Genomic DNA, 56748 nt, shown 5'->3' with positions numbered 1-56748 from the left:
TCACGCCCATCGCACGAACAGCATTAATGACGATAATTCCGAATACAAGTGATGCAAGAGCATCCATTGTGTTATACCCTTCAAGGAAGCCTTTCGCAAACGCCCCGCTTGTGTACGCTTCTTGAGGTGCTTGAATGGCTCCCATCGGTTTCACAATGACCATAATTAATAAGATTGCAAGAAGAAGAATGATCCCTGGCGATAAAAACTTTCCGACACGGTCGACAATTTTCGCAGGATTGAGAGAGAACCACATTGTCACACCGAAAAATACTAGTGTGAAAATAAACAAACCAACCTGAGAAGCTCCGCCTCCGATTAATGGCGCAATCCCAATATCATACGCAACAGTCCCTGTACGAGGTGTTGCAAAAAATGGTCCAATGGTTAAATAAAGCAAGGATGTAAAAACAATCGCATAAACTGGATGAACGCGACTCGCAAGTTGCTGTAAGTTTGAACTCCCCGAAAAGCCCATCGCTAAAATACCAAGAAACGGCAAGCCTACTCCTGTAATTAAAAAGCCAATGATGGCAGGCCAGAAGTTTGTTCCTGCATTTTGACCGAGCTGCGCTGGGAAAATAAGATTTCCTGCTCCGAAAAATAGAGCAAACAACATAACTCCTATAACAAGATAAGACGAAAATGATAATTTAGTCTTCATAACCCAATTTGTTCCTCCTAAGAAGTGAGATCTAATTTCGTTCAATAAAACAATCGCTCTATATGCAATATGTCACTTGAATCCTTTCACTCGCACTATATTACTCCTATTGTGACGAAATTTCAATATATTATCATAAAATATTTTGAAAATTTAAAAGTGACAGAAATTGCCTACAAAACTCCTAAAAAAGAGAATACTAGTTACACTAAGGGTTTAGCTAAATGAAGGCATTTTCATAAATTCGAAAAGTATTTTTCTGAAATACAAGAATATTAAAATAACAAAAAGACACCGAAGTAATGAACTCCGATGTCTTTTTATTCTCTCTTAGTACGTTAAGCTTCCCGCGACGACAAGGCCGACAACGATACCGGCAGCAAACAAGCTGAAGCCGATGGCCGTATTGCCTTGTTCCACTTGTTTCGCCAAACTGGTTTTCGGTGTGAGCACAAATTCAATAATCCAGTACGCCACTACTTGTGTCACGATTCCGATTAAGCCCCAAATGAACGCATCAAGTAAATTCACACTACTTCCCCACACCGTATACAACACGATGCCAAGACCAATCATTTTTCCCCATAGCTTCAGGGCGACAGCGATATTGCCCTCTTTAATCAGTTCACGCTCCGAAAACTTCGTTGTCATCATAAACACAGTAAGTCCAAGCAAAATAAGAACAACACCTGTCCCGACATGCGCTAAAAAATTAAAAAAACTTGCTGAAGAAATAAACTGCATCACTGTTCCTCCTCTTTATACGTGCCTACCGGCAAAAAATACGATTCATTATCGGTAATTTGTCTTCCGGCTCGAATGCCGATGGCGCTCGCTTCGCCGTTCACATAAAAGCATCCGTACATGTAGCGGACACGCTTTTCGCCCGCTTCCGTTCGGATCATCGTTTCCGGCAACTCGATAAACTGCTGGTACACAGGAAGTGCTTCCTCGTACGTTTTATGAGCATCTTCATCGATTTTTTCGCCCGTCGCTTCGTAAATTTCCACGGTATCCCCTTCGCGTCCGAACGATGGTTTTTTCACGTAATCCATGCCTCGCTGTAAAAAAACATCTTCATCTAAATACGTTGGCAAAAAATACGTCTGTATCCAAGCATGTTCTTCTTCCGTGTAAAACGGATGCTGCTCTTCATGTAACCCCCAAATAAGCGCCATGACTGCTTTTGATTGCAGCAAAAACGCAGACGGTGGGTTTAAAACGGCCAGCTCTTTTTCTTCCACAAACTCCATGAGCCATTGCCCGACCTTTTCCTTCGTGTTCGGGTCTTCATCATGAATAAGATGCTCAATCGGATATGTCTGTCGGTATAACACGTCAATTTTGTCACCATTTTGGTCATAAAGCCCACGCGCTGCTATCATCTGCCCGTTTTCCACAACCGGTTCGTTCACAATACGCAGCTGATCGAGACTCATATATTGGCTGTGTTCTCCGTACAGCTTCTGCAAATACATCGTCGTCAGCCGATCTTCATCATGATCGCCATGTGAAGCAAAAACGATGTTCGGTACCTTTCGTTTTCCAAGTGACTGAAATGCACGGTAAACCGCTTGGCGAACGGCTTTTGCCAGCGCCTGTTCACACCCTTCATTCGGATCCTCCAAACCGAACGCCTCACATACCTTTCCGTTGACGAAAAAGGTTTCCTTAATGAACGTTGGAGTATCCGCATTTAATTCAAGAAGCTTCACCTCATCCGCTGTGACAACTAAATCCAAACGGGCAATGACGCTTTCAAACGGGAGCGTATAAAGGCGAATAAAGCGCAAGGACTCCGACGGAAAGCCTAATTGAAGCAACGTCTCGTCATCAAGTTGCCGCAGCAGCGGTGCCGTTTTCGTAAAAAGGTGCCCGATGCGATTTGCTGCCTTCCGGATACGGGCCACTTCACTTCGATGTTCCTGCTTCACATCCCACAGCGCATACTCCATTCCATACAAGTCATGCCAAAATTGATCTATCTTTTGATAAAATTGCTGTCTTTGTTCTCGATGCGTGTTCATTTAGCCACCGAACCCGCCTTTTGTTCCACTGCCAATACCTGATTTATATTGGCTCGAATAGGATTGATACAGAGAACTGCTTTTTAACGATTGTTTATTGGAGTAAATGCTTCCCCCATAATAGTAACCGCCATGGTAGGACGAACGGCTATCATCACAGTAATACGTTCCTGTGTCACGATCCCAATCCCAGTCATCACACTCATACCCGGTCGGTTCAGGCGGGCGGTTTTGCCCGCAAGCCGTCAGTGATGCAGCGAGAGCGGCCGTCAGCACACCTGTCATCATTTTCTTAGTTTTGTTCACGGTGAAATCCCCTCTCCCTCTATTCAAATCATATAACCGGTCGGTGTCACATAAAGCACATATACTTTTCGGTCTTCATCAATTTCCGCTGAGTCCCGCTCCCATTCTTTTCCGTGCTCATATGTATAAACACTGCCAATCATACTGAGCACATCAAGGTGGTTATGCATAAGCTTTGACGCAATGAGTGGATGACTTTTTGAAGCATTGAGCTCGCGTATTTCCAGCTTAATCCCGTTCGTCCGCTCTTCTTGTTCTTGGATGCCGTCTTCAAATACTTCCACATAAATGATAAACAGTTGATCTTCAATCGCGGATGAAAGCTGCTTATATGTAACGCCGTCTTTCACAAAAAACTCGCATTCCCGCCGCGCTAAAATTTGCTCAAGCTCAATATCTGGATAATGATAAATGGGAACGAATTGTTCCGCTCCTTTTTGGAGGCGATACTCCAATACAGCAGATCGAAATCTCATAGCTCTCTCCCTTTTCTGTATGTTTCTAACAATATGTACGATGCATAGGGCGAAAATGTTTCATATTTTTGTCAAATGCGGGGCATTATTCCATCTTCTAGTTTACCATATTCCTCCTAATCAGCACGACGACAAAAAGACCGTTTACGAAAACCCTTCATATTCCAGAATTTTCGTAACGGTCCATTTTGTGAAGTTATTTTAGTTTTCTACCGGAAACCAGCCCGGTGTATTCATAATCGCGTTCCATAAATAGTCCGGAACGACGAGCGTGTCTTTGTCATCTTTTGAAAGCGTTGTGCGAATTGTCTCTTCTTCGCCATTTTTCACTTTTTCTACCCAATTTGGTTCCATAATTAGTTCACGTCCGAGTGCCACTAGCGGCACACCTGTTTCCATCGCTTTAACGACATCATTCGGTGTGTGAAGTGAACCAACGCCGATGATTGGCACAAGATGGCCGACACGCTCTTGAATGATCGTTACACGGGAAGCTGAATCACCTTCATCACGAATCGAACCTTTCCAGAAATCTTGAACCGATACGTGAAGGTAATCAAGTTCCTGCTCAGCGAGTCTGTCAACAAGCGCAAGCGTATCCTCCATTGTAATCCCTGGGTTCTCCGTCTCTTCCGGAGAAAAACGATAACCGATTAAAAACGGCTCTTTCGCATGCTGCTCGACCGTTTTCTTTACAACATCAATGATTGCAAGCGGAAATGCCATTCGTTTTTCAAGCGTTCCGCCCCATTTGTCTGTACGACGGTTGGAGTGCGGAGAGAAAAATTGTTGAATTAAGTATGTGTTGGCACCATGAATTTCTACTCCGTCAAACCCTGCCTCAATGGCACGGCGCGTGGCGTCACCAAAAGCGGCGATAATATGCTCAACTTCTTCTCCTGTCAATTCTCTCGGTGTGACCGCTCCGTTTCGCTCAGGCGCAACGGCACTGGCACTGACCGGTTGACCGTCCGACAATTCTTCCGGTGGGCACATTCGGCCGCCGTGGAAAATTTGCAAAATCGCTTTCGCTCCTTCTCCTTGAATCGTTTTCGCTAAACGTGCCAAACTTGGGATCATCGCATCAGAGTCCGCCCCGAACTCCCCATGAAATCCTTTCCCATCTCTCGTTACGTAAGCACAAGCTGTAATAACTGCCCCTACACCGCCAGATCGCTCACGGTAGTACGCGAGTTCCTCATCGGACACTTCGCCATTTTCATGTGAAGCAAAGTTTGTCATTGGCGCCATCATCACACGGTTCGAAAGTTCAACGCCGCGCTTGAACGCAAACGATTGAAACATCGGTTGAAATTGCTCGTTCATCGTCATTCCTCCAAATTGTCGTTTTCAACTGCCACATTAGTGTAAAAAAGAATCATCCTACTTTCAAATTATTTGCCTTAAAAATATTTTTCGGACACAACCAGACACCTCTATCACTTCGGACAATCTAGTTTTTCCGTCTTCCATTCGAACAATTCCCGTTGTTTCTTCTTGCTAATCTCATTTTGAACCATTTTCTATCTCCTAGCTTGTACGACAAAAACCTCTCATCGTTCGTTAGGCTTACTGCTCGTTAAGGCGATAAAAAAACAGACAAGCCGATGCTTGCCTGCTGCTAGTCTTCCTTCTTTTTCCCTACTCTTCCCTCACGTTTCGCCGCTTCCTTCAGCAAAAACTCGATATGACCATTGACGCTTCGAAACTCATCTTGTGCCCACCGCTCAATGATTTTGTAAAGTTCCGGATCGATCCGCAAAGGGAAGCTTTTTTTCTTGGCCATTGTTAATACAGACTTCCTGTATTAATGACCGGCTGTGTCCCGCGGTCAGAAATGATGGACACCATAATGTTGTTAACCATGTTCACCTTGCGCTCATCATCGAGTTCAAGTGTACCGTCACGCTCTAGCTGCTCGACGGCCATTTGTGCCATGGTTACCGCACCTTCAACGATTTTTTTCCGTGCAGACAAAATTGCCGTTGCCTGTTGACGCTGCAACATCGCACTCGCAATTTCAGTCGAGTACGCCAAATGGGTCAGGCGCGCCTCTATCACTTCCACACCGGCGACTTGAAGACGGTCTTGCAACTCGCGTGTCAATTCATTCGCCACTTCATCCGCATTTCCCCTCAATGTTAGCTCAACGTCCTCAAACGTATCGTACGGGTATTTCGTGGCGACATGGCGAACAGCGGTCTCGCTTTGAATTTCCACAAATTCTTCATAATGGTCAACATCAAAAATCGCTTTCGCTGAATCGACAACTTTAAACACAATGACAGCGGCGATTTCAATTGGATTTCCTTCTACATCGTTCACCTTCAGCTTTTTACTGTTAAAATTGCGGACGCGCAGAGAAACCGTTTTACGAAGCGCAAACGGCGTTGTTAAAAACATGCCGCTATCGCGAATGGTCCCTAAATACCGGCCAAAAAAGATAACGGCCTTTGCTTGATTCGGTTGGACGATGGTAATACCACTTCCAAGAATGACAGCTGCCAAAAGAAAAGGAATACCGAGACTAAACTGCTGCTCGGTGAAAAAAAAGACCCCTGCCCCCACTGAAAGAAGGACAGCAATAATCCCAACAAACCCGTTCACATACCATGCCTTTCGTTCTTTCATAATACGCACCTCGTTTTCATATTAGTTTTATATCATTATGATATCACTTTTGTATATAAATGGAAAATTTTTAGGTGAAGTGGGCACAAAAAAAGAACGCAAAACTGCGTCCTTTTCATCAAGAGGTTAACGTTCGTTTATTTGTCCTGTCATATGACAAGTAAAAACATACCCCACCATTGATTGCCGAAAAACCAACAAGCAGCATCACAAGAAAAGCGACATCAGGAGCAAAAAGTTGAATCGTATGCCATGGAGTTTGGACGGAACATAACAGAAGGGGAATCCACGCTACAGCTAATAGGAGAAAAAGTACGCCTGCCACTCGCCAGCTTTTTTGGCGCTGCACTCCTAGTCCTGCCTTCGCTTTTTTTAATAAATAAAGTAAAAGAAGAGCCAAAATAAAGAGAACGATTAAAGTAATAAGCTGGATATATGGCACGGACCGAGAAACTTCAGCTGGCACTTCCCCGTTTAACATGCTAATGATGCCTTTTGTCAAATAAGACAGCGCCGCTTCTTCCATAATGTGATTTTTATTCGTTAAAATAACGCCTCCAAAGCCACTTTCAGGTAAGTAAAACATTTCCGAACGGGAATCAGGAGTTGAGCCTGAATGCCAAATCATCGGTTCCAAAAAGTCCGTTTGCGAAATGCGCCAGCCAAAGCCATATTGCTTCTCTCCATCTGTTGATGCGAGAGGTGACAAAAAAGCGCGGCGCTCTCTTCTTGAAGCAAGACATTTCCCTTTTGACCGCCAAGCAGCTTCAAAAATTCAGCCATATCCTTTGCACTTGCCGCTATATAACCGTACGGGGCACCGCCATTATCATATGGTACGCTACTTGCCCGCGGAATCCCAAACCATGACTGATAGCCAGGTTGATACCCTTTTTTCTCAACCGTTTCATAATTAGCGGCGGCGTGCTTCATTCCCAATGGGCTGAAGATGTTTTCTTCCATAAAGCGGGAAAAGGGCTGGCCGGACACTTCTTCGATAAGCGCCCCTAACATTAAGTAATTGGCATCACTGTATTGATACTTCGTTCCAGGAGCGGCTGTCAATTCTACATTCGAGAGCTTTTCTACACTTTTTCGAATGGCATCTCGATCTTTCGAGCCTTGATCTGCTACCAGTAAGCCTGAAGCTGTGCTAAATCCGCTTCGATGGGACAGCAGCTGTTTAATAGTCATGTCGGCTGCAGCTTTCTCGTCCTTCAGTGTAAACCAAGGGAGATACTCGTTTACGCGACCGTCCAACTCAAGCTTGTTCGCTTCTATCAATTTCACGACGGCAAGCCCGGTAAACGATTTGCTTAAAGAGCCAAGCAAAAAAGGAGTCTCGGTCGATACAACCTTTTTCTCTCCGCCTGTAACTCCCCAGCTCTTCGAATAAAAAAGACCGTCCGGCGACAAAAGTACCACCGCCATCCCTGGAATGCGATGTTCGTTCTTATATGACTCGATGTATTGCTCGATGCTCGCTTTCGTTTGTTGATTAGCGAACACGGAAGGCGCAGAATAGACAAGCGTCACACCGTATACAACTATGAGCAAGATCCACTTCATAACATATTTCATACTTTCTCCAGCCTTTCTTTTGAATACAGTGCGTATTCTATCGCATCTTCTTCACCTTCCATATGAAAACAGCCGGAATTGATAGTAAAAAGAGGAGCGGCAACCATGTCGTAAAGAGATCTGTCCAATGAAACGGCGTTTTGTGGATGTAGACCGCTTTTACCCATTCTCCTTCTTTTGCTTCGACGGCAATGACCAAGTGGCTCTCTATACCTTTCAACTCATAATATTTCGTGCCTTTTTTATAAAAGTTGGAAGCGTCACCATAATAGTCACCTGTCTGATCGTCAGCAGTCCGTTCGACTTCGCCTATCACTTCGCCGAGGTCTGTTTCCTTCACCTGCTCCTCGGTCACTTTATATACATGCCCGTTCCAAGAAACAAACGGATAGGCCCAGCTTAGCGCCTCGGCACGCCCTCCCCCGATGCATACAAGCAATAAACAGAGCGATATAATCTTCTTCATGCCAATTCCTCCATCTGTTGATGCACAAAAAAGAATCGTCACCTCCTCCCATTTTCATGATAGAGATGACGCTCCTTCTTTGTTCAGGCTTTCTATTTCACTTCGCCTATTATTTTCGCAAGGCGAATATTGGACACCGCGATATCAGCTAATGTTACTTCATGCTTCGGTGCGAAAACACCGTCTTTCGCTTCAAGCAAGCCGAACTTTTCAGCAAGAGCTACATAGCCTTTATACGATGCGTCGACTTCGGCTGCATCTTTGAATGGCAATGTATAAATATCGCTATGCTTAGCAGCTAAATCTAAGCCGAGTGCACGAACATACCAATAAGCAAGCTCTTCATTGGTCATTTTTTCATCTACTAAAAACGTATCTTTCGTCGTATCAATAATATGTTGCTGGGCTGCCAATTCGACGACAGAATATAACGGATGGTCTTTCGAAATGTTCGTAAACGTCGCGTTCTCTCTATATTCGGCATGTTCAAGCTCGTAATAATTGGCGATGGATTTCATGAGTACCTCGAGCGCTTCCCCTTTCGTCAGCGGGGTATCGGCATTAAAGCTGTCTGGATCGTCGACTTCAATAATGCCCATTTGAATGAGGTAGTTCAATTCTTTTTCAGCTGTTGGATGGGAAATCTCTACTCCCACTCCGCCTTGTCTCAGATCGTCACTTTGTGTCTCCCACTCGCCGGTCACGGCATTGTAATAATGGAACTGGTGGTCAAGGTCACGGGAATAAACGAGAGAATACATGCTCTCTTCCTGATTTGGATTCATATAGACAAGGTTGACCTTTAACGCATCTAAATAATCTTGCATTGCTTGTTCCTTTGAAACAGCCGTTTCGACGTTCGGCCACTCTGTGACGTTCGGTGAATGAACGCTATATTGCGAGATAGACCCATCGTTTTTCACAAACACATTCACTGCATCCCCAATGACTGGAAGACCGTTTTTCACTCTCGGGAACGAGAAGTGGAAGCCATCTTCGCGCGTCTGCTTGTCTTCACTGCTGATTGGATACGAATATTCATGAACCACAGACGGTGAATACTTTTTCATAAACGCGACCGCTTTTTCCATTGCCACGCTAGCTGTGACCTTTTTATCCTCTTTTTTCACCGGCCCGAACACATCTTCGGAAATGTCATAGAAATTGATGACTTCCCCTGTATTTTTATCAATTTCGATGCTGGACCCATGGCCTGAGTTACGGCTATGATACATGTAGTGCACGGAATAAACCGTTTTGCCAAGCATGTCATCTTCTCGTTCCGACACTTCTTCAATTTGCAGTTTGATATCATCATTTCCTGGCTTTAACAGCTTTTCAGCAATGGCCTTCGCCTCTTTTTCTGTAATTGGCTTCGCCGTGTCTTTCACCGGTGAAGCGGCAACCATTTTCACACTGCCCTTTTGAGGAAGTTTGTTCGTAAATTCCCCGTCAATGAGCCATTTTCCATTTTTCGCATGGATCGTGTTAATTGGCTTGTCTACTCCATACACAAGTTTGACTTGTGGTTCATTGTTTCGGAAGCTGTAGTCAACAACATATTGCAATGTGACGTCAAACTGCTTTTTCATTTGTTCGAGAGCTGCATCCGCACTCAATAAATCACGTTTTTCTTCATACGTCATTTTCTTTTCCGACGGTTCCCCACCGTAAAATTCCACAATCTCGCCGTTCCCAAGGACGCTAATGCTAACACTTTGTCCCATCACAGGAAGATCATTATGTAGTTTTTCAAACATGAAATGGTAACGAACCGGCTCTGTTAAATTCATGGACCCTTGATGATAACGTCCATTGTCAGTCATGACTCGATACGAACGATCTGGCGCATGTGCTTTTATAAATGCTTCCGCCGTTTGAAGTGCCTCTTTTTCTGTTACTTTTGCTGGAAAAAGAGCGTCTTTCGTATCAGCTGGAGAGTAATAAAACGATTGAAGCTCTAAATCTTCCCCGATGAACTCAGCACCGCCGTATTCTGTTTTGCTTCCAGACTCTTTATGAAATGAAAGATGATAACGGACGACTCCTTCCTCATCTTCCATATAACGATGCCCTGTATCAAAATAGAAATCTTGACTCACTAAATGGTCAAACTTGCCTGGAAACCATTTTTTTAGCTTTTGGATTAGCATTTCTTTCGTAACTTCTGACTCTGTGCTTGCCACCATAAACATCGGCTTATCCTGTGCCTGCAAGTTCATCTCATTCGCCAACGCTTCCGTCGAAAAACCTCCGAATGCTAAAGCTGCAGATAACGATATAACACCTATTTTCTTACTCTTCACTTGATTTCCCCCTCTTTCTTTCTTTACACACTAAATGGTAACATATCCCATAATTAAAATACCATTTTTTTCTATAAATTTGAAAGAAAAATAGAACAAAAGGTCTCTTTATTCCGCTACATGCAACTATTAATCTAGGAATTTCGACATGATGATTGAATAAAAGATAAAAGCGTTCAAAACGAGAAATGAATATCCACTTCCTGTTTCGAACGCTTTTATCAAGTTGCTATTTATACACTATATATACTTAATAGAAAAACGTCACAAGAGGTTCTTTATCCCTCCTAAATGATCATTCAAAGGTTAGAAAATTCGGCATCACCACCCTTTGGTCATACCGAATTTTCTAAATCGATTTATATAGCAGCCGTTTCATATTTCAAAGGCTGCAAAACAAGCTCTAACATGTCAATATGAGGTTTGACTACAAAATCCGCGGCACCAAGTTCAATGGCATCCACAATAATTGACTGTTGGTAAAAAGCCGAATAAATAATGACATTAGCTAACGGATTCATCGTTTTAATTTCTTTTAGTACCATTAATCCGTCCACTTGCGGCAAAATAAGGTCGAGTATGACGAGATGTGGAGCAGATTGCTTATAGTATTCGATGGCTTCTTCTCCATTACTAGCTTCCAAAATTGTGTAGTATCCATTATTCCATAATATATCTTTTAATCTCTTTCTCACAGGTAAACAATAATCACAAATAAGTACTGATTTGTTCAAAACATACTACTTCCCTTTCTTCATAAATTAGGCAAATGAGAACGGAGTCATATTGTTCACGTAACAAAATGGCGAAAAAAATTCCTCCATTTCGGCAACCCGGCCACCATGGTAATCGACATTACTTTAGGTCCGTGGCTTTGCGTCTCCCACTTTCGTGAAATTTGCCCTAGTAGTATATTATCATAAAAATGTAAAAAGATGTCGAAAAATGTATACCAGAGGAAATATTGTCAGATTTAATCCATTTATGTATAGTTAAGCAATTAATCTAAGCATACGTAATAGACAATACTGTGTAAAGCCAATATGAGTATATAAGCAAAAAGAGCTCCTAGATGTCCCGAAAAAAGAAGGCTAGAAACAGTCGTCATTTTCTTCCCTTCTTTTTTCAGATTTGATTAGGCCGCTCTGTTCAACTGAAAAGATTATTCAGCTTTCTTCTCCTGTTCTGATTGTTCTTTCTCACCCTCACAACCACTCGCTTGCTCATCGGTTAATGCAACTTCTTCAAATACAACGTCGCAGCAATCTTTTTTAGGCTTTGAGAATAAATTTTTAATTGTACTCATTTTATTGATCATTGGTTTCACCTCCTTTTAAAGAACTGTTTGTACGATAAATCCAGTTGTCATCGCCACCATTAAAATGGACACTACAAATGCAGCCACTAACTTTGGTTTAAACAATTTGTTCAATAACACAACTTCAGGTATACTCGCTCCCGCTCCTCCTATCAGAAGGGCGATAATAGCTCCAATTCCCATCCCTTTACTGACTAATGCATCCGCTATCGGTAAAATGGCTTCAGCGCGAATATACATCGGGATACCAAGCACAGCCGCAATCGGAATCGTCCATAAATGGTCTCCTCCAGCGTATTGGACAATGACATCTTGCGGAACAAAATCATAAATAAACGCTCCGATGAAGACGCCAATTAGTAAGAAGGGCAACACAGGATAAAAGAATGACCATGCATCTTTAATGGCTACCTTCCATTTCGGTACGTTTACATGATGACTTTCGTTGTGCCCTTTTCTCACCCTTACATCTCTCACAGAGTTTTTAAATCCTAAAGCATCCCATACAACGCCAATCAACATTGAAAATAGTGCAATGATTACTATGTAATAAAGCATCAATTTCCACCCAAGCAACGTCCATAACAAAATGACAATAACAGGATTTAATAATGGAGAAGCAATTAAAAATGACATCGATGGTCCAAACGGCGCTTTCGATGATAATAGCCCTGCCAAAATCGGAATGGTCGAGCAAGAACAAAACGGGGTTAAAGCACCAAGTCCTGTCCCATAAAGATAACCGCTCCATCTATTAGGCCGCTCAAGAACCCGTTTAATTTTGTCCTCTGTTACCTTTTGCTGCAGTAAACTCACTAAAAAGCTAATCACTATAAACAGCGCCGTGAGTTCTAGAAATAGGATGAGAAATGTTTTGAAAAAATCTAAAAAAGTACTCATTGATTTCCTCTCCTTCTTTATATCAACTTTTTTTGATTTAATAGATAAAATTTTTTCCCCTCAATCTCTAGGGTAAAAAATACAGCACAACTCTGGTGAAAGCATTGCTTTTACCTCTGTATCGTTTAGCTCATAATAACTCCAGGTGCCAACCTTTTCTCGTTGAATCAATCCTGCATCTAAAAGGATTTTAAGATGATACGATAATTTCGACTGAGGTAATTCGGTAAGGTCGATTAAATCACAAACACACGTTTTTCCTCGCTGATTGAGTATATACAAAATCTTTAAGCGAAGTTGATCTGCTAATGCTTTAAACTTCATCTCATAAGCGTCAAATGAAATTGACTCCCCTTTATCTGGTGTAAAATAAACCGTCCTCATAAACGTCTCCTCTCTTACATCAATTTTTTTTGATTTAAAAATCACTACAACCCCACATTCGAGGTGCGGTTAATACATCAACTTTTTTTGATGTAAACTCATTATATTCCTCGTTATCTAAAACGTCAATCAATAAATCAACTTTTTTTGATTTATTGATTCTTCTATTTAAAGAACTGTTGAAAAAGGCCGTAACTAATCAACATGATGCCAATGACACATAAAAGATAGGTTACTCCCATCAATGGATAACCGAAAATCTCTAAAAATGGATGGCTTTCTTTAATGGCATTGATTGGCGTAATAATTTAAAATGAAAACACTCCTCTCGCCAGTTGCAAAAAGAGTTTATATTCATGAGGCTATTGAAAGAAAGCAGTCCAAATTACGGCGATGACGATAATGCCTACTACAATGGCGCCGCCGATAGTGGGACTGCCGTATAGGGAACGATTAGAAAGATCATCTGTTTCAATCGCACTTTTCTCCTCTTCTTTATCGCTCATCCTTTCCCCTCCTTAGCCAGACATCTATTCTTAGTTTTTCCTTTCGCTCTCTTGATTCTCCATAACTTTATCCAGTTTATCTTCAATCCTTTTTAAAGCTTCATTTCGATCAAATTGATTCTTTAATAGCCTTCTAACAAACAAAAACAACGACAGAAAAAACAAAAATATTAATGAAAGCATCATCAATTGAACGACTACATCACCAACATACATCATCATCACCTCATCTACTGACAGACAACACTCTGCTGTTATACAAATTTTACCACAACATACTTTCCAAGTTAAGCCATTTACGCATGCACTCAAAAATTCCCCGTTAAACACCCACAAAGAAAAAGCCGTCCAGAACACCGCTTATCTCCAGACCGCCTTTTATCAAGCTTACGTTCATTTCTCTCAGACTAAATTCCCCGTAAAACTTACCTTATTTCTTCTCGCATTACACCAACTTCTCTTTACACCGTAACCCTTCGCTTCCGCATCCAAGCGATAAACAGCAGCAGCAGCGGAATGATCGTTTGCATGAAAACGCCGTAAAAGGGAAAGACCACCACATCATAGCGCCCAGCTTCCATCGCGCTCGGAAACGACCAAAAACTGAACTCGACAATTAAAATGCCGATTGGCCACACCATAAGCCGGTAATCTGAAAGATTGAGCCATTGAGCGGTGCTTAAAACAGATGCATAATAAAAAACAGACAGTTTGACAAACACGCCTAATATCCAAGCAGCCATAATAAGAGATTCTAAATGTTCAAAGAAATCAGCGAGACTCACATAGCGCGTCACGTTCATGAGCGGATACACTTTTGTAGCTGTCGTTGTTCCGAGTACAAACAAAACGGCCATATTGATTATCATTAATGTCATCATAATAGCAAAAACCGTTTTATTCCCAGCCATTCTTCCTTTTTTTCTATTTGTGATAAAGGGAAGCAGAAACGTCATGAGAAAAATTTCGCTAAACCAACCGGAAGGCACGATGGCTCCTTTCAAAGAAGGACCAAGCCCATCCTCCATGATTGGCAATACATTGTTGACCTCAAAATCCGGCATCAGTAAGAAAATAATGATGATAACAGGAATGAGAAAAAACGGTAAAAGCAATTCAGCCATTCTTCCTAATACTTCTACCCCTCCGCGAACGACAAAGGAACAAAGAAAGATCATAGATCCCATAATGACACTAACGGGTGTATGAACTAAAAAGGAGTCCACTACAAATTCTCCGTAGCTTCTGAGAATTTGCCCTGTAACTGGAATAAGAAAAATTAAATATAAAAAACCGAGCACTTTTCCTGCAAATCGGCCGATAATATGCTCGCTGAACTCGATGATGGTCTTGTTCGGATAAAGCTTATGCAATTCATACACAATATACACCGTTATATAGCCGAAGACGGAAGCCCAAATCGGCGACAGCCATAAATCATTTTGCGCATATTTCGCTGTAATGCTCGGCACACCGAGAATGGCTGTAGCGACAATAGCAGGGTAAATCATCACAGCCATTTGAAGGGAAGAAATTTTGCCATTTTCCATCATCTTTCTCCTTTCCACAACTCTGATAGAAGACGATATCATTTTTCCATAAACTGCCCAAATGGCTTGAAAATCGCTTCAATTAAGGTCACAGGTCCCGGCATATGCGGAAGGTCGAATATAGACAGGGCCAAACCGATAAAAAGCAGCGTCACAAATGCGGCTTTGTCTTTTTTAGCTTGTTGTTTCATTTTCGGCCATTCATATAAAAAAATGAAAGCAACAATAATCGTTGTACCAGTAAAAGCACCCCATCTCATTTTTCCTTCACCTCGTCTTCAGGCAATCCGCCCGGTGTGTTTATATACCCTTGCCTGCGAACATGTGCCTCAACATCAATCGTCACTTCGACTGTCGGAAACACTTCATCCCAATGATCCTTCACTTCTTTCCACTGTTTCGGGTACTTGCGATGAAAGGCTTCGCCAAAACCAACAACGTCCACTTTCATTTCATGCTGTACTCGTGTAAGAGCGAGCTCAATTCGTTCTTTAATGCTTTTTTCATACGCTTTTTCTACCTGCTTAATAATTGGTGGACGATTAAGGTTTAAATTCGTTCCATTTTGAACAACGGCTCCTTCTGTATTCACCTTCACAAGCACCTTCCATTGTTCACCTTGAATGCGTGGCTCCATTTGTACATGGGCAGATACGGGATTTAACGAGATGCTTCCTTTCACATCTTCAGGCTCAACGGTTACGGTATACGCTTGCATTTCATTTCGCAACCATAAAATCCCCCTTGTTTCCCGTTCACTAATCTTTCCAATCATTTGATCCTTTTTCAACACCGCTGTGCCAACAATATAAGGAATCGTTTCTTCTTCCTTCTTCCCTTCCTGCGGCGGTAACGGTTTAATAAATGGAAGCATGGCAGCTTCGACATCACCTATTAGCATTTCCTCCAAATCCTGCAGAGTCACCTGCATCCCAATGTGTAAATCGGACAGCTCGCGAATGACCTCTGCCGAATGACGCTCAAGTGGCGGGATTAAATGAAGAATCTTTTTGCCTGTTCCTTCGCTCACATATATATATGCCCGTTCTCTTGGCTGTGGATGCCGCAGTAAAAAATCAATCTGCTCTTGTATGCCTTCTTTTGCCAGTTCCTCACCAACGATAAACACCTTGCACTGTCCCCAAAAAATTTTGCGCGGAAGCTTACTTTGCAGCTTGGATAGGGCATCCGCTATATTCTCTCCCTGCTGAAACCGAACTAATGTAATATCCCCTCCACCGGCAGGACCACCTTGTCCGCCGCCGCTGCTTAATACTTTCGGGATAAACACTTGAATCGACAGTTCAATTTGATCATCCTCTTTTTTATCGATCGCCGCTGCGGTGACAATTCCTAAATCATTAAGCTCGACTCGATCCCAGCACCCGCCCGTTAGAAACAGCATGCATCCAAAACAAAGAAAGTGCAGCCATTTTTTCACGATGTTTCGCCCCCTTTTGAAGGATCCGGCCCTTGCCCTTTCGACTGACGGTGTACATTAACTTCTCCTGTAAGGTGAGGACGGGTATCCATCATCCACCAAGGCGCTCTCCATAATACATCCTTCAGCTCGCGGCCTTTTAATGGAGCAAGCGGTGTTAAATACGGCACACCGAAGGAACGTAAGCTGCATAAATGAATAGCAATGGCAATCACTCCCATCATAATGCCAAGCAAACCTAATGTACTCGCAAACAGCATGATCGGAAAACGGAGGACTCGAATAGAAATGCCCGCAATATAATGAGGAACCATAAAGGAAGCAATTCCGGTAATCGCCACCACAATGACCATCGGCGCGGAAACAAGCCCTGCTTGAACAGCAGCCTGGCCAATGACGAGCGCTCCGACAATGCTGACAGCTGCCCCTACTTGCTTTGGCAATCGAACCCCTGCTTCGCGAAGCGCTTCAAAGGCGATTTCCATAATTAGGGCCTCGACGATAGCGGGAAACGGAACGGCTTCTCGGGCAGAGGCAATGCTCAGCAACAAAGAAGCGGGAACCATCTCGTGATGAAAAGTTAAAACAGCGATGTAAAAGGATGGAAGTATTAACGAGATGACGAGAAACGAATAACGCAGCCAACGAATAAACGACCCAATCATAAATCGCTGATAATAGTCCTCATGTGATTGAAACAGCGAAAAGAAAGAAGTTGGCGCAATTAACACAAACGGTGTTCCTTCGACCAAAATGGCTGCCCGCCCTTCCAACATATTAGAACAAACCACATCAGGCCTTTCCGTTGATAAAATTTGCGGAAACGGGGAATACGGATTATCTTCAATCATCTCTTCGATGTACCCGCTCTCTAAAATGCCGTCTATGTCAATGCGCTTTAGCCGGTTCATGATCTCATCAATGAGTGTTTGATTAGCCATTCCTTCAATATAGGTCACGACAACAGCCGTTTTCGTATAGCGGCCGATGTTCATGGATTTCGTTTTAAGAGAAGGGCTTTTAATGATGCGGCGCAATTGAGCGATGCTTACTCGTAAGCATTCGTTAAAACCTTCCCGCGAGCCCCTAATTCCCGCTTCTGCCGCCGGCTCTTCAATGGCCCGCTTTTCCCATTTAGCAAGCCCTAAGGAAACAGCGGATTCTGCTCCTTCATATAAAAGAATCGGATTCCCCGATAAAATCGAATCAATACAAGCTGTTAATGTATTCACGTTTTCTATTTTGGAAATGGGCAGCTTTTGATCGAGCCATTCGTTTAGGGGCTCCGGTTTTTCTACCGTCTCCTGCATAAGCGGAGCCAGCACAAATGTCTCCATCCCTTCTGTATCTGAAAGACCTTCCATATAAATCAGCACCGCTCGTATTTTTCCGAAAATCAAAAATGAGCGGAACACAATATCTGAACAATGCTCATAAACAGACCGAAGCTTTGCGACATTCTCATCAAAATGAATCGAAAGGGAAGGCTGCTGCGGATGAAGGTCCGGCAATTCACTTTGCAAAGGCTCATTCTTTTGCTTTCTTTTTCTTAACCATCTCTGTCCATTGCGAATCAAGCCAAGCCCCTCCTTTTTTTACAGCTTCTTTCCTTTTTTCTATATTTTTCTACTTTTAGATGCTTTATACGAAAAGAAGAAAACATTCCTGACAATTAGCAGAAGAAGCGATGATTAAGAAGTACGATAATCGCTTGAATTCCTCTAAAGCACACCACACGTTCTATTAAATCGCTCTAGGATAACGTCAGCTTTCCCGCTCTTTGGAAAGTTGTCATTCGTTGTATACAATTAATTCAAGTCTTTCTGCTTTACTGAAAGGCCGTTTAGGTGAACTAAAAAAGTTTTTTCATAGAACTGCACGATATGATCGTTGTAAATCGTATTAAGATTGAAAGGAGGAATACGATTGAATCACTTATTTGCCGGCAAGAAAACGATTCAAGCTGTAGTCCATGATTATTCCGATATGCTCATAAGAATTGCTTTTCAAAATCTGAAAAGTTTAAGCGATGCTGAAGATATCGTTCAGGAAACGTATATAAAGCTCATTAATAGTGAGATCCATTTCAATGATGAAGAGCATTTAAAAGCCTGGTTAATTCGAGTAACCATTAATAAATGCAAAGACCAATTCAAGTCCTTAAGGTTTAGACAGACTACATCAATGACCAAAAACATGGATTTTTTTGCACCCGAAGAAAAAGAGATGATGGAAGAAATATTTAGTCTGAAGAAAAACTATAGAAACGTCATTTATCTCTATTATTATGAAGGTTATTCCATTAAAGAAATTGCGAGTATTCTTGACAAAAAGGAAAATACAATCAGTTCTTTGTTACAAAGAGCTAGAAAAAAATTAAAAACGATTATTCTAGAGGAGGAGAAAAACTTATGAGCAAAGACAACTATAAAAGTGCTGTAGATAAGGTGATAGCTTCAGAGTCGTTCAAAAAAGAAACTCTCCTTTTATTAGAAAAAGAAATGGATAAGAAAAAGAAAGGAAACGGACTTCGTATGATGAATAAACCACTTATAGCAGTGACAGCATGTGCCATTTTAGGATTATCTGCCTTAACATGGACGTCTCAAACTCCAAATGAGGATTATACAACTGGTTCCATTGATACTGAACAACAAGGGGAGATTATGGTCAGTGTAGCAGTTAATATAGAAGGGATTATTACAGAAGTAGCTGAAGATGGAAAAAGTTTTCAATTAGATAATGGTTTGTGGGTAGATATAACCGATGAAACTGAGCTAGGAATAAATGGCCCTACGGCCGCTCCAAAGGATGAACAGTTTTTTGAAGATACATTTAGAGTCGGAAATTCAATCGCAGGTTTTACTGAAAATGAGTTAAGCAGCGATAGAGTCACTGCTTATGCCATATATACGAACTGGAATTGGGATAATCCGATTGAAAAATAACAAAATTTTCTACGATACGACGTCACTAGCCCATTTTTAAGACATAACCGGTCCCAATCTAACTAATCTCATAACATGAATGAAAAAGCGGTCTTATCTCCAGACCGCTTTTTCATTGATTGACGCAAACATTTAATCAATGTGCGCTAGTTCATTCTTGGCTCATAAATGCTTCCATAATAACGTAAGCTTTCCCGCCTTTCGTAAAACGTACGTTTGTTTCCCTTAGACCAAATTTCTCGTAAAAACTTACCTTATTTTTTCTCGCATTACACCAAACTCTCTTTACGCCGTAACTTTTCGCTTCCTTTAATACGTCGTGTAACAAGGCGCTTCCGTATCCTATCCCTTGTTCTTCTTGAAGCGTAGCAAACTTTCGAAATTGCGCTTCTTCATTCGCTATAAAAAGGGAAACAACAGAAATTAATTTATTTTCTTTAAAAAGACCAAAATGAATACCAACATCATCATCTTCTAATTTGATATAATCAAACGGTCTATCCGGCCACATAACTTGATGTCTTAATTTCCACACTTGTTCTTTCTCTACTTTTTTAATCACGGTTTTCATGTTTCACCCCTTCGTACATCACAATGGTTCAATCACGACATTTTCTGCTACTATTGAAATCTCTGTAAGTGGACAATCAAACAATACATGCAGCTCAAAATGTTCATAGTTACGATAAACTTCATTATAAAGCCACCAAGCGCCTTCAAATTTTTCAGGCATTGTTAGCTTCCTTACACCTGTAAATGTTAGTTTTATATTTGTAAAATAGTGAAAACCCCCGCTGCAATCTAAAATCATCGTAAATGTCCCATTAGAGTCATTTTCAACTGACTTTACATTAGCATCGTGTAATGAATTTTCATGTAGTGTAACGACATTTTTAGGAAGCTGACTTTTTATAGACTCATAATGGGTGTTGTATTTATTTGCTATTTCAATCGATTTTTCATGGTATTCTGCCACCCACTGTTCAGCCATTTTTCTTAATTCAGGTAAAGGAAACTCTGAATTGATTGTTCCATTATGAATATAAGGATGAAATGGTTCAGGAAGGAATTTCAGTAGATCACTTTTTCGAGATTCCAAATCTTCTTTAGCGTTCTTTTTATAATCAATTCCCTCTTCTTCATAATAGCGAATCATCTCTTCCCACTCTTCTTTAGAATCAGGCAATGCTAAAAACCCACATATTTGCATTTCGTTATACCATTCTTTCGAGAAATATCTCAAAATCTGTTCCCCCGTATGAGTTATTAGTGTTTATTTACATTATAATTTACCACAAAAATCCAACAAGAGAACGATGTTTTTCTTTTTTATGCAAGATGGACCGTTTCTCAAAACCATTGGTATTCCTTAGTTTTGTAACGGTCCATCTGATTATATCTCTCATTTTTTTAAAAAACTTCATATTTGGTTAAATCCAACAATCACTACGTTTACACACGTTCAATAATTTCTGATTTATCTAATCTTGATTTTGGTAAAGTTGCGGAACTACTGCTACATTATTTGTTAGCACTGTTCACCTTATAATATAGTTGTGCAAACTGGCCAAACCGTTTCATATCCACTAACTTTAAATCGACTTGCGGATTTTTCCCTTTAAATAAAGGAATACCCGCACCTAATATGTGAGGCGTGACCGTAATGATATACTCGTCAATTAAATGTTCTTTTAGGAAAGCGTCGATAATCCCGCCTCCACCGACCATCCATATTTTAGAGCCTTCTTGTGCCTTTAATTTTTTTGTAAACTGGACGACATCTTCATTCACAAATTCCACATGTTCATTCGACCCTTTTTCAGAAGTCGTGAACACATAGCACTTTTTATCAGGGTATGGAAAGGCTTCTGTATGGTTTACGACATAATCATACGTCTTCTTCCCCATAATGACAGTATCAATTGATTCATACAACTCCCCGTACCCAGCGTCACCTTCCCCTTCTGTTTCTTCTAACCACTGCAAATCATCGTCCTCTTTAGCAATAAATCCATCTAAACTTGCCGCAATATATAAAATAACTTCACGTGACATCGATTTCTCTCCTTTTAGTTGATAGAATTCCCCTTATTGCAAAAATCATAAGGTATCACCTATACTAACGATAAAACATGACAAGTATTGTCATAATTAAATAAAAAAGGTGAGAAAAATGGCCAAAGCGAAACGTTTATTAGATATTCTTCTATTTGTCACTACTAAAAAAACATTTACAGCGCAAGAAATAGCCGATGAATTTCATATATCTGTTCGTACTGTACATCGATACATCGTAGATTTATGTGATATGGGATTGCCCATTTATGCGGAACAAGGACGAAATGGAGGGTATACCGTATTAACAAGCAGACTTCTTCCCCCTATTTTATTTACAGAAGAAGAAGCTGTTTCTATTTTCTTTGCCTTTCAATCACTCAATTATTACCGCAGCTTACCTTTTGATGCCGAAATTACGTCCGTTGCGCACAAATTGTATAGCTCCCTTCCAAATGACGCGCAAACAAAGGTCGATAAAATTCGTTCCCGGATTGCTTTTTGGAACCCGAAGAGAACCATCGATGCACCATTTTTGAAAGATATTTTAGCGTACTCGATTGAAAATCGAAATGTACATATTGAATATGAATCAAAAACCGGCACGAAAAAGAAACACATTCGCCCTATCGGTGTGTATGCGCATGATGGGTTATGGTACTTACCGGCGTACGATTATGATAAGGACAAAATATTGCTGTTTCGTGTAGATCGCATTCTTTCTGTCATCTCAGCGGAAAAAAGTGAAGAGGAATTCATGAATTTAGAAGAATGGTTCGACTTTCACGAAGTAAAAGAACCAATTCGATTGTACGTACATTTAACAGCGGAAGGCGTACGGCAATGTAAAAGCGTTCCTTATTTTGATGGCGCTGTCGTCACAAAAGAAGATGGAACTGGATACATAGATACGACCATCGATAAGGGTGAACTTCATTTTATCACCCCGCTTTTTTTACGACTCGGAAGCCATGCCCGAATTTCAGAACCGGAAGAATTAATAGACGGACTGCGTACACAAGCGGCAAACATTTTAAAGATGTATGAAAAAGACAACTAACGCATACGAAAAAGCTCAACAGCTTCGATTAGCTGTTGAGTTTCTGATCTAGCTGACCTTAAGGTTTTTCAATTCTTCTTTATCTGTGGGGTTCAAATTGCAAAACCTCAGCGACATTATAATTTTTCAAACTTTCTTCCTCGTCAACATCAGAATGAACTTTAATAGCTATTGAACTGAACGCCTTTCTTATATCATTTTCATTTAATCCTCTTGAGTAAAAAACAAACTCGACATGATAGCTATCGTGACTTTCTTCATAGCTTCCGTACCAATACCGTGTTTGATCATCAAGTGAATTGAGCGTTTGTTTCCAAATTTGATGTTCAGGCAACATCACTTTTTGGTTCTCTTTTAATGATGGTTCATTTTTCACATTCAACGTAAATTTCCGAAAATCATCTTTTGAAGCATGGTCCACTTCACTTGTCCCCACGTCATCAAATTGTTCATCCGTTAATGTTGAAACTATCGCTTCCACCTTTATACGAGGTTCTTGACTCATATGACAAGCAGCCAAAAATAAAATGGAAAATCCAAATGAAATCAAGAGTCTTTTCACAACACTCCCCCTTTCAAACTATTAAAATTCTAATTATATAGGTTCGCTTTAATCATTTTAACATAAATATCCAATTAAACAGTTTCATTTAAGGCAAAATACTACTAACGACATTTCTTTTACATCCTCTCTCGTTTCCGTCATCCGAACATCATTCCATCGATTGCTCCCTCTTCATTTCTACTATAAAAAATAATAAGAGCTGCCTAACAAGAGACGGTATTCTCTTTTCCAGGCAGCTCCTTGAAATTTGGGCATTAGTCTACAGTGTGCTGAGTTATCTACTAGTTAAGTTATAACGTTACAATAATCGGACCTTTTTTCGTTAAAATAATGGTATGCTCATATTGGGCGACATAGCTATTTTTCGTAGCAAGCGTCCAGCCGTCATCTTTTTTAAACACTTCTTCTTCAAGAGTAGAAATAAATGGTTCAAATGCAATGACCATGCCATCCTTTAATAATTCATCGTCCCATGTATCGTTGTAATTATAAATATGGTCTGGCGCCTCATGAATCGTGCGTCCAATCCCATGACCCGTTAAGTTTTTAATAACGGTGAATCCATGCTTTTTCGCCGTTTGGAAAACGGCTTTGCCGATGCCGCTTTTTTTCGAACCAGGCTTCGCTTTTTTCAAACCGGCTTCAAACACCTGTTTGACAACATCACACATTTTCATTAACCTTTCGTCTCCTTGCCCCACAACAAATGAAATACCTGTATCAGCAAAATAGCCGTTTTTCGAGCCGGAAACATCGATATTGACTAAATCTCCCTCTTTAATGACACGCTCTCCTGGAATACCATGTGCGACTTCATCATTCACGCTAATACAAGTAAAGCCCGGAAAATCATATTCACTTTTCGGAGCCGAAACTGCCCCTGCTTTTTCAAAAAGCTCTCCGGCATAATCATCCAATTCTTTCGTTGTAACACCCGGAACGGTTTTTTGAACTAATTCATCTCTGATGGCTGCCACAATCTTGCCAATCTCTTTCAATCCATTAAAATCTTCTGCTGTCTTTGCAATCATCGTTCTTCCCTACTTACATTTGTTTTTTTAGATTATATTATTCCTATGTAGTGCATTGTACCTTTTCTCAAGCAAAAAATCCAAGCTTTCCTTCTCTGCTCTATAATTGACCAATACAGCAAGGGGGATGATCGGTTTGTGATAGGTTGATTTTTTGTAAATAATTGATCGTTCATCGTTTTTTACGTTCCAGATCAAACGACACTCATCACAAAACAATATTCTCGAATAGCCCATACTAAACAAAAAATCCTGCATCTTCATGCAGGACTTCTGTTACAAAATTGGCGACAATAGCCGCGAAATGGATTCTTTAAATTTAATCATCCGCTTTCTATGGTTGTACATGTCTTTTGTCATTTCGATTGATTTTTCCATATCTTCTTCAAACGTATGCTTTAGACGTCCGGCCACTTCGGTATCAAAAATAAAGGCATTTACTTCAAAATTCAATTTGAAGCTGCGGACGTCAAAATTGGCGGTACCGACAGAGGCCACTTTTCCGTCGACGACAATCATTTTTGCATGAATAAAGCCATTGTCATAAATGTAGCACTTCACGCCAACATCAAGCAGTTCACCAATGTATGAATATGTCGCCCAGTAGACAAACATATGATCCGGCTTGTTCGGAATCATGATGCGAATGTCGACACCGGAAAGCGCGGCGATTTTTAACGCATTCATGACACTTTCATCTGGAACGAAATATGGGGTTTGAATTTCAATGCTTTCTTTAGCAGCATAAATCATCCGCAGCATCCCATCACGGATTTGCTGCCATTCAGAATCAGGGCCGCTTGAAATAATTTGAAGGCCGGTACGCCCCGCCGGTTCTTTTTTCGGAAAGTAATGCTTGTCCATATCCACCTTTTCATGTGAAGCATGATTCCAATCAAGGAAAAAACGGACTTGAAGAGCATCGACCGCGCTTCCTCTCACCATTAAATGTGTATCCCGCCAGTAGCCGAATTTTTTCGATAAGCCTAAATATTCATCGCCGATGTTAAACCCGCCGATAAAGCCGACTTTTCCATCAATGACGACGATTTTTCGGTGGTTGCGGTAATTGACGCGAATGTTTAAAAACGGAAAAATGCGCGACGGGAAAAAGGCCGCAACCTCGCCTCCCGCTTCCTTCAACGGTGCAAAAAAACGCTTTCCGGTCGTAGATGAGCCCATATCATCATACAACACCTTCACTTCTACCCCTTCTTTCGCTTTTTCTACAAGCGCCTGAAGGATGCCTTGTCCGATACTGTCCTTTTTAAAAATAAAATAGACAAGATGAATATGATGCTTCGCTTCTCGGATTTGCTTTAAAAGGGCATCAAATTTCGCATGGCCATCTGTGAAAATGTCCACTTCATTATCTTGAGTGTACAAGCCATAAGCATTGAGCACATTCATGTAAATCAATGATTGATATTGATTCATGGACGGGTCGTTGTAGCGCAAACTGCGTTCTTCAAGCATATGCTTTTGCTTTTCAAGCTCCGCGCTTACTTTCTTTTTCCGCTTACCCGTCAGTTTGAAAATTTTCCGTTTGCTTAAATTTTGCCCGAAAATAATATAAAGGAAAAAGCCCGCAATCGGGATGAAAAACAGAACGAGCAGCCATGCCCATGTTGCGGCGACATGCCGTCTTTCAAGAAAAATAATCGTAATCGCAAACAAAAGGTTCAAAACCGCAAAAATTGATAATAAGTACACAATAATATCCGTTGTATTCATCGTTAATCCTCTGCTTCTTTCCACATTTATAGACATTTCACCACATCATTCAACATCGCTTTATTGAATCCAAGGGCGTTCACCTACGCGGATGGCGCCAACCCCGCAAGGGGGGACAGCCGCTTAGGTCTAGCAAATTGGGTATGACCGCTCTTTGGTCATATCGAATTTGCTAGATCGATTTATATAGCTTTTTCCTTTATTATACCAACAAAACTCTCGTCTTTTCTCGTTTTCTACGAAAAAGAAATAGAGTCTCTTCCTCTCTATTTAACCCTCTTTCTGCTCGATGAAACACTTTAGAGAAAACAGGCATGACAAGCCCGCTTCATTTATATGTTGTATTACAGGGACGTTTTCATTTGGAGGGGATCATCATGTCATGGCTTGAAGCATTTATTTTAGGCATCATCCAAGGATTAACAGAATTTTTGCCGATTAGTAGCACAGGGCATTTATATTTAGGGCGGCATATGTTCGGCTTAGATGAAGCTGGCTTGTTTTTAGATACGATGCTGCATATCGGGACATTGCTGGCGGTATTCGTTTTCTATCAAGAAGAATTGTTTCGCATGCTGAAAAATCCGTTTGGCAAGCTCACCTTTTTACTAATTGTCGGTACGATTCCAGCTGTCGTTATCGGCCTTTCCTTCAAAGACTATTTTGAGGAAATTTCGAAAACAGGTGTGACGATTGGCTGGGAGTTTCTTGTGACAGGCTTGTTTTTATGGTTTTCTGATTCGATTCGCAACGGACGAAAGAAAATGGACGATATTTCGTATACCGATGCTTTCATTATCGGTACATTCCAAGCAGCTCGCCATTTTCCCTGCCGTTTCCCGCTCCGGCTTAACGATTGCCGCGGCGCTTATGCGAAAGCTTGACCGGGAAACAGCCGCCTATTTTTCCTTTTTGCTGTCAACTCCCGCCATTTTAGGGGCAGTCGTCTTGCAGCTTAGCGATGTATTGGGCGGACAAACAGAGCCGATTTCCTTTATGTCGTTGTTTATCGGCACGCTCTCTTCGGCTTTATTCGGCTATGCGGCTGTCAAATGGATGATTGCTTTTTTAAAGAAGCGGTCATTGAAAGTATTCGCTGTCTATGTATGGGCACTGGGCGCTATCGTACTCGCAGGGCAATACACTGGCATGTTTTAAAAACCACTAGAACCATCCTGTCATCCATATCGCTACAGAAGATGACGGGACGGTTCTTGCTTATTTCACAAATGACTCCTTCTCTAATCCAGCTCTTCTTAATCTCGTCTGAACAGTCACCTGCACATCCGCTTCTTGAAAATATTCCGGCCACTCGTGTTCCATTTCCTTGAATTTATGCGGTTCTGCAATGCCAAGCTTCTCTCCAAATCCAAATATGTCTGTCTTTTCTTCCTGCGTTTTTCGAATCGTTTCCGTCAGTTCTCGTTCAATAAAAGCTGAAATTTTTTCTTCGTATTCTTCATAGATGGAAAAGTTACTCAAATCCCCCTTACAAGATGACGATTCTAAATACGAATCGGTCATAAGTTCGACATCAATCACCGGTTTTTCCTCTTCCATTTTCACCTTTGACTCGACGTTAATGACGTAAATTCGAATGCCAAGCTCCCCGCTTTCCTCCTCTTCACCGCATGGAACGGCATACACCGTTGTGTGAATATTATCCGTAATCATCGAGTAATTGCGCACATCGCTAATGGATAAATAGCCAACAAGCTTGTCGTTGCGAAAAAGAGCTGCTCCTTCAGCTTCCACGATCGCATCAGGTATGACCGTCTGCATATTCGTCATCTTCTCGCCTTTCGCTGAATCGCCTTTTATTTTGACCGATTCGATAATCGCATCTCGTGCATCTGACTGAATGGCATGACGCACATCTTGAAGCCGAATGCCAGGATCTCCACCCCACTCTTTTTTTAATGAATTGAGCTGGGCATTTAGCTTCAAGCTTGACACTTTTTGAAGCTGATATGTGATGGATAAGATGTCTTTCGCCTCTCCTTCTTTCGCTACAATAATATTAAAATCGTTTCGAATTTCACGGTTCCGCACTAAAAAGTCCATCAATTCATCAATGCCGTTTTCTGCTATTTCTTCTGAAAGAACGATGACTCGCATATGTGAAAAAATGATTTTTCGTGATAATCCGATGTTAAGCTTCTTAACAATTTCAGAAAGATTGTCTCCTTCCAAACTATAGAGGGCCGCTGGAGCTGTACCGCCGCTTTTTTGGGGACCAAGCTCGGCTGCGTTAATACTTTCAACGGTTATTTTATACTTTTGATTTTCCCCGACATCGACTGCCATCCCGCCGACAACCGACAGTTCATTCAATTCGACAAGGTCCCAGCACCCCGTCAATAAAACGGTTAATCCACATATGAGCATAGCTTTAAGACGAGCCATTCTCTTCCCTCCTTTTTGGAGGAGACGGTCGCTTCGCGTTTGGCTGTTTCACCGGCTGCTTTGTTTTTAAAAAGCTCGGCCGTCCCTTCATCGCCCATGCTGGAAAACGGAAGAAATTGTCCTTTTGCTCATTCACCCTGTAATTCGTTACCGTTGCTAAATATTCCACACCGAACGAACGGAGAGCGCTCAAATGGCACACCATAATCATCAATGCCAGCATAACGCCGTATAAACCGGTCGAAGCGGCAATGAACATAAACAGAAAGCGAAGCAAACGAGCGGCCATTGAAAAGGAATAGACCGGGCTGACAAAACCGGCAATCGCGGTTAACGACACGACAATCACCATAATATTCGAGATCAGTCCGGCTTCCACCGCGGCCTGTCCAATCACAAGACCTCCGACGACCGACACGGTCATCCCAATCGCCCGTGGCATTCGTACGCCCGCTTCTCGTAAAATTTCAAACGTTAATTCCATAATGAGCGCCTCGACAATAGTCGGAAACGGAATCCCTTCCCTTTGGGCGATAATACTAATAAGCAGCGGTGTCGGAATCAGTTCATGATGATAAGTAATAATGGCGACATAAGCAGATGGCAAGACGAGCGAAAGCATAAATGCGGCGTACCGAATAAAGCGAATGAGCGTCACCATCATAAACGGCTGGGCATAATCTTCCGTTACACGAAAAAAATCGCTGAACACGACGGGAACGAGCAGCACAAACGGATTCTCCTCCACAATGATGGCAATTTTCCCTTCAATAACACCGGCTGCAATCGTATCTGGTCTTTCTGTATGAAAAATGAGCGGAAACGGTGTAAACGTTTTATCGGTAATGAATTCCTCCAGCACGCCTGAATCATAAACTGCATTCATATGAGCTTTTTGAAGTCGCGTTCTTACCTCTTGAACCGTGTCGCTGTTGGCAACATTATGTAAGTAGCCAATGTACACACTGGACGGGGCATCCGTTCCGATTTCAAAAGATTCGAAGCGAAGGGATGGATTTTTAATGCGCCGACGAATGAGACTAATGTTCATATCCGCTGACTCGGTAAACACATCTTTCGGCCCTCGGATGGTCGTTTGGGCTGTCGGTTCCGTAATCGAGCGGTATTCGATGTTTTGAATTTTTAACGCGATGGCTTCTTCGTATTCTTCCATATATAAAAGGCAATAGCCCTTGATCATGAGTTCCACCGCTTTTGACTGCGTCGTGACTAGCTCTTTCGTCACTCCTGTAAAGACACAGTCCATAAAGCGGTACATTCCCTGTTCTTCAAGAATATAGTTAGACGAATGGTTATGAAGGTGAAGCGGATGTAAAATATCATCGGCAATTAAGCTTGAATTCGTCATCGAATCTAAATAACAAAGCAACCCAGACTTACGTTCCACCGAGATGCGATTAATCGAAAAATCGACCGTTTCACCGAATGCCGCTTTCAGTTCGGCTTCAATTTTATCTAAATCAGCCGCCACTTCCACTTCTTCCAAGTCATTTGACAACTCGATTCCTTCCGTCTCTTTCAGCTGTTTTTTTCGTTTTCGCTGTTCGATCCATTCATCAAGCTTCATGCTGCTTCCCTCCCCACTTTTGTTTAATCGATAAAGACAAAAATAGTAACAGCGGTATCCCATATTGAAGCGGCAGATGCAAATAATACGGCACAAATCGCAGACCTTCTTGCAGATGTTCCGCATAATTATCAGCAATGAGCGTCATAAACAAAGACAACATGCCTCCAAACGGAAGGATAAAAAAGCGGTACGGAATGGAAGAAAGATACTCCACTCCTTTTAACGCACCGAGCGTGAATAGAAACACTTTAATAAAAATGCCGATTAAAATGACAAACACAACGAGCGCATCTAATCGCTCTAAAAAATTGGCAATGGAAATCGTCCGAATCGCAGATAATAAAGGAAACGAAGCACTCGCGGCATGTTCAACCCCTAACACCGCCAACTTCAGCATCGTAAAAAACGAGAGCACGACCCCTGACAACAGCACCGCCATGCCCGTTGTTTTAAACAGGTACTTCTTTTGTTTCACGAAAGACATTAAGCAAAGAAACACAATCGATTCACCGAAAGGAAATGTGATCAAGCCTGGATAAATGGCCGTAGCAACCGGTGTAAATCCATGAGCTAAGACCGGACGGATGTTTTCCAGGTTAACACTGCCGTTAATCCATAAAAGCAGGACAATCGCCACCAAAAAACCGATTAAATATGGCATAAAAATCAGGATAGAGCGAGCAGACGCTTCTATTCCGTGATACAAGTAATACATAATAGCAAGCAAAAATAAAATGGCAATCACTTCAATCGGCGTATTCGGATAAATGACGGTATTAACAAGCTCACAAAAATCACGAAGCACACGGGTTGCAATATAAAGAAAGTAGACGACATACAAAAATACAATCCCTTTGCCAACGGGCTTTCCAAGTAACGAAATAAGCGCACTATATAAGCAGTTTTGTGAAGAAAGCTCTAAAATCTTGACGTACAAAAACATGAGTGCAACACCAATCATGGAAGCAGCCAGCACAGCAAGCCACGCATCTTGCTTCGCATCATCTCCAATCCCGACGACAACCGCTGAACCGATTTGAAACAAGTGGATTAAAATAAATAATTGAATAGACGAAATATACTCCGGCTGCCTTCCTCCCATCACGCTGTTTTCACTCCCTTTCGTGCCGCCTTCATTTTTTCGTTCTATACAAATCCAACGCAACCGTTCCTAAAAACATCATGAAGAAAAATGAATAGGCGTATGTCTTCCCTGTTGTGTTATTTCGCATGAGAATGTCCGTTAATGCGGCACCCATGCTGTCTTGATATAAAAAAACATCCACTCCCGCTATAAGAACGAGCAAGCAACAAGCCGTAACGAAAGAGTAAAACAAAATCATGCGGACGCCCCCTCACGAAAACAAGTTTTGCTTATTTTTTCCTGTACTAGCAGTGATTTATTCGTATTATTTAAGAAGGGGGACAAACACCATCAATTGTGTGAAACAAAAAAAGCCCTCTTCGCCTCATTTGGGCGAAAAGAGCTTTTAACGGCTTTTCACTAATAATTGGATTGCTTCCTCAACAATTTTGGATGTATCTTCTCCTGCTTCTTGCTTTTCAAGAAGGCATTGTTCGAGATTGAGCGCAACAATTTGAGCAATCGTACGATCTACGGCGCTTCTGACAGCAGATAGCTGTGTGACAACGTCTTTACAGTTTTTATCTTCTTCCATCATGCGAAGCACACCGCGAACTTGGCCTTCAATGCGCTTCAGGCGGTTTTTCGTTTGATCAGTATAGTTCATCCCATTCATCCTTTCTCTCTATTTTCTCTTTTCTTTACACCGATGCTTTCGCATACCGAACCGCATCATGTGCACACCAATATCCTTTTACATCATAACCGTGCTTTTTTAACTGACGGATGCTTAAATTTCGTAAAATGCGATCTGAAACGACGACGACCACTTCTTTTTTCGGAATATCGTGATGCTGCCTCGCGAGATAGGCGAGTGGAATGTGAACAGCGGACTCCATCGGCAAATGATTCGCTTCATGAAAATCACGGACATCAACAAGCACCGCTTCACAGCCTTCATGGAACGTTGAAATCCGTTTCGTTCCCATCACTGGCACGTATCGTCTATATAAAAGCGGCAGTACAAAACTTAACACCACTGCGATCACAAAGATCATTTTTTAAATTCTCCCCTCGTAAAATGCCTCTATGGAGCATTCAAGGATTTATCCTGTTTCATTATACCAACTTGGGTATTGTAAAATCAAAAGTTTTGTTTAACGGTACGCGCCCATTCCTCCAGAAACATTCGTGACTTCATAGCCGCTTTTCTTCAACACCGCGCAGGCGCGTGAGCTTCTCATCCCGCTCTGACAAATAACCACAATCTCTTTGTTTTTTGGAATTTTATCAAGCTTAGCCGGAAGCTGATTTAGCGGAATATTGACAAACCCCGGAATGGAACGCATATTAAACTCAGCCGGTGTACGGACATCTAAAAAATATTTATCTTTTTTATTTTTCAAGTAATCATTTTTTAATGTATGGGTCGAAATAGACGATGTGCGAAATTTTTTGAACCAACTAAACATGTTGTTCACCTCTCGTTTTTACTTATACCTGTATGGGTATAATACAACAGAAAGAAGAAACTTGTCAAGCACTTGAACCCTTTCGTATTCCTATTCTGACACGTAAAGTTAAAAAAGCCCGCTCCTCCATCTCTTTGAAGAGATGAAGGAACAGAGCCTTTGTCAGTTTTTGCTTTCTGAAGGGTCTTGATTCGCTTTGTAAATTAAGCTCAGCGCTCCAAGCATGAGGATTATCGCCACGACCCGCTTCCAGTCGAGCGGGATTTGTATACCTCCAAACCAACCGAAATGGTCAATTAACAGTCCTGTTACGAGCTGACCAATCACAGTCGCAATGTTGGCAGCGATAACCCCGATTTTTGGCACAGCCAAAATCGTCAAAAATAAATACGCTACCCCAAACCAAACGGCACTTAACTGCCATTTCGGCGCTTCTAAAATGGCCATAAAATTCCCTTGTCCAAAAAACAACACGGCCACCGCTAATATCATGGCCCCTGTTATAAACGTTAAAAATGTACTTTCATACGTACCGGCACGTTTGCTGAATGCTCCGTTAATCGACGACTGAGCACTTAACAAGGCACCGCCCATGACAGATGCGATTAAAATGAAAACAGACATATTTACACCCTCCTCTTAAAAAATAAGTAATAAGGAAATCGCCATGAAGACAACGGCCATCACTTTTTCTTTTTTTACCTTTGTTGCTTTGCTTCCGAGCCATCCTTTATGCTCAATCACAACACTCATCGCCATTTGACCAACAATGACGCTAATCATCGCCAAACCTACCCCCACAAGCGGAATACTAATCACTAAAATCGTTAAATAAATGACCCCAAGCAAGCCGCCAGTTAGCTGCCATTTCGGTGCTTTGAACGTATAAGATAAAGACCCTTTTCCTAAAAATAACAGCACAAGACCGATAATAATTGAACCGACTGCAAAATTATAAAAGCTGCTTTCTAACTTTCCAATCGATTTCCCAAGTTCTCCATAAATGGCTCCCTCGACACTCAATGAAACACCTGCCAGTAGTGCCAATATATAGATCCATACTTTCATAGTCACTCCACCTCTCATCTTCATATCGAGAAATATCGATGTGTTAAGGCAAAAAAAAGAACTTAAAGCTCTTTTTTTATGAAATTCGCCAGTTCTTCAATGCGCGCTTCATTGCGGCGGTAATACGTCCACTTCCCGTGGCGTTCCGATTCCAAGAGTCCAATTCGCTGCAGCATAGACAAATAATGTGAAGTGGTCGATTGTGACAGATTTGCTCTCTCTTGAATGTCACCGACACAAACGCCTCCTTTTTCACTTATATTTTTTGAGAGATGCGCGGTTGGTTTATCAAAATGCGCTTCTGGGTCTTTCAGCCACTTCAGCATGTCTAGTCTCGTTTCATTGCCTAACACTTTGAATATTTCTACTAAATTATCCATGCACTTATACTAATCGATATTTCTCGATATGTAAAGTTTTACTTCTCGAACGTTCTCTTCTCTTTGTTTTTCTCCACCCTCATCGCAGTAAACGCATAGATTCCAAAACAAACCGGCACTACAATTCCACTCAAGATTAATTTCGTGTTTTCTTGAAAGCTAAATTGATTAATCACCATTTCCGGTACAAATAGAATAAGCGGGAGAATAATGGAAACCCACGTTTTACTCCAAATCGCAATGCCAACGAACACTAGAACAGAAAGCCCAACAGCAATAAACGTGCCCCTAGCCCCAAACTGAATCGTTGGTGTATCATAAAGCCGATCGAGAAACATGAGTGCTATAAATAAAGCTAGCTGTGCCGAACCAACGATCCAAAAGATTAGCCATTCTTTCCTTTTTGAAATTTTGTTGCTTGCCACATATTTAAATAGTACAGATGTAAACAACAACGAACATAAGAAGATAAATGGATAACCGATTATATCGATTAATGAGTAGGCCAACTCCCCTCGTATAGCATCCCCCATTAAAATATAAGAAAAGGCACCTATAACGATAATCGGGATATATTTTAATAATCCTTTCAGATCAATCGGCATTTCGTTTGCGATTTGTTCCATATACGCTTTCGGTGTTTGGCCAATTATATCTTCTACATTTTTGCCATTTTGTTCAGCCTCATATAAATGGTCTTCTAATTCCTCAATCATTTCTTCGATTTCTTTTTCATTTTTGCCGCTTGAAAATAAATACAACCTTAAATTTCCTAAAAAATCGCGGCTTTCGCGTGATAGTTTCATCCATTCCCTTCCTCCCCCAATAATGTATTTACACTGTTGGCAATATCCCCCCATCGCTTCTTAAACTCTTCCAGCTCCTCGTTTCCTTTTGCGGTTAAGGAATAATATTTTCTCTTTGGACCTCCCGACGGAAGTTCTTTTTGACTCGTCGTGACAAGCCCTTCTTTTTTCATCCGAAGCAATAAAGGATAAATACTGCCCTCACTTACCATTGTAAATCCATAGCTCTTTAACTTTTCCATCATTTCATACCCATAAGTTTCTCCTTTAGAAATAATGGACAAGAGACACCCTTCTAAAATGCCTTTTAAAATTTGACTGGAAGACAATCGACTCCCTCCCTTTTATCATACTATATTGTTATACAAGTTAGTTATACAAAAAAAAGGGTGCAACTACTTTGCAATACAAGTTAGTTACACCGTAGCATAAAACGATTTTCCGTTCAAGTGCTGTTTCATTCTTCCCTTCGTTTGTTATAATAAAACATATTAACATCATCGCACTCGAAAAAGAGCAAACCAACTAATCATGACGCAGACGACAAAAGGCCCCGTTCAACACCTTCAGTTGAACGAGGCCTTCTCTTTTACTTTCCTGTAAATACAGACGAATACAGCTTGTAACCGCCGTCGAGGTTTTTCACTTTAAAGCCGTTTTCTGTTAAGATGCGCGCTGCTAAATAACCGCGCAAACCAACTTGGCACGTAATGTAAAGCTCTCGATCTGTCGGCACTTCATCGAGACGTTCACGAAGGTCGTTCACCGGAATGTTAATAGAGCCGGAAATGGCACCACGGGCCACCTCTCCTGGGTCGCGAACATCGATTAAATAGCCTCCGTTTGCCACAAGTTCATCAATTTCATGCCATTGCACCGTTTCGACCATTCCATCCACAATGTTGGCCGCTACGTATCCAGCCATATTGACCGGATCTTTTGCCGATGAAAATGGGGGAGCATACGCCAACTCCAAATCTGGTAGATCCTGCACAGTCAAGCCACCTTTAATCGCTGTCGCAATAACGTCAATGCGTTTGTCGACACCGTCTTTTCCAACCGCCTGTGCCCCGTAAATCTCGCCTGTTTCTTGATTAAACAGAAGCTTTAGCGTCATTTGCGATGCACCTGGATAATACCCGGCATGGTTATTCGGATGCACGTGCACCACTTCATACGGTACGCCGATGCGTTTTAATGTTTTTTCGTTGTTGCCTGTTGCCGCTACCGTTAAGTCAAATAATTTAACGATCGATGTGCCCATCGTGCCTTTGTACTCAGCATTTTTCCCATTAATATGGTCCGCTGCCAAACGTCCTTGGCGATTCGCAGGCCACGCAAGCGGAACGAACGTTTCAAAGCCGTTCACATAGTCTTTCACCTCAACAGCGTCCCCTACTGCATAAATGAATGGATCCGACGTCTGCAAATGTTTGTTCACTTTAACAGTGTCGCGAATGCCAAGCTCGAGTCCGGCTTCTTTTGCCAGTGTACTTTCAGGTTGAACACCAATTGCAAGCACAATCATATCGGTTTCAATTTCTTTTCCGCTGTTTAAGCGAACGATTTTCCCTTGTTTGTCAAACGCTTCAACGCCATCTTCCAGCACAAGCTCAACACCGTGCTCACGCATATGCGTATGAGCAATTTGGGCCATTTCAAAATCAATCGGTGCCATAATTTGATTGGCCATTTCAATGAGCGTCACGTCTACATTTCGCTCTCTTAAATTTTCTGCCATTTCTACACCGATAAACCCGCCGCCGATGACAACCGCATGCTTTGGCTTTTGTTCATCAACATACTGCTTAATTCGGTCTGTATCTGGCACATTGCGCAGCGTAAAGAGCGCTGACGCTTCTTCAATGCCTGGAATTGGCGGTTGAATGGGCTTGGAACCAGGCGATAAAATAAGGACATCGTACGACTCTTCATACTCTTCACCTGTTAACACACGGCGTGCCGTCACCGTTTTTTCGTCACGGTTAATGCGGACAATTTCCGTTAAATTGCGAATGTCGATGCGAAAGCGGTTCGACATTGCTTCTACTGTCTGCACGAGAAGTTTGCTTCGTTCTTCAATCACTTCCCCGATATAATATGGCAATCCGCAGTTTGCGAATGAAATGTATTCTCCACGTTCAAACATCACGATTTGGTCTTGTTCACTTAAACGACGTAAGCGAGCTGCTGCTGAAGCGCCCCCAGCTACTCCGCCGACAATAACGATTTTTTTCATTGTATTTGCCTCCTTTTATACCTATATGGGTATTATAGCGAATTACGAGGAAAAGGGAAAGTTTTTAACCTTCCTTTCACGCATTCGTCACATTTCATGTGAGACAGCTATATGCCTATTCTTTTTATTCCCCATGCTCGACAGGAAAAACCTCTCTTGAACGCAAGTAAATCCATCTTCTCTCATAACGAAAGGCCCTTCCATGAAATTCCAATTCCATGACAGGGCCTTCTGGCGATGTACTTACATTTCCCGTACCCAATAATTTATTTTCTCGGTCAATTGTTCAGCGATCTCGGATGACACTTTCTGTTCAAGAGAAGCTTGGATGCGCTGTTTGAATGCTGGAATGTCTTCTTCATAGCTCATCATGACAGACCATTCCAGCTGAGGGACGGCAATGAGTGTTTGCTGCTGTTTTTTATCTTCGTATACATATACGTTTTCAATCAGCATGTCTTCATGGCGTACATTCGCTTTTCTAATTTTCATGATTGATTCCACCTTTCATCCGGTTCAGTGATGTACATGTATCATAATAGCGTGATTAGATCAAAATCGCCATCATTTTATACACGTTTCGCACTGGCAGATGAACGGCATTCATTATTCCGTTACTGGCGTCAGTTTTTCCGGTTCCGGCTCAGCGTCTCGTTTAATTTTGCTGTCACCAACGAATAAGGCAACGACAATTCCAATTGCCACAAACAGTAATCCAGCTAAAAAGACCGTTGAAAACGAATTCGACCATACACGTTGAATCACCATGATGACTGCCGTTTTCAGTTCGGCTGGCAGCGGCAATATATCTGGATTGATAAGCAAGCTGAAAAGGCCGTCTGTTTGAGTGCTCAACTCATCAAGCGTTTCCGCAAGCATCGGATTGGTTTCGCTCGCTGCGGAATCCGCCATTTTTTGTTTTAAGGTTTGGTTCATGACGACATTAAGTACCGTCACCCCAATTGTTCCTCCGATGGAACGGAAAAATGTCGAGGCAGAAGTAACGGTTCCAAGCTGTGACTTCGGAAACTCATTTTGGATGGCAATCATTAATGTTGGCATGACAAGCCCCATCCCTAAACCGAGCACAATCATGTACATATAGGCAGTAAATTGAGTTGAACCGATGCCCATCGTGCTCATTAAATAAAACCCGACGGTCGCCATTAACATACCTGTCGTCAACACCGTTCGAAAACGAAAGCGAAGAAGGAGACGCCCGCCAATCACACTGGCTAAAATCATCGCAATCATCATTGGTGTCATCGTCGACCCAGCTTCTGTCGGCGATACACCTAAAATTCCTTGCATGAACATCGGCACGAACATAATTGCCCCGAACATACCAAGTCCAAGTAAAAAGCCTAGGGCATTCGTTGCCGCAAAGACGCGGTTTTTAAAGAGCGAAAAATCCAAGATGGGGTCTTTTGCTTTCGTTTCAATCAGCCCAAATAACACTAAAAATACAATGGCTCCCACCAACATAAGCCCGCTTGTCAGCGATAGCCACTCAAATCGATCACCTGCAAATGTTAGCCATAAAAGCAATAACACAAGCCCTGGAACAAATGTCGCAATTCCGAGGTAATCAATATGAACATCCTCTTTCGGCTTGACAACTTCTTGTTTCATTCCAACGAAAATGACGATGGCTGACAGCAAACCAAATGGCACATTAATTAAGAAAATCCAATGCCAGCTAATTTGATCAACAATGAAACCACCGATAAACGGACCGATGACGGAGCTTAAACCGAATATAGCGCCAAACACCCCTTGCCATTTCGCCCGCTGCTCCGCTGTGAAAATGTCTCCGACAATCGTTTGAGAGAGCGGCATAATCATTCCTCCACCAATCCCTTGCAGACCGCGATACAACACGAGCTGCTCCATAGAATCAGCCGTCGCGCAAAGACCTGAACCGATAATGAAAATAATGGTTCCAAGTAAATAAAGAAGACGGCGTCCATATAAATCCGACAGCTTACCAACAATCGGCACGACCGTCGTTGATGTAATTAAATACGCGGTTGTCACCCACGCAAAAATCGAAAAACCGTTCAGTTCCCCAACAATCGTCGGCATCGCCGTTCCGACAATCGTTTGCTCGAGGGCACTGAAAAACATTCCGATGATCAGTCCCGTTAAGACGAGGTTTTTATTAATGGTTGGTTGTATGTTTGTCATTACATATCTCCTTCGTGTTCATTTTCTCTAAAAGTTCACTTTTCCATTCGTATTTTTTCACCCATTCGGTTATAATTGAGATGACCAGTCAGTCATATTGTAGTTTGTGAATGGCGTTCGGTCAAAGAAAATATCTTACTTGGGGGGATTTACCTCTATGAAACGTGTGACAAATGAACAAAAAAAGGGTAAAAAAATAGCATTAGTGGAAAAGTTGAAGCAAAGCGGCGTCAAAATTGAATTAACGAAACCACGCTCTGCTCTTTCTCCGCTTCTTTTCAAAATGAACCCAGCGTAAGAAGCGGACATTTTTTATAATAAAGGAACGAATAATTTGAATAATATCTTCATCTACGCACATTTTTGTGTAAAATGAAGGGTAATAAGTTTTTTCATAAGGACGTGACAATGAATGAGCGAGAAACAAACAAAAATTATCGAAACAGCAATGAAACTCTTCTCCCAAAAAGGGTATCATTCCACTTCCATACAGGAGATTGCCGAAAACAGCGGCATCGCCAAAGGATCTATTTACAATTATTTTTCATCAAAAGAAGATTTGTTCATGTCCATCTTCAAACATTACCATGAGCGCCTCTTCAATCGTGTTTCACAAATTGAAAAAGACGGAACATTATCCGAACGCGATATGTTTATCAAACAGCTACATATTCAATTCCAGCAATTTTTATCGCAAAAGGATTTCATTCATATGCAGATGCGCCAGCAAATCATTCAAGTCAATGATGAAATTCGCCACTACATGTTTAAAGTACGGGCCGAGCTGTTCAACTGGTATTGCCAGCGAATCCGCCAAATTTACGGACCAAAAACGGAGAAGTTCGTGTTTGATTTAGCCACGATTTTATCCGGCATGATGAGAGAGTATATGTTTTACATTATCGTGGAAGACAAGAACATTAACTTAGAGCAGTTAGCGAAGTACATTATTTCCAGACTGGAAGATATTATTGACGGGTTAGAGAAAAATGAAGAGGTGCTGCTCGACTGTGGCATGATGGAAAACTACATCCATCTTCAAGACCACCAAAGAAAGCAAGCCACTATACAGCTGCACCATATTCTTGAACAAATGAGCACACTGGCCGAAGAAGCAGCATTGGATGACGAGCAAAAGACAAAAGCTTTCTCTTCGTTGGATGCATTAAAAGAAGAAATTAAAGACAATCTCGCAGAACCGAAGCTTGTTGTGATTGAAAGTCTTCTGTTCTTTTTGCGCCACTTAAACATTCCAGAAGCAGAACGCCATTTGGATGCATTTTCAAACATTATTAATACCCATCTGACGAAGTGACTATTCGGTCAGATGGGCTTACTTCGCGTTTCTTAATGCAAGATGTCGAACCAGATTTTAATGGATGTCGCCATAATAAGGAGCGCTAAAATCATCTGAAGTGATTTTGTATTCGTTTTTTTTCCAATGATAGCACCGAGCGGCGAAGCAACCATGCTGGCAAGCACGATACAAAGGGCAGGTACCCACAATACTTGTTCAGTCGCGACTTTTCCAATCGTTGTACCGATGGAAGATAAAAGGGTAATCGCTAAAGAGCTGGCAATCGTGACACGTGTTGGAATTTTTAAGACGATCATCATAATCGGCACGAGTAAAAAGGCGCCCCCTGCCCCGACAATGCCGGCACTAATTCCAACTAAAAACGCCAACAAGGACGTTCGAAAGATCGGAAACGTAATCTCATCGAGCGGCATGTCCTCTACTCCCTTCTTCGGGAAAAACATGAGCACCGTTGCCGCTGTCGCCAAAAAGGCGTAAATAACATTGATGGTCCATTCCGAAAACATAGACGAAAGCGAGCTTCCAATCACGCCTCCGATGAGGACGCTTGTCCCCATATAAACGATGAGCGGCTTATGCAAAAAACCGCCGCGCCGATAAGCGAGAACGCCTGCACTAGACGCAACGAGTGCTTGAATGGCACCAATTCCCGCTACGTCATGGGCTTCAAATCCGATAAACCCAAACGCCGGAGGAACAAATAATAAAAGAGGATACAACACAATGGACCCTCCGATTCCAAGCATTCCGGATAAAAAAGAACTAATGAGTCCGAGTGAAAAAACCGTTAATAAAAAAGGCAGTGTCACAACGTCACTTCTTTCTATGATAGAGTTAGATGAACTTTGCAAGCTTATAATGTGGATTATGAATACTTGCCTTCCTCTCTATCATACATTATCTCACTCCAGGCTCAAACCTTCTTTACATACCTTTTACAAACGAAACATCCCGCCTCAGCACCCGAAAAAAATGAACGGGTGGAAGCGGGATGTTCTTTATTTCTATTTTGCTTTTCGTCAGCTCAACACAGCTTGGCGGACATGCTGTTGGATGAATTGGCGGCAGCGTGTGGCAATCCATTCTTTCTCATAATCCATTGAGGCGACATGATAGGAATGATAAAGAGACACGAGTTCTTTTCTTGATGAACCAATTTGTTCGAAAATGTAATCTGTATTTTCTGCTGGCACAACGTGATCATCAATTGATTTGAAGCATAAAGCAGGAGTCTTAATCGCTGGAAGCAATGGCGGAGTGCATTTCATGATGGCCTGCAGTTGATGAATCGCTTTTAACGGAGCTTTGTCATATGTAATTTCATACACATCTTCCATTTTAATATCTGGCGAGCCTTCTTCTACGAAGCGTGGCTCGCTTTTTCCTTCTAAATAATCAAAAGCGGGAACGCTCAACGCGGCATTAATGAGCATAATTCCTTTAATGTCCGGATATTTATGGGCAAGATGCAACGTAAGCGTGCCCCCCATCGACTGACCAATAACAAAAATATCGGTACAGCGCAGTGCTAGCCACTCATACCCTTCTTCCAAGCTTTCAAACCATTCCTCATAGCGGCAATTCTCTAAATCATTCTCATGTGTTCCATGACCTTTCAAACGAGGAGCATACACTGTATATCCGTACTCCGCGAGCGTTTCGCCTAAAAAATGCACGCTTTGAGGCGTCCCCATAAAACCGTGGGAAATGAGCACCCCTACTTCATTTCCTTCCCAATAAAAAGAATCGGCACCAGCTATCACATGATACGTTGTCACGATGTAACTCCCTCCTTCAATCCCTCTACACTTATTATTCCTATAAATATACTATGAATTAAACCGAAAGGAAAGTATTATTTTCTCATAATTCAAATATTTTTTATGAACGCATAAGAAATGGAGCATGAAGATGACTCATGCTCCGTCTCGTGAAAGGCTGTATATTAGTTTCCGACCGTTTCATTTTGATTTTTCTGAATATAAATGGACTTCCGAACGGAAACGACGATGGAACAGGCCCATAGCACGAAAAGCGTTCCGTAAATGAACGGGTGCAGCGAAGCATCTTCCACCCATGTCAGCAGCAATGTCCGTGCATTGACGACAATGATAAATCCGCCAACAAGTACGCCCATAAGGTGCGGCGGAAGCAAACGCACAAGCCATGCAGCAATCGGTGCCGCCACAACCCCACCAAGCATGAGAGCCGCTACCCAGAGCCAGTTCACTTGCTCCCAGCCAAGCACTAAAATGAACCCAATGCTGGCAGAAAGCGCAATCGCAAATTCGCTTGTATCAACCGTCCCTACTACTTTTCGCGCAGTCATTCCTTTTTTAGAAAGTAACACTGGAGTCGCAATCGGTCCCCAGCCCCCTCCACCTGTCGCATCAGCAAACCCGGCAATAAATCCGAGTGGAACGGACTGTTTTAACGTAAGCGGCTTTACCTCCTGCTCTTCTTGTTGTTCATATTTAAAGAGAAAACGGAAAATAACATACACACCTAACAACAGTAAAAACATGGAGATGTACGGTTTCACAAGCTCGCCTGGCAAATTGCTTAAAAAACAGGCGCCTAAAAAAGCTCCGACAGAACCAGGAATAATGAGCTGATACACCATTTTCTTATCCACATTTCCAAATTTAATATGAGAAACGCCCGAGGCGGCGGTCGTCACCACTTCTGATACGTGAACGGAAGCAGACGCCACCGCTGGCGCAATGCCGAATGTGAGCAATAAGGTCGATGAGCTGACCCCATATGCCATCCCAAGCGCCCCATCAATAAGTTGAGCAAAAAAACCGATAAATGCCAGCACAAATAATTTCTTCATTATGTCCCTCCTTCTCGCTTTGCGCAAATGCTGCCAAACAAAGAAGGCTCCTACTCTTCAAAAGAGCAGGAGCCTTCAGTTTATCTGATCAGCCATATACATATGCAATGAGTATTTAATTACCTTCATTTTAAATACACTTTTCCTACCTGTCAACTATGAATTTAAAATAATGACAATATACGGAAAATTCCGCGACATCTACAGAAAAACGGACGGCCAACGTGCTTCATGTGACCATCCGCTTTCTATTTACGATAAAAGATCGAGCCATATTTTAATGGACGTCGCGACAATAAGACCTGCCAGTAAAAACTGAAGCACTTTCGTGTTAACCTTTTGACCAACCTTCGCGCCAAGAGGAGAGGCGATAATACTGGCCACGACCATGACAGCTGCCGGTAAGTAGTCCACTTGCCCTGTCGTGATTTTGCCAATTGTCGCACCGATGGACGAAATAAACGTAATCGCAAGTGACGTCGCAATCGTCATACGCGTCGGAATTTTTAACACGACAAGCATAATTGGCACTAAAATAAAGGCCCCTGCTGCCCCGACAATGCCGGCACTAATTCCGACTAAAAAGGCGGATAATGTGGCAATTCCTTTATTGAACGTTACTTCTTCAAGCGGGATATTATCGAGATTTTTCTTCGGAATGAACATCATCACAGCCGCAATTGTCGCCAACACCGCATACACAATGTTAATGGCTTCTTCACTCAGCATTTTTGAACCGTAGCCGCCGATAAAGCTTCCAACTAATATACTCGCGCCCATATATAGAATTAATGTTTTATTTAAATAGCCGCCTTTTCGGTATGCCCATACCCCTGCAATGGTGGCGAAAAATACTTGGATGGCAGAAATACCTGACACTTCATGAGCGGTAAAAGCTGCAAACCCAAGCATTGGTGGAATGTACAAAAGCATAGGATATTTAATGATCGATCCGCCGATTCCAACCATTCCCGAAATAAAGGAACCAACAAAACCAATGATCAATATCGTCACCATAAAGCCGATATCCATGTTGTCACCTCTTTTTCATCAACTTTTTTTGATGAAATGATTTTTCATCTGCTGCGTGCATGTCGTTTGTTCAGAGAAAACAGTGAAAGGGATGTCACCCATCCCTTTCTCCTCCTGCTTCCTTACGCTTTTTTAATCCAAAATTTGAATACGCCGTTTTCTTCAGCATCTTTCACTAATTCATGACCCGTTGATTTTGCCCATGCCGTTAAATCGCTTTTAGACCCTTTATCTGTCGCATGAATTTCTAAAATATCACCGCTATTGATTTCATCAATCGCCTTTTTCGTACGAACGATTGGCATCGGACAAGCTAATCCTTTTGCATCTAATACTTTTGTTGATTCCATGTTTGAAGACCTCCAGTAATTTTTTTTAGTTGTTGGCTGTTAGCTGTTAGCTGTTAGCCGTTAGCCGTTAGCTGTTAGGCTTTGAGTTCCTAGTGGCTAGTGGCTTTTGGCTTTTAGCTTTTAGCTTTTAGCTTTTAGCTGTTAGCCGTTAGCTTTTAGCTTTTAGGCTTTGAGTTCCTAGTGGCTAGTGGCTTTTGGCTTTTGGCTTTTAGCTGTTAGCTGTTAGCCGTTAGCTTTTAGCTTTTAGGCTTTGAGTTCCTAGTGGCTAGTGGCTAGTCGCTAGTGGCTAGTCGCTAGTCGCTAATGGCTAATCGCTAATCGTTACTAACCATGAACAGCACAGCGGTTTGGACCGATTTCCATGTTGCGTTGCTCGTCTTCGGATGGGGTAATTTTCCCCATGTTTGTTTGGCGAATTTCTTGGTAGCTGTTTGGCTGCGGCGGTAAGTTTTCCGTTACCGTTTTGCGGAAGGTCGCTTCATCTTCAATATTCAAGCCAGGATTTTGAGCAAATAAATCCCCGAGTTTTGCCGCAACTTCGCCGTTCTCGCCAAGCTCGGAAATAAAACCGAAGTGCGCCGGTAGAACGATTAACTCATTTGATAACTCTTTATAGCGACTGTACAGCGTGTTGCGAAGATCACTGACCCAGTCTTCCGCTTTTCCAGCTAAGTCAGGACGACCGATCGACTCGATAAATAAAATATCACCTGTCATGAAATATTGGTCATCAATGATTAAAGAGGTGCTGCCAATCGTATGACCAGGAGAGTACAATGGCTGAATCGCAATCTTCGTTGTGCCGATGGTGATGTCTTTTCCTTCTTCAAGCTTGTTGTATTTGAATGTTACTTCACCAGCATCTTTTTCTGGCAAATAATAGCGGGCTCCTGTTTTTTCCGCCAGCTTGCGTCCGCCTGAAATGTGGTCAGCATGCAGATGTGTGTCAATCGTTGCGACGATTTTGGCATTGCGTTCGTTCGCAAAGTTCTCAAACACATCAATGGTTCGCACTGTATCAATAATTGCTGCTTCTCCGTTTGACTCCACATAGTAAGATAAACAGCCTTTTCCGATACGGACAAACTGGAACACTTCTCCGCCATCTTTTAAGTCCCCAATTTTCACTGGTTCTAGATGCTCACTCCACGCTCTCATCCCACCTTGCAAGTAAGAAACGTTTGGAACACCTGCTTCCACAAGCATATCGCCGACCATAATGGATGATCCTTCCTTTGCACAAACGACGACAACCTCTTCGTCCTTCGGAAACTGATCTAAAATGCCTTCTACTCCATCTAGTAAATCAAAGTACGGAACATTCAAAATGTCCACGCCTTCTCCTTCCACTTTCCAATCATCAAAATCGCCTTTATTACGAACATCCAAAATAAATGTCTTTTCTTTGTTAATCACTTTTTTTGTCAATTCACCTGGTGTAAGTGCTCGAAGTGTCATATGAATTCCCTCCTGTTTTATTTTTCTGTTGGGCCGGTCCAGTCACGCATACCTGGCACAACATTGATTAATGTTTGAAAACCTTGTTTTCTCATCATTTGAGCAGCTGTTTCACTTCGGCGCCCTGAATAGCAAATAATATAAATTTCATCTTCTTTTTTCAGCTCGCCTGAACGCTGTTCTACCTCACCAAGCGGAATGTGAATAACACCTGGAATGTGGGCTTCTTCATATTCTTCCACTTCGCGGACATCTAAAATAGTCATGTTTTCGCCGCTTTCAACTTTTCGTTGAAACTCTGCAAGCGCGATTTCCGGGATAGCTGGTTCAGCCGCTGCTGCTCCACCTTTTCGAAGGAAATGATGCAGCACACCGCCTTGTTCTTCTGTCCCAATATATTGATGGCCCGTATTGCTTGCCCATGCTTGCAAGTCAGCCGTTGATCCTTTATCTGTCGCCTGCACTTCTAACACTTGACCGTCTTCCATTTCCCCGATTGCCTTTTTCGTTCGAACAATCGGCATCGGGCAAGCAAGCCCTTTTGCATCCAATACTTTATGTGCTGTTACATTCATCATTAATTCCCCCTTATTCAAAATCGCCAGTCCAGCTCATCATGCCGCCTGTCATGTTTTTTACTTTAAATCCTTTACTTGTTAACCATTCGCAAGCAAGACTGCTGCGATTTCCGCTTCGGCATACGACAATGTATTCCGTCGTTGGATTCAATTCATGCGTACGTGTCAGCACTTGACCAAGCGGAATAGGTTTCGCACCGGGAATTTTCCCTGTCACAATCTCTTCTGCCTCACGTACATCAAGGATAGGTAGCTGTGGATTTTCTTTTAATGCTTCTTCAACTTCCTTTGGTAAAATATCAGGAAACATCGTCCAACCTCCTCACGATTACTTTATACCCTGTAAGGTATATTTAAAACTAAAAAAATAAATCCCGATTGTTACATTAAATGAACAAGTTCACATTTCCGTCTGACGCTTCCCCGAGGTACGTTGCTACGCCGCCAAGTTCCACGCCATCGAGTAATTCTTCTTCTTTAATACCTAATAAATCCATCGTCATCGTACAAGCGACAAGCTTCACATCTTGTTCTTGCGCCATTTCAATTAACTGTGGCAAGGAAAGAGCATTATGCTTTTTAATGACGCTTTTAATCATTTTCGGTCCCATGCCCATCATGTTCATGTTTGATAACGGCAGTTTGTCTGCACTTTTTGGCATCATCCAGCCGAACATCTTTTCAACAAAACTTTTGGATACCGGTGCATTCACCGTTTCTTTTTTCAATGTGTTCAATCCCCAAAACGTAAAGAAAATGGTTACGTCGTGGTCATAAGCGGCCGCTCCGTTAGCAATAATGAACGCTGCCATTGCTTTATCATAATCACCACTAAATAGGATGATATTCGTTGATTTCTTTTCCATTTCATCCACCTCTTTTTATACTGTTAGGGGTATTCATCTTTTTTAATAATACCCTGTACCGTAACCCCTATACGTATAGTAATATACCCTGTTAGGTATGTCAACACCTTTTACTTAAAAAATCTTTCCCTCCTGTATGGATTCCAACAGACTGCTGAATAATAAAAGAAAACAACACTCGTCAAACTCCCGCATGATGTGATGGAAAGGACATGAATCGATGAACAAAATAGCCCTGTTATTCATAATGCTAGTTTTTCTTCCAACGCTTTCTGCCGCAGCACAGGATGAAAATGTGAGCGGCTATGATGAGCATGAACATGTATATGTCTTTTTGGAAATGACCGAACAAGAATATGATACGTTATGGAAGAAAGGAAAAAGTATGGTGGAAATTGCGGAAACGAAAGGAATATCGGAGCAAGAGCTGCTTCGCTACTTGCTTCATCAAGAAGTGGAATCGATGCGCTCTGCACTGAACAGCGGGGAATTGTCACACGTTCAATACATTCAAAATATTTTACGCTTAAAACAAACCCTTCTTCGGAAAATCCATGGCAACCCGCATGAACCGCTTGAAACCGAAAAGGTGTCAAATGAAGAAAGCTGAAGAACGGGAACCTTCTCCCTTCCTTCAGCTTTTTTCTTATACTTCTTTCTTCTTGAGCGTGGAGACCGGATTTTTACTGTCCATTAAAGCTGAATAAAACGAAAAGGACGTTCTCGGGGGGCATACTTCCGCCTTTACTCCTTTACGTTTTAACTGTTCAATAAACTCTCTACTCACAGCCATTGTCAATAACCTCGCCTTTTTATTTTTCTATGTATATGGACTTTATGCTTCATGATTGATTTCTTATTATCTTCCCATACAAATAGACGTTGAAACGAATGAAACGTTACAATTTTTTTGAAAGTAGAATCAGAAGTGAATTTGATGTCATTCATGGGGCGATACTTGTTGAACAAGGAGGAAATGAGGATGGTCCGAAAGAAGGGAGCACCCTCTCTCAGACCGCCTTCATTAGAGTGAATTACTTTATTCCATCGTTACGGGCTTCCGTCTTTTTTCCCGTTTGGCCTGTCCTCTAAAGAACAGTTCATACATGACCGGAATGATGATTAACGTCAACAGTGTAGCAGACGTCAAGCCACCGATGACGGTAATGGCCAAGCCTTTTGAAATGAGCGTACCGGAAGATTCCGTGAACGCCAATGGAATGAGGGCAGCAATCGTAGCAAACGCCGTCATTAAAATCGGACGCAAACGCGTTTTCCCCGCTTCCATTAACGAATCGCGAATGAGCATTCCTTTTTCGTCACGATTTTGCCCAATTCGGTCGACTAGTACGATCGCATTCGTTGTCACAATCCCGATTAACATCAGCAGTCCAATCATCACACTCACCGACATCGGCTCCCCTGCTAAAAACAAGCCCAGCAACGAACCAATCGGCACGAAAATGAGCGAAGAAAGGATGATAAACGGAATACGTGCCTTTCCGAACGTAATAAGCATGGTAATGTAGACAAGACCGACGGCCACGGCAATCGCCAGTCCTAGTTCTTTGAATGTGTTAACCGTCTCGTCACTGCCGCCTCCACCTTCAATCGATACCCCTTCTGGTAAATTCATCGCCTCTACATCCTCTTTTACTTCGGATGTAACTTGCTGAATATTGTCCGCTTTAATTTGACCAGACACCCGAGCGAACACTTTACCATCCAGCTTTTGAATCGACGTGAACGTGTCAGCTTCCGTTACCTCCGCAAGTTCGGTAACAGGCACGGGCCCGCGCTGTGTAAAAATGGAGATTTCCTTCATTTCATTAAGAGAGGACAGCTGCTCGTCATATGAAAGCTGAACATTGCGGTTCGTCCCGTCAAGCCTTAGCTCCCCGACTGAGACCGGCTTTGTTTGATCAGCAATCGTTCCTAAAATTTGAAAGCCTGATACCCCGTATGCTGTTGTTTTTTCCGGATTGATATCAACGACGACTTGCTTTTGTTTTTCCGAAAAGTTATTGGATACATATTTTAAATCATCGCGGCCATTCATATAGGCTTCTACTTGCTTCGCCGCCTCCTGCAGCAAGTTTAAGTCGTTTGAGTACAAGTCGATGTTCACATCATTGTTCGACGGCGGCCCGCCTGTTGATTGCTCTTGTACACCCAGTTTTGCTTCTGGTGCCTGCTCGTCAGCAATTGCCGTCATCTTTCGTTCGAGCTGTGCAATAAATTCAGAGACGTTGACATCTTCCTTTAATGTAAGAAAATAGTTCGCCTGATTTTCTCGCTTCAATCCTGTACGAAAATCGCGGCTCCCGACCCCTGTCGTCACTTCTTTAATTTCATTTTGCTCCGCAAACATCCTCTCCATCTCAAGTGACACCTCATTCGTCTTGCTTAACGACGTAGAAGATGGAAGTTCAATGGACGCGACAAGCGTTTTTTGCTCTTCATTCGGAATGAACGTAAAGCCAAGCGCCGGCACAATAGCAAAAGAACCGAGCAATAACGCGACAGAAAGCAAAAGAACCGTTACTTTATGATTGAGCGACCAGGCAATCGATTTCCCGTAAAAGCGCTGTAACGCTCCCTCTTTTTCTTCTGCTGGAATCTTTTTGAAGGAAAAACGGGCTAAAATCGGGACAATCGTAACGGCGACAATAAGAGACGCAAGCAATGAAAAAACAATCGTCAAGGCAAACGGCAGGAAAAACTCGCCCGTCACACCGCCAACAAAGCCGAGCGGCAAAAACACAACGACTGTCGTAATGGTCGATGAAGTAATCGCCTTTAAAATTTCCCTTGTAGACATTTCAATAAGATCATTGGAGATTCCTTCTTTCGATTTGCGAACACGACGGAAAATATTTTCAATGACAACAATGCTGTCATCCACGACACGCCCGACCGCTACTGCCATTCCGCCAAGCGTCATAATATTTAACGAAATGTCGAGCTGATTTAAGAAAATGGACGCTGTCAAAAGCGACAATGGAATCGAGATGATGGCGATAATGGTCGCACGGAAGTTGCGTAAAAAGACAAGGACAGCGACAGAGGCAAATAAGGCCCCAAGCAACCCTTCCCGCACGAGAGTCTCAACCGATTTTTTAATGCCTTCAGCTGAATCAAAACCAATTTTGTATTCCAGTTGGTCCGTATAGCGATTTAACACTTCAACGACACGGTCTGCTACCTCTACCGTATTGGCATCCTGCTTTTTAGTAATCGCCATCGACAGCGATTCTTTTAAATTATAGCGGGTCAATTCTGGCTGATCGGTTACTTCTTCAATGTTGGCAATGTCTTTTAACTTCACAGAAGGCGCGTTTGGGATAGCGTTTGATTGAAGCGCCAAATTTTCAAGCTCTTGAATCGCCTCTACCTTTTCCTGAACCCGAATCGGAATCTCCACATCAGACGTGGAGATACTGCCAGCCGGAAAGGAGACATTTTTCGCTGTAATGGCTTCTTTAATCTCATTTAAACTAAGCCCAAGCTTTTGTGCCTTTTCTTGATCGACCGTTATTTGCAGCAACTCTTCCTTCATCCCTCCGACCGAGATGCTGTTAATGCCGTTCATTTTATTCAGCTCCGGATTCACTTCTTCGTCAAGCAATGCTTGAAGGTCTGTATCTCCCTTCGCGAAGAGTGAGATGTTATAAATCGGGAAGGTCCCGAAGGAAAAACGATTCACCTTCGTCTCGACATTATCAGGAAGTTGCGTCTCCTTTATAAAGCTCTCCACTTGCTGCTCAACATCATCCATATTGGTGTTGAACGGAAATTCCAAATTGATAATAGCAACACTTTCAAACGAGGAACTTTGCACCTTTTTCACGCCTTCGATGCCTTTCAACCGATCCTCTAATTTTGACGTCACTTGCTCATTCACATCGTCTGGAGCAGCCCCTGGATAAACAGCTTCAATCGACAGTTGTGGAAATTCAATGTTTGGCAGCAAATCTACCTTCAACTGTGAAAAGGAGAAAAGGCCGCCGATAATGAGTAAAAACGAAATAATAAAAACAGCAACGGCATTCGTTAAGCTAAATTTTGTCAAAAAATTCATTGTTGTGCACATCCTCTCTAATAGACTGACCGCTCCCATAAAGGAAACTTCCATCGGTAGGGGGCTTTATCTCCACTAATGGTTAGTTAACGTATCGGACTTTTACGGGCCGTTAATACGGGATAAAAATGGATTCCTTCCTATATTCCCCATCCATCCCACATAAAAAACGAAAAATATACAACCGCACCTCGATTTTAGCTCGCGAATGCAATTTATTACGATGACGAGTTTGCTTACAGTTAATCCTGATGCAGTCTATTATTTAACGGCCTATTTTATCGCGAGACAGCTCCGAGCCATCGATTCGAGGCCGATTGTTCGGCATTCAAAGCTTCTATGCGCGTTTAGGTTATTTGGCCGGCTTTTTGTTCACACCGTTTGTCACACAAGCGTTTTCCGTCCATCTTGCGGTCATTGCTGCACAAGCCATCTTAGCGGTCATGATTTTTTCCCTTTTTATCGTTTACCGACGATTTAGTCCTAGCTAACGAAAACAAAACACGCCAGCATCAATGCCGGCGTGTTTTAGTGTTCATTCTTTTTTTGAAAGACGAGTCCTTTTTGCTCCATTAAATATTCAAGAGCCGACCGGAAATTCGCATACACTTTAATTCCTTGCAAATCAATTTGAGCTTTAATCATTTCTTGCGCAATGGCCGGTGAAAACCCGACATAATATGTATGAACCCCCATGAGCTTTAACGAAGCGGTTAACTGCTCAATATGAATGCTCAGCTCCCGTAAATCTAACGTGCCAATTTCCTTTTGGCCAATCGCTGTAAAGTCAATGATGGCGCTATCTACTTCCGATTCTATACTTTGCAAAATATGCGTTCGAATGCCTTCAAAACGTTCTGTCGACAAAACCCCTGTAATGGGAACGAGGATCGTCTGAGGGATGATCGAAGGAATAATTGGCGCCAAAAAAGCCGCCACCATCGTTTCATACTCGTTTATTTTTTGCTGAAGTTCTTTAATTTCTTCTTCCAGCTTTTCTACTTTCTTTTCCACCGACATAGTCTCTCCTCTTTTCCTTTCATACTTTAAAGGATATCATCGTTATGCATATGTACGCAACTTTATAGGTTATGCGAAAAAACTCTGTTTAGTCTCTACACTGCTCGTTTACGTATGATAAAGTGAAAATTCGTGAAATTTAAGCAACACACATGCTATACTATGAAAGAGTCATATTTTGTTGAAGGAGCTGGAACGATGCAAGGTGAAATCATTGTCAAACAAGGCTTCTCCGTCATGGGATTTGCCAAAAACCATTCCCATCGTGACCTGCATGATGCTGTTCTTTGGACGAAATTCGAACAGCGGAAACGTGAAATCCAAAACGCTGTCAACCAACATACGTTAACCGGCATTTCCTTACCGCCGAAAAGCACCCATTGTTTTTATATTGCGGGTGTAGAAGTGCAAAACGGTCAACATATACCAGAAGGCATGAGTGTCCACACGTTTCCAACTTATACATATATTCGCTACCGGCATAAAGGACCTGCTTCCCGCTTTGCCGATACGTATAAAAAAATTTGGGAAGAATGGCTTCCTGCTTCCGGCTACTCCTACATCCAAGAAGGACCCGAGCTTGAAGTCATCGATAGCCGCTCTTGTTCCAATCCAGATTCGGAAGATTATAAGGTTGATATTTACATCCCCATTAAGCTAGGAACATTTTAAAAGAAACGGCATGACTGCTCTTTAGCCATGCCGTTTCTTTTAAATCTTTGAGAGTTTATTCAAGTAGTTTAAAAAACTTTTATTTAACAAACAGCAAATATTTACGGTAAATTCCGCAGCGGTCTTCGTGCTGCGGCTGGTAGGCATGAGCGACGAAACCATTTGGAATGTTTAAAGTGACAAAGCCTTTACGAATGCCGAGCGTGTATTTGCCTTCCACTGCTGGATATTCCTTCACAACCCATTCCGCACCTTCTACGTGTTGAAGGATAACTTCTCCAAAATAAACACCCATCGCCCGCTCAAATTCTTCCTCTGTTGTCCCAATTTCTTCAAACGCTTCGTATGCACATAATTCAAAGTATACGTCTTCCATTGCCAACAAACTTTCCGGCGTGAAATCGAACAGAAACAAGTGCTGTTTTTGACAAAGCGTTTCAAAACGTGTAAGCATTTCCCGTCGATAGTCATAGTAATAAACATTTGCTTGAAACTGATTTTCAAAGGATAATAACTCTTCACCATATCGCTCCGCCAATACTAACCCATGCACCATTTGATCTCCTCCCAAAAAGAAAAGAGAGGCGAATGATTCGTCCCTCTCCTTTTCTATCAATAATGCAAGTATAGCATCGCGGCTAACTCGTATCTACCACTTACAGAAAACACACATTCTTGCCGCATATTGGAAATCAAAAGATTTTATGCATTATAACGTGGCTCTTATTCACCTTATACCCACACCGTTCGTAAAAAGCTTCAGCAGGGCTGTCCGTCATCGTCAGTAAGGTTGCCTTGGAATAATCATTCCCATCCGCCCCTTTTCTTTCATCCTTCTACCGCTGCTTATTGTATCCCTTTTTCTTTAATTTTACAGCTTTTCACGAAACTTCTATCCCCCTCTTTTCGTCCTATGTATGATAAGGGGGAATACGTTTGAAAATAGGATTATGTTTTGCCTTATTCATTCCATACACTTTTTTAAGTATGTACATCGATTATACGCATCACTTGATAATTGGGTATTTAGGTACAGTTTGCCTATGCTCTTTTTCAGGATGGCTTCTTTACCGGACCCGTTTTTGGCTCGGTTGGTGCACAGCCAACCTTTGTTCGATCTTGTTTTCTTTTCAATTAAGCGGGCACTTTCTCAAAGAAGAACAAGCTGGTTATTTTTTCAAGCCTTTCTCCATTAGTACCCTCATCTATGCTGAAAGTGCTCTGTTCATCTTTGTACAGCTCCTCGTGTTCTTTTTGTTGAAACAACAACATACGAAAAAATCACACAGTATAAAAACTACCCTGTGATTTTTCCGTAGAAGCATTGAAGGGCAAGACATGAGCATGTTTAAGCTGACAGTCGCCTCCGCTTTCTTTCTGTCTAGCTCCGCAAGCTACATCCTACGGTCATTTCGCTTCTTCCTACGGAGCCAAAAAGCGGCTTCTTCTCAGAAGTTCCAATGTCCTATGGATGTAAACGGGCTTGCTCCGCTTTTCTATGTTTGTTTCATTTGTTCCGGGATTTTTTCAATGGAGGTGATGAGTGTATCGAGCTTCGATTCGATGCGATGAAGCAAATACAAGGTCACGACAATCGGAAAACCGACATCGGAAACAAATGTCATCCATTCTTCCACCAATTTCAGCTCCTTTTATGAAAAAGCCCCTGCATCCTTATGGATGGAGGGACTTTTCGGATTTACAGCTCGATGTCGTCCACGTTGCGTTCAACAACGTAAGCGCCTTTTTTCGAAACGAGCTCTCCGCCTGATGTGATGAACACATTCGCTGCAATAATTTGATCCATAACAGCATTCACCTTCACCGGATCAACCGGCTCAATCGGATTTTCAATGGATAGATTAGACGTTTTGTTCGTTGTGTTCACAAATTGCATAACGAGTGTTTTAGCCATTATAAGCCTCCTTTATTAGTTTCGAGATACTAATTGAGAATCGTTTTGTTCCACTTGTACAAGCGGCAACGTTTGTAAGCTAGCGATTGCTTCGGCAACATCTAATAAAGCATCAGCCGTTGCTGTCAGCTTAATGTTGTTAAAGTTTTTGTTTTTGAACTTCGGGTTGCCTTTTTCATCGACGCCTACTTCCAACACAAGACGCAATTGACGATCTTGAATCATTACATCTGCCATTCTCTCACCCCCCTTCACCTCTTATATAGGCCCTTCACTAAAAAAGGGGGAGAATTTATACAAAAAAAGCCTTGAAACTTTTCCATACAGCAAAAGTTTCAAGGCACTTTTTTTAGAACAATGCATGAACCTTCTCGGCTACTTGTGCAAGCATTTCTTTTCTCGTCTCATCGTCTACTGACGGTACTGCCCCAAAGTAAAGGTGATCAACAGACTCAATTCCTGTGAAGCCGAAAATCCCTTGGTCAGATGTTTGTTTTAACGAGTTCATCATTCCGTTCGCCTCATAAACTTCAGAAGGCGTTCCGTGTGTGCTAATCGCAAATCCTTTTTTCCCTTTTAATAGTGAAACTAATCCATTCTCATCATACGCGTAGGCAAAGCCGTAAGAGAAGACGCGGTCCACATATCCTTTCAACATAGCTGGAAGACCCGTCCACCAAATCGGATAAATGAATGTTACAACATCTGCTTCTGCCACATAGTTTTGCTCTGTTTTAATATCAGCTGGGACTTCACCTTGTTGGAACGCGATGAAATCTTCAGATTTTAACACGGGGTCAAAGTTAAGCGCATATAAATCACGTACGACCACTTCATGCCCTTTGGTCTCAAGTGCTGCGACAGTCTGTTCAAGAATCGCATGATTAAAGCTCTTTTCGTTTGGATGTGCATACACAATTACATGTTTCATTTCTTTTTCCTCCTAAATAGTTTGATATCTAACTATTGGTATGAAAAGACTGGACGGCTTTAAAAGCTGTCCAATACTTTTTTTAATATTCGTTCGAGCTCTTGCTGTTCCGATGAATCTAGCTGTCCATACACAACGCTGTTTAACAAGTTGGACACCTCGTTAAAAATCGGTTCCAAGTCTCTCCCTTTTTCTGTCAACGAAATATACGTAATTCGCTGATCGACAAGGTCTTTTTGACGGACGACTAAATCAGCAGCCAACAATTTATTAACGAGCGTCGTCACGGTCGGTTTTGTTCGATCGATGCTTTGGGCAATTTCATTCATCGTCATTCGTTCACGTCGGAACAATGCGACCAATATGCCCCCATGCGATGGTGACAATTCCTCGATACCGCGGGCTTTCAACTCTTCGATAATTAAACGATTCGCTCGTTCTCGAATTTTCCCGATAAGTGAAATAGCATTATATTGAATCATATATCAAATATACTTCGATATCTAATT

General features: G+C 42.0%; 67 protein-coding genes, 2 pseudogenes and 1 riboswitch (1 of these 70 only partly in view). Of the genes and pseudogenes, 9 read left to right on the top strand and 60 right to left on the bottom strand.

Annotated features, from left to right (window positions below; genetic code table 11):
- The 21 genes and pseudogenes from brnQ to ACXAEO_RS09055 form a co-directional block, all read right to left on the bottom strand.
- Positions 1-664, bottom strand: the start of a protein-coding gene (gene brnQ, locus ACXAEO_RS09155; protein ID WP_474880154.1) for a branched-chain amino acid transport system II carrier protein. Its footprint begins 692 nt before the window's first position; 664 of the gene's 1356 nt are visible here — the first part of the coding sequence; it begins with the start codon at positions 662-664; the stop codon falls past the left edge of the window.
- A gap of 330 nt (positions 665-994) precedes the next feature.
- A complete protein-coding gene (locus ACXAEO_RS09150) occupies positions 995-1408 on the bottom strand; it encodes a DUF350 domain-containing protein (protein WP_474880153.1) in 414 nt (137 codons plus the stop codon).
- Complete coding sequence (locus ACXAEO_RS09145) at positions 1408-2691, bottom strand: glutathionylspermidine synthase family protein (protein WP_474880152.1); 1284 nt, start codon at positions 2689-2691, stop codon at positions 1408-1410. The genes ACXAEO_RS09150 and ACXAEO_RS09145 overlap by 1 nt, the downstream gene beginning before the upstream one ends.
- Positions 2692-2997 (bottom strand): hypothetical protein, encoded by a 306-nt coding sequence (locus ACXAEO_RS09140; protein WP_474880151.1) that lies wholly within the window; start codon positions 2995-2997, stop codon positions 2692-2694.
- 23 nt (positions 2998-3020) lie between these two features.
- Positions 3021-3473: a hypothetical protein gene (locus tag ACXAEO_RS09135; protein WP_474880150.1), complete on the bottom strand. Its 453-nt coding sequence runs from the start codon at positions 3471-3473 to the stop codon at positions 3021-3023.
- 201 nt (positions 3474-3674) lie between these two features.
- The gene (locus tag ACXAEO_RS09130) at positions 3675-4799 is read right to left on the bottom strand and encodes an NADH-dependent flavin oxidoreductase (protein WP_474880149.1); all 1125 of its coding nucleotides are present in this window, start codon (positions 4797-4799) and stop codon (positions 3675-3677) included.
- Between the two features lie 295 nt (positions 4800-5094).
- On the bottom strand, positions 5095-5259 hold the full coding sequence (locus tag ACXAEO_RS09125; RefSeq protein WP_474880148.1) for a type II toxin-antitoxin system antitoxin: 165 nt from the start codon (positions 5257-5259) through the stop codon (positions 5095-5097).
- Positions 5260-5261: 2 nt separating this feature from the next.
- Entirely contained in the window at positions 5262-6104 is an 843-nt protein-coding gene (locus tag ACXAEO_RS09120) for an SPFH domain-containing protein (RefSeq protein ID WP_474880147.1), read from the bottom strand.
- Positions 6105-6222: 118 nt separating this feature from the next.
- Positions 6223-7535 (bottom strand): annotated as a pseudogene (locus ACXAEO_RS09115) (serine hydrolase domain-containing protein).
- Between the two features lie 187 nt (positions 7536-7722).
- Positions 7723-8151, bottom strand: a complete 429-nt coding sequence (locus ACXAEO_RS09110; RefSeq protein WP_474880146.1) for a hypothetical protein — start codon at positions 8149-8151, stop codon at positions 7723-7725.
- A gap of 92 nt (positions 8152-8243) precedes the next feature.
- A complete protein-coding gene (locus tag ACXAEO_RS09105; protein WP_474880145.1) occupies positions 8244-10457 on the bottom strand; it encodes a YcdB/YcdC domain-containing protein in 2214 nt (737 codons plus the stop codon).
- A 359-nt stretch (positions 10458-10816) separates the two neighbouring features.
- Positions 10817-11191, bottom strand: coding sequence for a response regulator (locus tag ACXAEO_RS09100; protein WP_474880144.1), 375 nt, complete (start codon positions 11189-11191; stop codon positions 10817-10819).
- A gap of 90 nt (positions 11192-11281) precedes the next feature.
- Positions 11282-11370, bottom strand: a riboswitch (cyclic di-GMP riboswitch).
- Positions 11371-11619: 249 nt separating this feature from the next.
- Positions 11620-11775, bottom strand: a complete 156-nt coding sequence (locus ACXAEO_RS09095; protein ID WP_474880143.1) for a hypothetical protein — start codon at positions 11773-11775, stop codon at positions 11620-11622.
- Positions 11776-11790: 15 nt separating this feature from the next.
- Positions 11791-12675, bottom strand: coding sequence for a permease (locus tag ACXAEO_RS09090; RefSeq protein WP_474880142.1), 885 nt, complete (start codon positions 12673-12675; stop codon positions 11791-11793).
- A gap of 60 nt (positions 12676-12735) precedes the next feature.
- Positions 12736-13059, bottom strand: a complete 324-nt coding sequence (locus tag ACXAEO_RS09085) for an ArsR/SmtB family transcription factor (protein ID WP_474880141.1) — start codon at positions 13057-13059, stop codon at positions 12736-12738.
- Between the two features lie 362 nt (positions 13060-13421).
- Entirely contained in the window at positions 13422-13565 is a 144-nt protein-coding gene (locus ACXAEO_RS09080; protein ID WP_474880140.1) for a hypothetical protein, read from the bottom strand.
- A gap of 30 nt (positions 13566-13595) precedes the next feature.
- Positions 13596-13922, bottom strand: a complete 327-nt coding sequence (locus tag ACXAEO_RS09075) for a DUF4083 family protein (protein ID WP_474880139.1) — start codon at positions 13920-13922, stop codon at positions 13596-13598.
- 104 nt (positions 13923-14026) lie between these two features.
- Complete coding sequence (locus ACXAEO_RS09070) at positions 14027-15115, bottom strand: GerAB/ArcD/ProY family transporter (RefSeq protein WP_474880138.1); 1089 nt, start codon at positions 15113-15115, stop codon at positions 14027-14029.
- A gap of 38 nt (positions 15116-15153) precedes the next feature.
- Positions 15154-15375 (bottom strand): hypothetical protein, encoded by a 222-nt coding sequence (locus tag ACXAEO_RS09065; protein ID WP_474880137.1) that lies wholly within the window; start codon positions 15373-15375, stop codon positions 15154-15156.
- Positions 15372-16556 carry a Ger(x)C family spore germination protein gene (locus tag ACXAEO_RS09060; protein WP_474880136.1) on the bottom strand — a complete coding sequence of 395 codons (1185 nt, stop codon included), beginning with the start codon at positions 16554-16556 and terminating at the stop codon, positions 15372-15374. The genes ACXAEO_RS09065 and ACXAEO_RS09060 overlap by 4 nt, the downstream gene beginning before the upstream one ends.
- Positions 16553-18133, bottom strand: coding sequence for a spore germination protein (locus ACXAEO_RS09055; RefSeq protein ID WP_474880135.1), 1581 nt, complete (start codon positions 18131-18133; stop codon positions 16553-16555). Before ACXAEO_RS09055 ends, ACXAEO_RS09060 begins: the two co-directional genes overlap by 4 nt.
- Positions 18134-18482: 349 nt before the next feature.
- On the opposite strand from ACXAEO_RS09055, the gene ACXAEO_RS09050 reads away from it, so the two are divergent.
- Positions 18483-18971 (top strand): RNA polymerase sigma factor, encoded by a 489-nt coding sequence (locus ACXAEO_RS09050; RefSeq protein WP_474880134.1) that lies wholly within the window; start codon positions 18483-18485, stop codon positions 18969-18971.
- Complete coding sequence (locus tag ACXAEO_RS09045; RefSeq protein ID WP_474880133.1) at positions 18968-19504, top strand: hypothetical protein; 537 nt, start codon at positions 18968-18970, stop codon at positions 19502-19504. Before ACXAEO_RS09050 ends, ACXAEO_RS09045 begins: the two co-directional genes overlap by 4 nt.
- A gap of 151 nt (positions 19505-19655) precedes the next feature.
- On the opposite strand, the gene ACXAEO_RS09040 is transcribed toward ACXAEO_RS09045, so the two are convergent.
- From ACXAEO_RS09040 to ACXAEO_RS09030, 3 genes are all read right to left on the bottom strand, one after another.
- Entirely contained in the window at positions 19656-20075 is a 420-nt protein-coding gene (locus ACXAEO_RS09040; RefSeq protein ID WP_474880132.1) for a GNAT family N-acetyltransferase, read from the bottom strand.
- An 18-nt stretch (positions 20076-20093) separates the two neighbouring features.
- On the bottom strand, positions 20094-20747 hold the full coding sequence (locus tag ACXAEO_RS09035; RefSeq protein ID WP_474880131.1) for a DUF4085 family protein: 654 nt from the start codon (positions 20745-20747) through the stop codon (positions 20094-20096).
- Positions 20748-21025: 278 nt separating this feature from the next.
- Positions 21026-21559: a dihydrofolate reductase family protein gene (locus tag ACXAEO_RS09030; RefSeq protein ID WP_474880130.1), complete on the bottom strand. Its 534-nt coding sequence runs from the start codon at positions 21557-21559 to the stop codon at positions 21026-21028.
- 118 nt (positions 21560-21677) lie between these two features.
- On the opposite strand from ACXAEO_RS09030, the gene ACXAEO_RS09025 reads away from it, so the two are divergent.
- A complete protein-coding gene (locus tag ACXAEO_RS09025) occupies positions 21678-22619 on the top strand; it encodes a helix-turn-helix transcriptional regulator (RefSeq protein WP_474880129.1) in 942 nt (313 codons plus the stop codon).
- A gap of 79 nt (positions 22620-22698) precedes the next feature.
- Here ACXAEO_RS09025 and ACXAEO_RS09020 read toward each other — a convergent pair whose 3' ends face one another.
- The 3 genes from ACXAEO_RS09020 to cls all read right to left on the bottom strand — a co-directional run bounded on the left by ACXAEO_RS09020 (position 22699) and on the right by cls (position 25949).
- Positions 22699-23181 (bottom strand): fructose-bisphosphate aldolase, encoded by a 483-nt coding sequence (locus ACXAEO_RS09020; RefSeq protein ID WP_474880128.1) that lies wholly within the window; start codon positions 23179-23181, stop codon positions 22699-22701.
- A 293-nt stretch (positions 23182-23474) separates the two neighbouring features.
- Positions 23475-24215 carry a type I methionyl aminopeptidase gene (gene map / locus ACXAEO_RS09015; RefSeq protein WP_474880127.1) on the bottom strand — a complete coding sequence of 247 codons (741 nt, stop codon included), beginning with the start codon at positions 24213-24215 and terminating at the stop codon, positions 23475-23477.
- A 276-nt stretch (positions 24216-24491) separates the two neighbouring features.
- Complete coding sequence (gene cls, locus ACXAEO_RS09010; RefSeq protein ID WP_474880126.1) at positions 24492-25949, bottom strand: cardiolipin synthase; 1458 nt, start codon at positions 25947-25949, stop codon at positions 24492-24494.
- Between the two features lie 377 nt (positions 25950-26326).
- On the opposite strand from cls, the pseudogene ACXAEO_RS09005 reads away from it, so the two are divergent.
- Positions 26327-27107, top strand: a pseudogene (locus tag ACXAEO_RS09005) (undecaprenyl-diphosphate phosphatase).
- A 60-nt stretch (positions 27108-27167) separates the two neighbouring features.
- Here ACXAEO_RS09005 and ACXAEO_RS09000 read toward each other — a convergent pair.
- The 15 genes from ACXAEO_RS09000 to ACXAEO_RS08930 form a co-directional block, all read right to left on the bottom strand.
- On the bottom strand, positions 27168-28355 hold the full coding sequence (locus ACXAEO_RS09000) for a Ger(x)C family spore germination protein (RefSeq protein WP_474880125.1): 1188 nt from the start codon (positions 28353-28355) through the stop codon (positions 27168-27170).
- Complete coding sequence (locus tag ACXAEO_RS08995; protein WP_474880124.1) at positions 28342-29943, bottom strand: spore germination protein; 1602 nt, start codon at positions 29941-29943, stop codon at positions 28342-28344. The genes ACXAEO_RS09000 and ACXAEO_RS08995 overlap by 14 nt, the downstream gene beginning before the upstream one ends.
- A complete protein-coding gene (locus tag ACXAEO_RS08990; protein WP_474884061.1) occupies positions 29933-31048 on the bottom strand; it encodes a GerAB/ArcD/ProY family transporter in 1116 nt (371 codons plus the stop codon). Before ACXAEO_RS08990 ends, ACXAEO_RS08995 begins: the two co-directional genes overlap by 11 nt.
- 31 nt (positions 31049-31079) lie before the next feature.
- The gene (locus ACXAEO_RS08985; RefSeq protein WP_474880123.1) at positions 31080-31289 is read right to left on the bottom strand and encodes a hypothetical protein; all 210 of its coding nucleotides are present in this window, start codon (positions 31287-31289) and stop codon (positions 31080-31082) included.
- Between the two features lie 147 nt (positions 31290-31436).
- Positions 31437-31697 carry a metal-sensitive transcriptional regulator gene (locus ACXAEO_RS08980; protein WP_474880122.1) on the bottom strand — a complete coding sequence of 87 codons (261 nt, stop codon included), beginning with the start codon at positions 31695-31697 and terminating at the stop codon, positions 31437-31439.
- A 34-nt stretch (positions 31698-31731) separates the two neighbouring features.
- Positions 31732-32088 carry a rhodanese-like domain-containing protein gene (locus ACXAEO_RS08975; protein WP_474880121.1) on the bottom strand — a complete coding sequence of 119 codons (357 nt, stop codon included), beginning with the start codon at positions 32086-32088 and terminating at the stop codon, positions 31732-31734.
- A 99-nt stretch (positions 32089-32187) separates the two neighbouring features.
- Positions 32188-32502 carry a rhodanese-like domain-containing protein gene (locus ACXAEO_RS08970; protein ID WP_474880120.1) on the bottom strand — a complete coding sequence of 105 codons (315 nt, stop codon included), beginning with the start codon at positions 32500-32502 and terminating at the stop codon, positions 32188-32190.
- Between the two features lie 162 nt (positions 32503-32664).
- Positions 32665-33126 carry a DMT family transporter gene (locus tag ACXAEO_RS08965; RefSeq protein WP_474880119.1) on the bottom strand — a complete coding sequence of 154 codons (462 nt, stop codon included), beginning with the start codon at positions 33124-33126 and terminating at the stop codon, positions 32665-32667.
- A 15-nt stretch (positions 33127-33141) separates the two neighbouring features.
- Positions 33142-33570 (bottom strand): DMT family transporter, encoded by a 429-nt coding sequence (locus ACXAEO_RS08960; RefSeq protein ID WP_474880118.1) that lies wholly within the window; start codon positions 33568-33570, stop codon positions 33142-33144.
- Positions 33571-33632: 62 nt separating this feature from the next.
- Complete coding sequence (locus ACXAEO_RS08955) at positions 33633-33950, bottom strand: ArsR/SmtB family transcription factor (protein ID WP_474880117.1); 318 nt, start codon at positions 33948-33950, stop codon at positions 33633-33635.
- Between the two features lie 38 nt (positions 33951-33988).
- On the bottom strand, positions 33989-34756 hold the full coding sequence (locus ACXAEO_RS08950) for an HAAS domain-containing protein (protein WP_474880116.1): 768 nt from the start codon (positions 34754-34756) through the stop codon (positions 33989-33991).
- Complete coding sequence (locus tag ACXAEO_RS08945) at positions 34753-35085, bottom strand: PadR family transcriptional regulator (protein ID WP_474880115.1); 333 nt, start codon at positions 35083-35085, stop codon at positions 34753-34755. The genes ACXAEO_RS08950 and ACXAEO_RS08945 overlap by 4 nt, the downstream gene beginning before the upstream one ends.
- A gap of 260 nt (positions 35086-35345) precedes the next feature.
- Positions 35346-36995 (bottom strand): CoA-disulfide reductase, encoded by a 1650-nt coding sequence (gene cdr / locus ACXAEO_RS08940; protein WP_474880114.1) that lies wholly within the window; start codon positions 36993-36995, stop codon positions 35346-35348.
- Positions 36996-37238: 243 nt separating this feature from the next.
- On the bottom strand, positions 37239-37487 hold the full coding sequence (locus tag ACXAEO_RS08935) for a YueH family protein (RefSeq protein ID WP_474880113.1): 249 nt from the start codon (positions 37485-37487) through the stop codon (positions 37239-37241).
- Positions 37488-37601: 114 nt separating this feature from the next.
- Positions 37602-39182 (bottom strand): MDR family MFS transporter, encoded by a 1581-nt coding sequence (locus ACXAEO_RS08930; protein ID WP_474880112.1) that lies wholly within the window; start codon positions 39180-39182, stop codon positions 37602-37604.
- A gap of 157 nt (positions 39183-39339) precedes the next feature.
- Between ACXAEO_RS08930 and ACXAEO_RS08925 the strand changes: the two genes are divergently transcribed.
- Both ACXAEO_RS08925 and ACXAEO_RS08920 read left to right on the top strand, forming a co-directional pair.
- Positions 39340-39480, top strand: coding sequence for a hypothetical protein (locus ACXAEO_RS08925; RefSeq protein WP_474880111.1), 141 nt, complete (start codon positions 39340-39342; stop codon positions 39478-39480).
- Positions 39481-39594: 114 nt separating this feature from the next.
- Positions 39595-40497: a TetR/AcrR family transcriptional regulator gene (locus ACXAEO_RS08920; protein WP_474880110.1), complete on the top strand. Its 903-nt coding sequence runs from the start codon at positions 39595-39597 to the stop codon at positions 40495-40497.
- A gap of 32 nt (positions 40498-40529) precedes the next feature.
- Here ACXAEO_RS08920 and ACXAEO_RS08915 read toward each other — a convergent pair whose 3' ends face one another.
- The 9 genes from ACXAEO_RS08915 to ACXAEO_RS08875 all read right to left on the bottom strand — a co-directional run bounded on the left by ACXAEO_RS08915 (position 40530) and on the right by ACXAEO_RS08875 (position 47620).
- Positions 40530-41309 carry a sulfite exporter TauE/SafE family protein gene (locus ACXAEO_RS08915; protein WP_474880109.1) on the bottom strand — a complete coding sequence of 260 codons (780 nt, stop codon included), beginning with the start codon at positions 41307-41309 and terminating at the stop codon, positions 40530-40532.
- A gap of 210 nt (positions 41310-41519) precedes the next feature.
- The gene (locus ACXAEO_RS08910) at positions 41520-42281 is read right to left on the bottom strand and encodes an alpha/beta hydrolase (protein WP_474884058.1); all 762 of its coding nucleotides are present in this window, start codon (positions 42279-42281) and stop codon (positions 41520-41522) included.
- 164 nt (positions 42282-42445) lie between these two features.
- Positions 42446-43336 (bottom strand): sulfite exporter TauE/SafE family protein, encoded by an 891-nt coding sequence (locus ACXAEO_RS08905; RefSeq protein WP_474880108.1) that lies wholly within the window; start codon positions 43334-43336, stop codon positions 42446-42448.
- 252 nt (positions 43337-43588) lie between these two features.
- On the bottom strand, positions 43589-44368 hold the full coding sequence (locus ACXAEO_RS08900; protein ID WP_474880107.1) for a sulfite exporter TauE/SafE family protein: 780 nt from the start codon (positions 44366-44368) through the stop codon (positions 43589-43591).
- Positions 44369-44490: 122 nt separating this feature from the next.
- Positions 44491-44718, bottom strand: coding sequence for a sulfurtransferase TusA family protein (locus ACXAEO_RS08895; RefSeq protein WP_474880106.1), 228 nt, complete (start codon positions 44716-44718; stop codon positions 44491-44493).
- A gap of 324 nt (positions 44719-45042) precedes the next feature.
- Positions 45043-46176, bottom strand: a complete 1134-nt coding sequence (locus ACXAEO_RS08890; RefSeq protein ID WP_474880105.1) for an MBL fold metallo-hydrolase — start codon at positions 46174-46176, stop codon at positions 45043-45045.
- 17 nt (positions 46177-46193) lie between these two features.
- Entirely contained in the window at positions 46194-46754 is a 561-nt protein-coding gene (locus tag ACXAEO_RS08885; protein WP_474880104.1) for a sulfurtransferase TusA family protein, read from the bottom strand.
- Positions 46755-46764: 10 nt separating this feature from the next.
- Positions 46765-47064: a rhodanese-like domain-containing protein gene (locus ACXAEO_RS08880; RefSeq protein WP_474880103.1), complete on the bottom strand. Its 300-nt coding sequence runs from the start codon at positions 47062-47064 to the stop codon at positions 46765-46767.
- Positions 47065-47140: 76 nt separating this feature from the next.
- On the bottom strand, positions 47141-47620 hold the full coding sequence (locus ACXAEO_RS08875; RefSeq protein WP_474880102.1) for a DsrE/DsrF/DrsH-like family protein: 480 nt from the start codon (positions 47618-47620) through the stop codon (positions 47141-47143).
- Between the two features lie 220 nt (positions 47621-47840).
- Here ACXAEO_RS08875 and ACXAEO_RS08870 point away from each other — a divergent pair, with 220 nt between their 5' ends.
- The gene (locus tag ACXAEO_RS08870; RefSeq protein WP_474880101.1) at positions 47841-48230 is read left to right on the top strand and encodes a hypothetical protein; all 390 of its coding nucleotides are present in this window, start codon (positions 47841-47843) and stop codon (positions 48228-48230) included.
- A gap of 36 nt (positions 48231-48266) precedes the next feature.
- Here the strand turns inward: ACXAEO_RS08870 and ACXAEO_RS08865 are convergent, their stop codons facing one another.
- Together ACXAEO_RS08865 and ACXAEO_RS08860 are read right to left on the bottom strand one after the other, a co-directional pair.
- Positions 48267-48413, bottom strand: a complete 147-nt coding sequence (locus ACXAEO_RS08865; protein WP_474880100.1) for a hypothetical protein — start codon at positions 48411-48413, stop codon at positions 48267-48269.
- A gap of 246 nt (positions 48414-48659) precedes the next feature.
- Entirely contained in the window at positions 48660-51701 is a 3042-nt protein-coding gene (locus ACXAEO_RS08860; protein ID WP_474880099.1) for an efflux RND transporter permease subunit, read from the bottom strand.
- Between the two features lie 317 nt (positions 51702-52018).
- Here ACXAEO_RS08860 and ACXAEO_RS08855 point away from each other — a divergent pair, with 317 nt between their 5' ends.
- Positions 52019-52192, top strand: coding sequence for a hypothetical protein (locus ACXAEO_RS08855; protein WP_474880098.1), 174 nt, complete (start codon positions 52019-52021; stop codon positions 52190-52192).
- Between the two features lie 37 nt (positions 52193-52229).
- On the opposite strand, the gene ACXAEO_RS08850 is transcribed toward ACXAEO_RS08855, so the two are convergent.
- On the bottom strand, positions 52230-52715 hold the full coding sequence (locus ACXAEO_RS08850) for an STAS domain-containing protein (protein ID WP_474880097.1): 486 nt from the start codon (positions 52713-52715) through the stop codon (positions 52230-52232).
- Positions 52716-52919: 204 nt separating this feature from the next.
- On the opposite strand from ACXAEO_RS08850, the gene ACXAEO_RS08845 reads away from it, so the two are divergent.
- Positions 52920-53393 (top strand): GyrI-like domain-containing protein, encoded by a 474-nt coding sequence (locus ACXAEO_RS08845; protein WP_474880096.1) that lies wholly within the window; start codon positions 52920-52922, stop codon positions 53391-53393.
- Positions 53394-53472: 79 nt separating this feature from the next.
- Here the strand turns inward: ACXAEO_RS08845 and ACXAEO_RS08840 are convergent, their stop codons facing one another.
- The 6 genes from ACXAEO_RS08840 to ACXAEO_RS08815 form a co-directional block, all read right to left on the bottom strand.
- Positions 53473-53949, bottom strand: a complete 477-nt coding sequence (locus ACXAEO_RS08840) for a hypothetical protein (RefSeq protein ID WP_474880095.1) — start codon at positions 53947-53949, stop codon at positions 53473-53475.
- A 940-nt stretch (positions 53950-54889) separates the two neighbouring features.
- Positions 54890-55030, bottom strand: a complete 141-nt coding sequence (locus tag ACXAEO_RS08835; protein WP_474880094.1) for a YvrJ family protein — start codon at positions 55028-55030, stop codon at positions 54890-54892.
- Positions 55031-55092: 62 nt separating this feature from the next.
- Entirely contained in the window at positions 55093-55308 is a 216-nt protein-coding gene (locus ACXAEO_RS08830; protein ID WP_474880093.1) for a DUF2922 domain-containing protein, read from the bottom strand.
- 15 nt (positions 55309-55323) lie between these two features.
- On the bottom strand, positions 55324-55545 hold the full coding sequence (locus tag ACXAEO_RS08825) for a DUF1659 domain-containing protein (protein ID WP_474880092.1): 222 nt from the start codon (positions 55543-55545) through the stop codon (positions 55324-55326).
- A gap of 112 nt (positions 55546-55657) precedes the next feature.
- Complete coding sequence (locus ACXAEO_RS08820) at positions 55658-56239, bottom strand: NAD(P)H-dependent oxidoreductase (protein ID WP_474880091.1); 582 nt, start codon at positions 56237-56239, stop codon at positions 55658-55660.
- Between the two features lie 59 nt (positions 56240-56298).
- Complete coding sequence (locus tag ACXAEO_RS08815; RefSeq protein WP_474880090.1) at positions 56299-56721, bottom strand: MarR family winged helix-turn-helix transcriptional regulator; 423 nt, start codon at positions 56719-56721, stop codon at positions 56299-56301.
- Positions 56722-56748: the final 27 nt, after the last annotated feature.

It is taken from the genome of Bacillus sp. ABA4_010 (assembly GCF_056159105.1).
This window is presented reverse-complemented; position numbering and strand designations above follow the sequence as displayed.

Coding starts and splice junctions, on each gene's coding strand:
- ACXAEO_RS09150 (WP_474880153.1), bottom strand. CDS start 1,408: ATGCAGTTTATTTCTTCAGCAAGTTTTTTTAATTTTTTAGCGCATGTC.
- ACXAEO_RS09145 (WP_474880152.1), bottom strand. CDS start 2,691: ATGAACACGCATCGAGAACAAAGACAGCAATTTTATCAAAAGATAGAT.
- ACXAEO_RS09135 (WP_474880150.1), bottom strand. CDS start 3,473: ATGAGATTTCGATCTGCTGTATTGGAGTATCGCCTCCAAAAAGGAGCG.
- ACXAEO_RS09130 (WP_474880149.1), bottom strand. CDS start 4,799: ATGAACGAGCAATTTCAACCGATGTTTCAATCGTTTGCGTTCAAGCGC.
- ACXAEO_RS09125 (WP_474880148.1), bottom strand. CDS start 5,259: ATGGCCAAGAAAAAAAGCTTCCCTTTGCGGATCGATCCGGAACTTTAC.
- ACXAEO_RS09120 (WP_474880147.1), bottom strand. CDS start 6,104: ATGAAAGAACGAAAGGCATGGTATGTGAACGGGTTTGTTGGGATTATT.
- ACXAEO_RS09110 (WP_474880146.1), bottom strand. CDS start 8,151: ATGAAGAAGATTATATCGCTCTGTTTATTGCTTGTATGCATCGGGGGA.
- ACXAEO_RS09095 (WP_474880143.1), bottom strand. CDS start 11,775: ATGATCAATAAAATGAGTACAATTAAAAATTTATTCTCAAAGCCTAAA.
- ACXAEO_RS09090 (WP_474880142.1), bottom strand. CDS start 12,675: ATGAGTACTTTTTTAGATTTTTTCAAAACATTTCTCATCCTATTTCTA.
- ACXAEO_RS09085 (WP_474880141.1), bottom strand. CDS start 13,059: ATGAGGACGGTTTATTTTACACCAGATAAAGGGGAGTCAATTTCATTT.
- ACXAEO_RS09080 (WP_474880140.1), bottom strand. CDS start 13,565: ATGAGCGATAAAGAAGAGGAGAAAAGTGCGATTGAAACAGATGATCTT.
- ACXAEO_RS09070 (WP_474880138.1), bottom strand. CDS start 15,115: ATGGAAAATGGCAAAATTTCTTCCCTTCAAATGGCTGTGATGATTTAC.
- ACXAEO_RS09065 (WP_474880137.1), bottom strand. CDS start 15,375: ATGAGATGGGGTGCTTTTACTGGTACAACGATTATTGTTGCTTTCATT.
- ACXAEO_RS09045 (WP_474880133.1), top strand. CDS start 18,968: ATGAGCAAAGACAACTATAAAAGTGCTGTAGATAAGGTGATAGCTTCA.
- ACXAEO_RS09040 (WP_474880132.1), bottom strand. CDS start 20,075: ATGAAAACCGTGATTAAAAAAGTAGAGAAAGAACAAGTGTGGAAATTA.
- ACXAEO_RS09030 (WP_474880130.1), bottom strand. CDS start 21,559: ATGTCACGTGAAGTTATTTTATATATTGCGGCAAGTTTAGATGGATTT.
- ACXAEO_RS09025 (WP_474880129.1), top strand. CDS start 21,678: ATGGCCAAAGCGAAACGTTTATTAGATATTCTTCTATTTGTCACTACT.
- map (WP_474880127.1), bottom strand. CDS start 24,215: ATGATTGCAAAGACAGCAGAAGATTTTAATGGATTGAAAGAGATTGGC.
- cls (WP_474880126.1), bottom strand. CDS start 25,949: ATGAATACAACGGATATTATTGTGTACTTATTATCAATTTTTGCGGTT.
- ACXAEO_RS09000 (WP_474880125.1), bottom strand. CDS start 28,355: ATGGCTCGTCTTAAAGCTATGCTCATATGTGGATTAACCGTTTTATTG.
- ACXAEO_RS08995 (WP_474880124.1), bottom strand. CDS start 29,943: ATGAAGCTTGATGAATGGATCGAACAGCGAAAACGAAAAAAACAGCTG.
- ACXAEO_RS08990 (WP_474884061.1), bottom strand. CDS start 31,048: ATGGGAGGAAGGCAGCCGGAGTATATTTCGTCTATTCAATTATTTATT.
- ACXAEO_RS08985 (WP_474880123.1), bottom strand. CDS start 31,289: ATGATTTTGTTTTACTCTTTCGTTACGGCTTGTTGCTTGCTCGTTCTT.
- ACXAEO_RS08980 (WP_474880122.1), bottom strand. CDS start 31,697: ATGAACTATACTGATCAAACGAAAAACCGCCTGAAGCGCATTGAAGGC.
- ACXAEO_RS08975 (WP_474880121.1), bottom strand. CDS start 32,088: ATGATCTTTGTGATCGCAGTGGTGTTAAGTTTTGTACTGCCGCTTTTA.
- ACXAEO_RS08970 (WP_474880120.1), bottom strand. CDS start 32,502: ATGTTTAGTTGGTTCAAAAAATTTCGCACATCGTCTATTTCGACCCAT.
- ACXAEO_RS08965 (WP_474880119.1), bottom strand. CDS start 33,126: ATGTCTGTTTTCATTTTAATCGCATCTGTCATGGGCGGTGCCTTGTTA.
- ACXAEO_RS08960 (WP_474880118.1), bottom strand. CDS start 33,570: ATGAAAGTATGGATCTATATATTGGCACTACTGGCAGGTGTTTCATTG.
- ACXAEO_RS08955 (WP_474880117.1), bottom strand. CDS start 33,950: ATGGATAATTTAGTAGAAATATTCAAAGTGTTAGGCAATGAAACGAGA.
- ACXAEO_RS08950 (WP_474880116.1), bottom strand. CDS start 34,756: ATGAAACTATCACGCGAAAGCCGCGATTTTTTAGGAAATTTAAGGTTG.
- cdr (WP_474880114.1), bottom strand. CDS start 36,995: ATGAAAAAAATCGTTATTGTCGGCGGAGTAGCTGGGGGCGCTTCAGCA.
- ACXAEO_RS08935 (WP_474880113.1), bottom strand. CDS start 37,487: ATGAAAATTAGAAAAGCGAATGTACGCCATGAAGACATGCTGATTGAA.
- ACXAEO_RS08930 (WP_474880112.1), bottom strand. CDS start 39,182: ATGACAAACATACAACCAACCATTAATAAAAACCTCGTCTTAACGGGA.
- ACXAEO_RS08925 (WP_474880111.1), top strand. CDS start 39,340: ATGAAACGTGTGACAAATGAACAAAAAAAGGGTAAAAAAATAGCATTA.
- ACXAEO_RS08920 (WP_474880110.1), top strand. CDS start 39,595: ATGAGCGAGAAACAAACAAAAATTATCGAAACAGCAATGAAACTCTTC.
- ACXAEO_RS08905 (WP_474880108.1), bottom strand. CDS start 43,336: ATGAAGAAATTATTTGTGCTGGCATTTATCGGTTTTTTTGCTCAACTT.
- ACXAEO_RS08900 (WP_474880107.1), bottom strand. CDS start 44,368: ATGGATATCGGCTTTATGGTGACGATATTGATCATTGGTTTTGTTGGT.
- ACXAEO_RS08895 (WP_474880106.1), bottom strand. CDS start 44,718: ATGGAATCAACAAAAGTATTAGATGCAAAAGGATTAGCTTGTCCGATG.
- ACXAEO_RS08890 (WP_474880105.1), bottom strand. CDS start 46,176: ATGACACTTCGAGCACTTACACCAGGTGAATTGACAAAAAAAGTGATT.
- ACXAEO_RS08885 (WP_474880104.1), bottom strand. CDS start 46,754: ATGATGAATGTAACAGCACATAAAGTATTGGATGCAAAAGGGCTTGCT.
- ACXAEO_RS08880 (WP_474880103.1), bottom strand. CDS start 47,064: ATGTTTCCTGATATTTTACCAAAGGAAGTTGAAGAAGCATTAAAAGAA.
- ACXAEO_RS08875 (WP_474880102.1), bottom strand. CDS start 47,620: ATGGAAAAGAAATCAACGAATATCATCCTATTTAGTGGTGATTATGAT.
- ACXAEO_RS08870 (WP_474880101.1), top strand. CDS start 47,841: ATGAACAAAATAGCCCTGTTATTCATAATGCTAGTTTTTCTTCCAACG.
- ACXAEO_RS08865 (WP_474880100.1), bottom strand. CDS start 48,413: ATGGCTGTGAGTAGAGAGTTTATTGAACAGTTAAAACGTAAAGGAGTA.
- ACXAEO_RS08860 (WP_474880099.1), bottom strand. CDS start 51,701: ATGAATTTTTTGACAAAATTTAGCTTAACGAATGCCGTTGCTGTTTTT.
- ACXAEO_RS08845 (WP_474880096.1), top strand. CDS start 52,920: ATGCAAGGTGAAATCATTGTCAAACAAGGCTTCTCCGTCATGGGATTT.
- ACXAEO_RS08840 (WP_474880095.1), bottom strand. CDS start 53,949: ATGGTGCATGGGTTAGTATTGGCGGAGCGATATGGTGAAGAGTTATTA.
- ACXAEO_RS08830 (WP_474880093.1), bottom strand. CDS start 55,308: ATGGCTAAAACACTCGTTATGCAATTTGTGAACACAACGAACAAAACG.
- ACXAEO_RS08825 (WP_474880092.1), bottom strand. CDS start 55,545: ATGGCAGATGTAATGATTCAAGATCGTCAATTGCGTCTTGTGTTGGAA.
- ACXAEO_RS08820 (WP_474880091.1), bottom strand. CDS start 56,239: ATGAAACATGTAATTGTGTATGCACATCCAAACGAAAAGAGCTTTAAT.
- ACXAEO_RS08815 (WP_474880090.1), bottom strand. CDS start 56,721: ATGATTCAATATAATGCTATTTCACTTATCGGGAAAATTCGAGAACGA.